Raw genomic sequence first — 57,671 nt, 5'->3', positions numbered from 1 at the left:
ACATAGCTTAAGGGGCCTGAAACGGCACCGAGCAGGATCGCAACTATGGGTTTAGGTGCAAGCCAGTCCAGTGCTACCGGCGCCATAGATGAAAAACCCAGCCACAGCATGACCAGCCACAAAGGAAAGTATCCTCCGGCAAAATCGATAACGCCCAGGCTAATAAAACACCGCTAAGCACAATATAGTTCTCGCGGCCGGAAACAGCACTTAACCAAAGCGCATTGAACAGAACAAAACTGACAATTTTATGCTGAATAGAAGTCATTAGTAGGCCTGCGATTTGCTGGCGGTAACCTGAACAACCGATACCCGTTGTTCCAGAAAGCCGCCTTCACAATAGCTGAAATAGTAATTCCAAAGTCTGGAAAAGCGTTCATCGTAGCCAAGCTTTTCGAGCTCGCTTTCGTGGGCGTTAAACCGTTCTTCCCACTGTCTCAGGGTTTTTGCGTAACTCAGACCAAAGTCGTGCACGTCACGTACAACCAAGTCGGTGTAGCGTGTAAACAGTTGCGTCATCTGGCTTAAAGACGGAAGGAAACCACCGGGAAAAATATGCTTTTGAATAAAATCTACAGAGCGAGCATAGGATTTCGCTCGTTGGTCGGCAATGGTGATAGCCTGTAACGACATTCTTCCGTCTTCTTTTAACAGTTTGTTGCAGGTTTTGAAGAAGGTCGGTAAGTACTCCTTTCCTACCGCTTCTATCATTTCAACCGAGACCAACTTGTCGTACTGCCCTTCTAAGTCACGGTAGTCACGCTTCAACAGTTCAATTCTGTCGGACAAGCCCGCCGCTTCAACTTGCTGCTTAGCGTACTGAAATTGCTCATCTGAAATTGTCGTCGTTGTTACCCGGCAACCATAATTTTTTGCCGCATAAATGGCCAGACCGCCCCAACCTGTGCCTATTTCCAGCAAGTGGTCTTGCGCTTTTAAATCAAGCGCATCGCATAAGCGCTGCATTTTATTGCACTGAGCTTGCTCCAGTGAATCTGTGGACTCTTTAAATAAGCCACTGGAATACTGCATTGCGCTATCAAGAAAACGGGTATAAAGCTCGTTACCCAGGTCATAGTGGGCTGATATATTCTTTTTTGCCTGTCCTTTATGGTTACGATTACTCCAGTGCTGGTATTTGTTAAAGGGAAAAGTTAACCAGGCCAGTCGCGTTTCTAGTTTATCTAAGGCCGGTAAGTTACGGGCAAAAATACGAATAACCGAGGTTAAATCGGGAGTATCCCAATGCTTATCAATATACAACTCGGCTGCACCAATACTGCCACCAGTAACCAGGCGACGGTAAAAAGACGAATCCTTCACGTCAATTTCAGCGTTCAGGTCTTTATCGGGATGCCCGAAAGTTTCAATGAACGTGCCTTTCTCTTTTATCGTCAACTGCCCATACTGCAAATGAGCTAGTAGCTTAAAAGCGATAGTACGGAAAAGCTTATCCAACACACCATACTGAATAGGCGCTACCATAGTTGTTTCACCACTGGACATACAAACTGCCTTCTAATTATTTTAGTTACCAGGGTTTCCGTAAAATGGAACCCGCTTGATAAAAAGCTTTAACGCCTGCCAATAAATGCCCCCAATAATTTTCAGAGCCATAACAGGTGTTGTTCTTAATACGCGGTAAACTTCACTACGGTTTAGCGGTTGTCTATTTAATTTCATGCCAGCAACAAAATCTTTCTCTTGCTGGTGGGCGCTTAGAGTGATTTTTAAACTCTCGGTGGGTGGCTCTATCTGCCAGTGGTAGGTCATATCCATAGGGTTAAACGGAGAAACGTGGAATTGTTTGACAGTTTCCGGAGACTCTTCTGACAAGTCGACCAAGTAATAATGGCGTTGCAGCCAGGGCGTATTGCTGACTTCAGCTAGCATGTACGTATATTCGTCGTTCTCCTGCCGAAGAAAATACAAATTAATGGGGCTAAAAAAAATTCCAAAGGTGCGTAAGTTACCGACAAACAAAACCTGACCGGCTAAATCTTTTCCGGTAAGGGAGGACATTTTCTTCAGTGCCGCCTGCTGTAAACTGCCCTCTTCATCTTTCAGATAGTCTTTTCGACGAAACCAAAGGGGAGCAAAATTGTTACAGGATAACCAGCGACTTATAGAGTTGACTTGGTCGAGTTCAGATAAATCGATACACCATTGTTGAAAACGGTAATTAAAAGCGTGATGTTTGGGTCGATGTCTTACATGAAAAACATCGCCCCAATAAATGGCGCTCTTCATGAGTTATCAATCGCAGCAGTATTCAAACGGTTAACAACATCAATGGCACTTCTTACGCCGTCTTCATGAAAACCGTTATACCAATAAGCGCCAACAAAATGAGTACTATTTTTGCCACAAATTGCATTTCGTTCTGCTCTGGCTTTTAAAGACTGAACGGAATAATGCGGGTGTTCATAGGTAAAGGTTTTAATAATCTCATCAGAATCAATGGCAGCTGTATTGTTCAATGTAACGCATACGGTTTTATCACACTGCAACCCTTGCAGAATATTCATATTATAAGTCACTGAACTGGGTTGTTCTTCTGCTGCATTATCTTCTCTTAACAGGTAGTTCCAACTTGCCCAGGCACGTCGGTTTCTGGGTAACAAATTCTCGTCTGTATGCAGAACAACCTCATTCGGGCAATATTTTATCTCACCAAGAATACGTTTTTCGTCGGGGCTGGCATCGTCAAGTAAAGCAAGCGCCTGGTCACTGTGACAGGCGAAAACCACCTCATCAAAATACCGTTCCTCGCCATTACTAAAAACAAGAACAACCTGTTCCTGTTGGCGCTTAACCGCAACAATGTCACTGTTTAGCTCAAGCCGTTCTTTAAACGGCTCTGTTAGCATTGGAATGTACGCGTGAGAGCCGCCAACCAAAGTATGCCACTGAGGACGGTCGCTAACATTCAATAACCCATGGTTATCAAAAAAACGTAAGAAAAAGCCCAGAGGAAAATCCTTCGCATCGGCCAGACTCGCAGACCATATAGCCGAAACCATTGGTAATAAGTAGTAGTGCGAGACCGATTCCGGAATATCGTGCCGAGTAAGAAATTCTGCCAAGGTGATATTGTCGGCTTCGCTGACATCCTCTTCTAACGCATTTTTCGCGGCAGCATTAAACTTCAAAATACCCTGTAACAAACGGTAAAAAGACAAGCTAAACAAGTTTTTTCGCTGCGCAAACAGTGTATTAAGGTTATGTCCGTTAAACTCCAGTCCCGACTTAGGATCACGTACACTAAAGCTCATTTCAGTGTCGCGCCAGGCCACCTTCAGCTCTGTTAGCAGTCGTTTAAAGCGTGGGTACGTTTTATCATTAAAAACAATAAAGCCTGTGTCCACAGCATACATACTGCCATTAATTTTCACATCACTGGTACAGGTATGCCCGCCAATATAGTCATTTTTTTCAAATACACTGACTTGATGTTCACGACTTAAATAATAAGCACTGGTAAGGCCCGCAATACCACTTCCAATAACGGCTATCTTCATGACGACTGCTTCCTTGCCATTTGTTCTGATAATTTCACTTGTAAGCCTTCCGGCAAAATAGACATTAACTTCAGAAGGCTACTAAATAGCCACGGAAATGCGATGTCCCTTTTGTTCTTATCAATACCTTTTATTATTGCCTTAGACGCAAATTCAACGTCAACGCGCATTGGCATTTCAAAATCATTGGCATCAGTCATTGGTGTTTTCACAAACCCAGGCGATACGGTTTGAACTTTGATTCCCCGAGGTTTCAAATCAACTTCCAGACCCCGGGCAATATAGTGCATTGCTGCTTTTGAGCCACCATAAACCTGAGCCCGGGTAAACGGGAGAAGTCTCGCCAGGCTGTCAACAATGACCAGACGCGCCGAGTCACTGAACTGAGGAAGTAAAGCTTCCACGCAATTCATTGTGCCGAACACATTCACTTTAAACACCCGCTCGAACATATCCGCATCGAACGCTTTAACGTCGAGGTATTCACACACCCCCGCACACAGTATGGCAACATCAATATCGTTAATTTGCGCTAACGCATTTTTTGCCGACTCTTTGTCGGTAATATCAAAGGCGCTGCAGGTTATTTTTTTAGGGTATTGTTTTTGTACCTCTGACAGTGCGTCGTTATTCCTTCCACACACAACAACGTCATTGCCATCGGCTGCGTAATCCAGAGCCAGCTGACGCCCAATACCTGATGAAGCTCCAGTAATTAAGACTTTCATTCGTCTGTTAGCCTATTTTTAATTTTATCAATGACATAACCGACTAGCGGTACGTGTTCATAAAGCATTGCGCCAAGGTCGTAATAATCTCTTTGTTCTCTGATTTTGCCGTCTTCAAAGGTTAAATATGAAACTCCCGGCAAAATAATTTCCATGCCATTGGCGAGCTTGGGGTGTGCGTAGCGCATCTGCCAAGTTAGAAACGCCTGTTCTTCTCCGACGCATTCATCGTCAAAAGCAAAGTGACAATACTCAACGTTTTCCATTGTGTGTTTTAGATACTTGCGAAAATCATCCAGCCCGACAACATGTTGTATTGGATCAGTAAACGAAATTTCGTCATGGTATAACTCATCCAGGTCATCAAGGTTTTCGGTTTTCAGCTCATCGTAGAATTCTTTGAGTTTTTCGACTAATTCACTGTTATCCATTTTTCACCTGCTTAAACGTTGTTAAGAATCGTTCACGAGCAAATTTGTGCTCGACCATGGGTTCGCAATAGTTATTACTGCTTTGTTGCTGAAGCCAACTATGAGGCCAGTGAATATACTTTGTTGGTACTTCCTTAAGCTCGTCTACCCATTTACGAATGTACTGCCCGTCAGGATCAAATTTCTCACTTTGCTTAACCGGATTAAAAACACGAAAATACGGAACGGCGTCAGTTCCGACCGAAGCACTCCATTGCCAGCCACCGTTGTTTGCCGGAAAGCTACCGTCAATTAAATGCTGCATGAAAAAGGCTTCACCTTTTCGCCAATCCACTAATAGATCTTTTACCAGAAAATTGGCTGTGATCATTCTTAAGCGGTTGTGCATCCACCCGGTTGATGTCAACTGACGCATTCCGGCGTCAACTATTGGATACCCGGTACGACCATCACACCAACGTTGAAAAGCATCATCGTCCTCTAACCACTGAATGCTGTCAGTTTCAATCTGAAAGCTTTCCCCTTTTGATAAACGCGGCACAAAGTACATTAGATGCTGATAGAACTCTCTCCAGGCCAGCTCGGTTAGCCAGGTATCGGCACCGGAAGCAAGTCCAAACGGAAACTCCGGCGAAAACTTGTGTAATGCCCGAGCAGCGGTCTGCGGCCCGATAACCCCCTGCGCCAAATAAGCGGAAAGTTGTGAGGTTCCGTTTTCAGCCGGCAAGTCTCTGGCTTGTTGATAATCATCAACACTGTGGCCGACGAATTGCCCTAATTTCCCCAGAACTTGTTGCTCGCCGACATTCCAGTCAGATGAGTCTTTTCTCTCCAGCGGGCATTCAGGGAGCCCTTTTGTGGCTACCGGAGAAAAAGATTTAATTTGCAGCGGTTCGCTGTAGGCTTTTTCGCTTAATACTTGTCGCCAACGCCGGTTAAAAGGCGTGAACTTTTTGTAGTAGTCACCTTGTTGTGTTCTAACCTCTCCGGGCGCCACCAACAAGTTGCCATGATGCGAAACCAATTCGATATCATCATTGCTTAGTACCGCATTGGTAGCTGCGTCTCTACGCTTTTCATCCAGCGCATATTCCGCATTAATATGTACCCGGCCAATTCTATTTTCCCGGCAGAAGGCTCGTAAAGCTCCCGGAACCTGACTGAATTTGGATACTACTTGCACTTGCAGTTCAATACCCTTTTCGGCTAGTTCCTGCTGCAGACAGTCTAAGTTTCGCCAAACAAAATCTACTTTTATCGGTGCCCAGTCATGGCTTTTCCAAGTTTCAGGGCAAACAAAAAATATCGCCAACGGTGGCTCATCGCCCTGGCATGCAGAAAACACGGCCGGGTTATCTAATATTCTTAAATCACTACGAAACCAAATTGCTTCTCGCATCACTAAAGCCCATAACGTAATTTTAAATCATCGGGATACGGAGTCAGATACCATTGCCCTTCTAAGTACTCTTTCGGAAACTCGCGCAAATAATGCCGTATTAACGTTAGAGGAGACATCAGAGGGAGAATGCCATCGTGATACTGCAGAATGATATCGCTCAGCTCTTCTCGTCTTTCATGAGCAAGATCCGCTTTAAAATACCCCTGAATATGTTGGAGCACGTTGGTGTGGTTCTTGCGCGACGCCGGTTTTGATAAAGCATCCATCACATCAATGATATATTGCTCTGCGAAGGCACTGTCGATGCTTTCCTGTTCCCCCAGGCGTTTACCCAACTCGCGGTACCGCTGCTGATTATGAGCTAACAAAAGTAGCTTGCAGCGCTGGTGAAACTGCAAAAGCTGATGTTTGGAAAGTTTTTGTGTCATTTCTTTCCATTGACTAAACACATAAACCCGCATCACAAAGTTTTCACGTAAATGCGGGTCATTAAGCCGGCCATCTTCTTCTAAAGGCAAAGCGGGATTCTTTTCTTTCAGGCGCGCGGCAAAAATTCCCATTCCCGCTTTTTGTGCATGCCCGGTTTCCGGATCATATAACTTGACCCGCTCCATACCGCAGCTGGGAGATTTCGCGCATAGAATATAGCCACTTAACTGTTCTACTTTCACCTGAACCTTGTCAGCAAAAGCTGCCAGCTGCGACGTAACATTTTCACCAGTTTTGGGCACTACCGCCTGTACATCGTCATGTTGCTCAAGCCGAATAGTCGGTCTTGGCACCGGCATTCCAATACCAACTTCCGGGCAAAACCGTACCAGTTCAATGTGTCGACTTAATTCATCAACACAGAATGCGGACTTCTTGTGTCCCCCGTCAAACCGGACCTCGTCGCCCATTAAACAGGAACTAATACCCACTTTTAACTTTACCATTTTAACCCCTGTTGAATTTCACTGATGATAATGTACGGTATATCGATAAAAATAGTTTGGCATTTATTCGATAAAAAAGATCCAACCAGACCCACCTCAACGTAATGTTTCTTAATTGTTCAAACTACTAGCCAAATGAGGTTATATGCAGCAGTATCAGCAGTTACCGCTATTCCCGCTTACCTCGCATATAATGCCGGGCGGACGCATGAAATTGAAGGTGTTCGAGCCGCGCTACACCAGGCTGGTAAAAGAGTGTCTGCAAAATAACAGTGAGTTTGTGGTGGCCATGTTTAACAACGAACATGCAACGACATCAAGCGATTACCTTCTTCCTTACGCCACCACCGTGAAAATTATTGATTTTGAACCAAGAGATGATGGCTTACTCGGTATAACCGTTGAAGGGAAAAGTCGGGTTCGTATTGACGAGCATTGGTCTGAAAGCGATAAATTAAGGTTTGGGAAAATAGAGTACCTCGAAAACTGGCCTGAACTTTCTCTGGATAACGCAGCCGATAAACTCAAGACTCGATTACAGGAAGCTTTTGAGACCTACCCGGAACTTTCCGAGTTGTTACCTGATCTCGGCTACGAGAAGCTTGACTGGGTTTGTTCAAGGTGGCTTGAAATACTGCCTCTGGACGTCTATACAAAACAAGAGCTGATAAGATGCGAAAGTTGTCTAAAAGCAAAAGAATATCTGTTAGACTTAATTCGTTAATTGAGTAAACATTCTGCCATCTGGGTGATCCATTTTCTCAACACCCCGTAATAGTTAGAACATTGTGTGAAAAGAAGCAGGTCTAATTATGCAAATGGTGTCAGAAAGAACATCGAAACGGGGGTCTATGGCTACCACCCAGACAGACGCTGCCGAGAAAGCAGCGGAACTGCTGGCAAAGATTGCAGAAAATAGAAATCGCGCTGCCTTTAGTGAACTCTTTAGGTTATTTGCACCAAAACTACAATCTTACGCTACAAGACAATTTGGTAATGAACAAACGGCTATGGATCTCGTCCAGGAAACCATGACTAACGTCTGGCATAAAGCTCACTTGTTCAAGCCTGACCGTGGCTCTCCTTCTACTTGGATATTTACCATAGCTCGTAACATCCGCTTCGATTTGCTTCGTAAGAACAAAAAACGCAAAGATGATATCAGTGCTGATGAACTCTGGCCGATTCTCTCCGAGCAGAACGATAGCCTCGATGACGGTTACGCATTGGATCACGATGTTCTGATGCAGGAAATTTCTTTTTATTACGCTCAATTGCCCGATGCACAACGGGTTGTTATTGAGAAGATTTATATTGAAGGTAAATCTCAGCAGGAAGTCTCTGACGCTCTGGGAGTACCTTTAGGGACAATTAAGTCCCGAACTCGTCTAGCATTAAAAAAATTGAAAGAGTTGATAGTCGATGATGATTAAATCACACCCAGGCGAAGGCCTTTTATATCAATACGCCTCTGGCGATCTTAGCGCGGCAATGACGTTAGTTGTCGGCACACACATTGATATGTGTAAAGCGTGTCGTCAAACCGTGTGTGAGATTGAGCAGAAGCTGTGTGAAGAAAATTTGGATACATTGGTTAGTGTTGCCAGTACAACAATGAGCAAGTCTCAGTGTGACCAAATGCTGGAAGCCATTTTCGCGTCTTCTGCATGTAACAAACAAGCACACCAACCGAATGAGATGCTCTCTCTGGAAGGTCGTCGTTTTACACTGCCTCGTACCCTGGCGCACAATAGTCACCGCATTGGTGAGTGGTCGAAACTGGTCGGTAAACTCTGGCGCGCACCATTAACTCTGGACAATGGAAATCAGACGAACTTGATTTACATGGCACCAGGCGCAAAACTCCCTGAGCATACGCATAAAGGAAAAGAAGCGACGCTGGTTATTGATGGTGTTTTTAATGACGAGCAGAGCGAGTACCGGGACGGTGATTTTATTTTGTTAGACCCCAGTCGTACCCATACTCCGGAAACTCAGGATGAAGACTGCTTAACTCTGGCTACGCTGGACGCGCCCTTGCATTTTACTTCAGGCATCAGCCGGTTACTGAATCCCTTTAGCCAGCTCTTCTTTCGTTAATTTCCGGCGCCTAAGTACAGACTCAAATAAAAAAGAACCCGAGGTTAATCCTCGGGTTCTGCGTTTTCGACTCGACTTTTAAATTTCTGACCAGGTTTGAAGGTGACAACCCGACGCGCTGAAATAGGAATTTCCTCGCCCGTTTTCGGGTTACGCCCAGGGCGCTGATTTTTAGTTCGCAGTTCGAAGTTACCAAATCCGGACAACTTCACCTGCTCCCCTTTTTCCAAAGCAACTCTGATTTCTTCAAAAAAATCTTCAACTAACACTTTGGCATCTTGTTTACTAACACCGTATTTGTCGAACAGCACTTCTGCCAGTTCTGCTTTGGTCAGCGCCATAGTTTAATCCCTCAATGTTGCATTAAACTCACTCTTTAATGTCTCAATAAATTTAGTCATAAGCTCAGTGACTTCCGCTTCTTCCAAAGTTTTGTCGCTATCTTGCAGAGTAACGGATAGAGCCAAGCTTTGCTTACCTTCTGCCACACCATCACCGATGTAAACGTCAAACAAGTTTAGGTCAACTAACTGTTTTACGCCAACATTTTCCATCGCAGCGATCAGCTCACCCGCCGCAAGGTCTTTATCAACCACAACAGCAAGGTCGCGACGAATAGAAGGATAACGAGATACCGGCTTAGCTTGCGGTAAAGGTCGCTCAGTCACGACTGATAACACCAGTTCAAACACAAAGGTGCGCTGGTTAAGCCCTAAAGCCTTATCAAACTTAGGATGCAAAGCGCCGATATCACCGACTTTTTCAGAGCCGCGGTAAATTGCCGCTGATTGCCCCGGGTGCAGCGCTGGATTTTGCGATGCAACAAAACGAAAGGCTGCAGCATTGCCTGTTTGAGCCAACAAAGCTTCAACATCGCCTTTTACATCGTAAAAATCAACCGCACGGTCACCTTCCGACCAATGCTCTGAATGCGCTTTACCAGAACGTATACCGCTGATAACCGCTTCTTGACGAACACCGTTTTCAGCTGACTCGTCTGGAATAAAACGCAAACCCGTTTCTACGAAAGCCAGAACAGACTGCTGACGCTTCTGATTATGAGCAACCGCGCCGACTAATCCCGGCCATAAGCTTACACGCATAGAAGACATATCAACCGAAATTGGGTGTGGCAAAGTCAGCGCTGCGGTCTCATCAAACATCAGTGCCTGATGTTTTGGATCAACAAAGCTGTAGGTTATCGCTTCCTGATAACCACGGCTGACCATAGCATCCACCAATTGATGGGCGCTAAGCTGGCTTTCTTTACGCTCAGTCATGCGCAATTGCGCTGCCGGCGGAGCTGCCTGAATTGAGTTATAACCGTAAACCCGGGCTACTTCTTCAATTAAGTCTTCTTCAATACTCAAATCAAAACGGTATGACGGAATGCCCACCTGCCACTGTTCACCGTCAAATGAAACATCGAAGCCTAAACGCTCAAGAATTTCAGTGACATTGTCATTAGCAATGCTGACACCCAGTACTTTAGCCAATCGGTTGGCTCTTAAGGTAATACCGTCACGCTTAGGTAAGAATGCTTCTGCAACCGCTTCGGTTACCGGTCCTGCTTCACCACCGCAAATCGCCAACAATAATTCTGTCGCTCTTTCCATTGCCGTACGTTGCAACTGAGGGTCTACGCCGCGCTCATAACGATGTGACGCATCTGTATGTAGACCGTAACGGCGTGCTTTCCCTAAGATGGCATCTGGTGCAAAGAACGCGCTTTCCAGAAAAATATTTTTGCTGTTTTCTGTTACACCACTGTTTTTACCACCGTAGACACCCGCCATGGCTAGTGCTTTTTTCTCATCAGCAATAACCAGAGTATCGTCGTCCAGCTCAACTTCTTGATCATCAAGCAAAGTAAGCTTTTCTTTAGGCTTGGCTAAGCGAACATCGATGTTCCCTTCAAGTGAATCGAGGTCAAATGCATGCATGGGGTGACCCAGTTCAAGCAACACGTAGTTAGTGACGTCAACTACCGGGTCAATGCTACGAATACCGCTGCGTCTTAATTTTTCTGTCATCCATACCGGCGTTGGGCGAGTTAAATCGACACCTTTGATAACGCGGCCTAAATAACGCGGACACTGCTCAGCAGCAGACAAAGTAATGCTTAGCGTATCTTCAATACTGGCCGCTACTTTATTGCTCTCTGGTACTTTAACATCCAAACGGTTCAACACACCCACTTCGCGGGCTATACCACGAATACTCAGGCAGTCACCACGGTTCGGAGTTAAGTCAATATCGATGCTGTTGTCGTCAAGTTGCAGATATTTACGATAATCTTCTCCGACCGGAGCATCTGCCGGAAGCTCTATAATACCGTCGTGCTCATCAATAAGACCCAGTTCTTTGAACGAGCACAGCATACCGTTTGACGGCTGACCGCGAAGCTTCGCCTTCTTAATTTTGAAATCACCAGGCAATACCGCGCCAACTTTAGCTACCGCAACCTTAATACCTAAGCGGCAGTTCGAGGCGCCACAAACAATATCCACCGGCTCGTCTTCGCCAACATTAACTTTGGTCACTTGCAGTTTATCTGCGTCTGGATGAGGACCACACTCAATCACTTCACCAACGACGACAGTATGGAATTCATCGGCAACCGGCTCAACAGCATCTACTTCAAGACCAGCCATACTGAGCTGTTCACTCAATTCATGACTGCTGATGTCGGGGTTAACCCATTCCCTTAACCATTGTTCACTGAATTTCATTGCTTACTGCCCGTTAGTTAAATTGTTTGAGGAAACGCAGATCGTTCTCGAAGAACGCACGTAAATCATTCACGCCATAGCGCAACATGGTAAGACGCTCAACGCCCATACCAAACGCAAAGCCGGTGTATTTTTCTGAGTCAATACCCACCGCCTTAAGTACATTTGGATGCACCATGCCGCAACCTAAAACTTCTAACCATTTACCGTCTTTACCCATGACATCAACTTCAGCTGAAGGTTCGGTAAACGGGAAGTAAGAAGGTCTGAAACGCACAGTCAGTGACTCTTCGAAAAAGTGGTTCAGAAAGTCTTCTAAAATGCCTTTCAACTGCGTAAAGCTGACGTCAGTATCAACCATTAAACCTTCTACCTGATGAAACATAGGTGTGTGGGTCTGGTCGTAGTCGTTCCGGTAAACCCTGCCCGGAGAAATGATCCGCAGTGGCGGTTTTTCATTTTCCATGGTACGAATTTGCACACCAGAAGTTTGCGTACGCAGCATTGTTGAGGGGGTAAAATAAAACGTATCGTGGTCGGCTCGTGCCGGGTGATTCGCCGGAATATTCAATGCATCAAAGTTGTGAAAGCCGTCTTCGACTTCAGGGCCTTCTTTAACACTAAAGCCTAAATCACCGAAAAACTGCTCAATACGGCGAATCGTCTGAGTAACCGGATGCACACCGCCTACCGAGGAATGCCGCCCGGGTAAGGTAACGTCTATACGCTCAGCTTCCAGCTTTTGCGCTAACTCAGCAGCTTTCAATAACTCTTTACGAGCATTGATACTGGTCTGCACTTGTTGCTTGGCTTCATTAATTTTCTGTCCGGCTTCCCGACGTTCAGACGGGTCTAACTTACCTAAGCCTTTTAAAAGGTCAGTGAGCTGCCCTTTCTTGCCCATATACTCGACGCGGACTTCGTCTAACGCAGTCGGTGAATCTGCGGCCGCAATGGCCGATTCAGCCTGCTCAACAATTTGCTCTAGCTGCATCGTATCCCTCAACAACACAAGATAAATAATAAAGGCGCTATGATAGCGAATTTTCAATGAAAAAGGGAGCCAATTGGCTCCCTTCTAAATCTGTTTATTCGAACCCATAAAGGTTTTGAATAATTACAGTGCGCCTTTTGCTTTCTCAACCAAAGCGGCAAAACCGTTTTGATCATGAACAGCGATATCGGCTAAGATTTTACGATCGATTTCAATAGATGCTTTTTTCAGACCATTGATAAAGCGGCTGTAAGACAGACCGTTTTGACGAGCCGCAGCATTGATACGAACAATCCACAATTGACGGAATTGACGTTTTTTGTTGCGACGGTCACGGTATGCGTATTGACCTGCTTTAGTTACTGCCTGGACCGCTACGCGATAAACGCGACTACGGGCACCATAATAACCTTTCGCCTGCTTCAGGACTTTTTTGTGACGCGCTCTCGCGATTACACCACGTTTTACTCGTGCCATTTGCTATCTCTCCTTATGCGTACGGTAACATGCGAACGACTAATTTAACGTCGGCCTCATGGACCATGCTCTTAGCGCGAAGCTGACGCTTACGCTTAGGGCTCTTCTTAGTCAGAATGTGACGCAAGTGAGATTGCTTGCACTTAAAACCACCAGAAGCAGTCTTTTTAAAGCGCTTGGAAGCGCCCTTGTTCGATTTCATTTTTGGCATGAAATTAAACTCCGCATTGTTGATAAAAGTGTGAAAGGGTGAGCCTGACAATCAGACTACTTGTAAACCACGATCACTTCTTGTTGGGTGCCAAGACCATAATCATCTGGCGCCCTTCGGCACGTCTTGGGAACGACTCAACAATTGAGATTTCTTCTAAATCGTCTTTAACACGGTTTAGCAATTCAATACCCAATTCTTGGTGTGCCATTTCCCGGCCACGGAAACGGATAGTGACTTTAGTTTTGTCACCTCCCTCGAGGAAACGACGCAGGTTGCGCAGTTTTACCTGGTAGTCGCCCTCATCAGTACCAGGTCGGAACTTAACTTCCTTGACCTGAATCTGTTTCTGTTTTTTCTTCTGCTCTTTCTGTTCTTTACTCTTTTCAAAGAGGAACTTGCCGTAATCCATCAAGCGGCAGACTGGTGGTTCTGCGTTAGGGCTCATCTCCACCAAATCAACACCAGCTTCCGCTGCTGCATCAAGAGCCTCGTTAATACTGACGACACCAGCTTGTTCACCATCGGTTCCGATTAAGCGAACTTCATCAACGCCTGTAATTTGTTCGTTGATACGGTTTTTATCTGCAGCTTTCTGAGTTCTTTTTCCGCCTTTAATGGTTTATTCCTCCAAACAATTAATCAATTTTGCGAGTACGGACTTCGTCCTCTACACGAGCAATGAAGTCTTCTAACGGGAATTTGCCCAAGTCTTCACCACCACGTGTACGTACCGCAACCTCACCAGCTTCGACTTCTTTATCGCCGACAACCAGTAAATATGGAACACGTTTTAATGTGTGTTCACGGATTTTAAAGCCTATCTTCTCATTTCTCAAGTCGGCTGATGCACGAATTCCCTTTTCGTTCAGGGTTTTGACAACTTTTCGTACATAATCGCTTTGATTATCCGTGATATTCATTAACACAACTTGCGTTGGCGACAACCACAACGGGAAGTGCCCTGCGTACTCTTCAATGAGAATACCCATGAAACGTTCAAGTGATCCCAAAATAGCGCGGTGAATCATAACTGGCGTGTGTCGCTCGTTATCTTCGCCTACGTATGTGGCACCTAAACGCCCTGGCAACGCAAAATCGAGCTGTATTGTACCACATTGCCACGCTCTGCCCAGACAATCGAACAAAGTAAATTCTATTTTCGGGCCATAAAAGGCACCTTCACCCGGTAAATAAGAAAAATCGATGTCATTATTTTTCAAAGCCTGAGCTAGTGCAGTCTCCGAGCGATCCCATGTCGCATCATCACCTAAGCGCTTTTCAGGGCGGGTTGAAAGCTTCACATCGATGTTCTCGAAACCAAAGGTTTTGTAGGTTTCGTACACCATTCTGATGCAACCCGCGACTTCTTCCTGAATCTGCGGTTCCGTACAGAAAATGTGCGCATCATCTTGTGTGAAACCACGAACACGCATCAGACCATGCAACGCACCTGAAGGTTCATTACGGTGACAACTGCCAAACTCTGCCATACGTAACGGCAAGTCGCGGTACGACTTTAAGCCCTGATTAAAGATTTGAACGTGTCCCGGGCAGTTCATCGGCTTAACGGCATACTCGCGGTTTTCCGATGACGTAGTAAACATCAGTTCTGAGAATTTCTCCCAGTGCCCCGACTTTTCCCACAATACCCGATCCATCATCATCGGACCTTTGACTTCCTGGTATTCGTACTCGCGCATTTTTTCGCGAATGTAAGTTTCTAACTCACGGAAAATGGTCCAGCCATTGTGATGCCAAAACACCATACCCGGCGCTTCTTCCTGCCAATGGAATAAATCCTGAGCTTTAGCAATTTTACGGTGATCGCGTTTTTCCGCTTCTTCTAAACGCTGCAAATAGGCTTTTAACTGTTTTTTATCTGCCCAGGCCGTACCGTATATACGCTGCAACATTTTGTTGTCAGAATCACCACGCCAGTAGGCACCGGCCATTTTCATAATTTTAAAATGCTGGCAAAACTTCATATTGGGTACATGCGGGCCACGACACATGTCGATGTATTCTTCGTGGTGATAGAGCCCTGGCGTTGCATCGGTCGGGATGTCTTCGTCCAGAATTTCTATTTTATAAGGTTCATGGCGCTCTACGAAAGTTTCACGGGCTTCTTTCCAGCTGGCTTTTTTCTTTATAACGGCATATTCCGTTTTAGCCAGCTCTTTCATCCGCTTTTCAATCTTCTCCAGATCTTCCTGAGTAAAGGTGTGATCAACGTCAATATCGTAGTAAAAACCGTTATCGATGACCGGGCCTATTGCCATTTTTGCGTCTGGCCACATCTGTTTAACAGCATGCCCCATTAAATGAGCACAAGAGTGACGAATAATATGCACGCCGTCGTCATCTTTTGGTGTCACAATTTCAATGCGGGCATCATGTTCAATGAGTTCACAGGCATCAACCAGCTCACCGTCAATACGGCCCGCAACTGTTGCTTTCGCAAGGCCAGCACCGATATCGGCGGCAACTTCCATAATGCTTACAGGTTTATCGAATTCGCGTTGACTTCCGTCAGGGAGAGTAATTACAGGCATGAAACTTCCTTTCCAACCAGTGGTGACACCTACCAAGTGCCACGTGCTCTATTTTGGTTTTATCTGCTTGATAGAAAAAACCTACGAAATTTTTGCGTTCGGTACCATCGAACGCGAGACGCTACTATAATCGACCGCTTACATTTGAGCAACCGCCGAGCCTGTTTTGACATCAGACATTACCGGAGAGTTAACCGGACAACTTGCCGCTTTATTAGCCGCTGCCTTCTGGGCTGTCGCCACCGTGTTGTACCACCGCGCCGGTAGCCACTTCTCGCCCTTACAAATGAACTTAGTTAAAGGCGTTGTTGCAACTCCCCTGCTTTTGACTATGAGTTTGTTGCTGGGTAACTCGTTAGAGCTAAGCTCAGGCCTTTGGTTACTCGCGTTAAGCGGCATTATAGGTATTACCATTGGCGACAGTTGTCATTTTGCCGCGCTGCGTCGTTTAGGCCCCTGGCACGCTATGTTGTTGGAGTATCTCGCACCACCACTGGCTGCATTCATGGCCTGGGTGTTTTTAAGTGACGGTTTATCCACCATTGAAATTACCGGTGCGGTCATAACCTTAAGCGGTGTTCTGTGGGTCGTTACTGAAAAAGCTCCGGACAAACAGCCTGCGCTTTCATTATCAGGTATATTCTTCGGCTGCGGCGCCGCGCTCTGTCAGGCTACCGGTTTAGTCATGGCTTTTGCGGTGCTCATGCAATCCCGCGTAAACGCTATTGATGCGGCATTTGTGCGTCTTGCCGCCGGCTCCTTTTTACTCGCCATAATTGTCGGACTTTCGAAACGAGGCGCGTACAACGCAATCATAAAACAAGTTCGTTTTATTAACCCTTTGCCGCTGCTCGGCGCCATAGTATTCGGTACGTTCCTCGCTATTTGGTTACAGCAAATTTCTATCGCCAATATCAACCCGGGACTAACCCAGACTTTACTCTCCACCGCACCACTCTTTTTAATACCGATATCTTTACTGAAAAAACAACGAATTACCCCGCGTTCTATAACCGGAGCCCTAATCTCATTGGGCGGAATCAGTATTTTATTTCTATAGTAAGACGTAGAACCTTATTTCGTTGAGGGTGCGTTGATAAGCTCTGGCGCCTAAAGAAATAACTGGGTATGACACAGACTATCGAAGGCCATGGATGGCCTGAGTTAAGCGTCCATGGACGGACTCGCAGCGTGTCTGTTTCATACCCGGTAATTTCTCAGCCAGAGTTTAGCGAGGTATCCCGACAAAGGAGTTAGCAATGAACGAAGAAAACTTACAAAGTGTGCCGGTGAAATGCCCCCACTGTGGGCACAATACCTTTTTAGATATTGATGCCTCGGAGGGAAATCAGGACTACCAGGAAGAATGTGCTGCCTGCGGTGATCTCATTCATGTTCAGTTACAAGTTGATGAAGTTAACCAGCAGGCGCGAGTGAAGGTCGACGGGAACGATGAGCAGTTTTACTGACGTTTAGCCAGCACACGCTCAACCGTTTCAACAATAGTGATGGTTTGCTGATCAAGCTCAATATTCAGACTGTCACCCACCTGCGTTGATTCTAAATTGGTCAGGCGTAACGTTTCCGGAATTAAATGCAGACTAAAACAATTAGCTTCAACCTGACCTACCGTCAAACTGGCACCGTTAACCGCGATAAACCCTTTGGCAAACAAGTACGGGGTGTATTGCTCGGGGAGTTCTATCCACATCGCAACGTTATTCTCAGAGGTGTCAATTTTAGTCACTTTGCCCTGGCAGTGAATATGACCTGAAACTGCATGCCCGCCAATTTCATCACCTACTTTTAGTGACCGTTCGAGATTGACCTTGTTACCCTCACCTAACAACCCCAAATTTGTTAGCCGCAGGGTTTCATCAATAACGTCAAAATGCACCTTAGTATCGCTGAATTCGACCACCGTTAAACAGCAACCATTTATGGCAATACTTGCACCAATAGCCAGGTTTTGCAGAAATTGGGGTTCAGTTTTAATAACCAGGTGTCGAAATGTCTTGTGATCAGAAACTACTTGGTCAGAGACTGAAAATATCGTAGCTTGGGTTTGAACAATACCGGTAAACATCGATAAGAACCTTGTTGCAAGGAATAATACAATGAAGCGAAGTGTACTGATTTTCCGTTCTTTTGGCTATGCGTTAGTCGTTTTAGGGTTATCGGCCTGCTCAGATGACCAGGGTTTAACGGAATACGCAGATGAACTGCATAACCGCGTCCAAAGTACACTCAAACTCCCTAATAACTCTATAGAAGCCCCTAAACCTCAACTCCAGTATCCGGCCAAGCGCGCACTAACCCGAAATATTGAAAGAACAAGCATGGGCTTACTGGAAAGCCTTCGGCTTAATCATTGTCATTTAGGCCAGCTAATAGCTGAAAACAACAGTTCACTGGGAAAGCTAAAAGATGGGTTCAGCCGCTACCATGCTGACCTGACCATGATTCAGGCACTCAAGGAATGCATTGAGCATCCTGAGTCGGCCAATGTTAAAGACAAATTGAAAGAAGCATTAGTGCATAAGGAGTCGCAACTGCAGAATAGCCTGGCGAATGCCTTTGCCCGTGACGAAGGGCTGAGAAAAGCACTGTCTGTAGGCAATAACTCTTTACCCAAAATACATGTAACAGAGTACAACTACGCAGTGAATGCGCTGGAGCGCTTTACCCGCATATTAGAACGCTGGAACTACACAAAAGAAGGGGATGACCCGGATGAGTTAATAAAAATGCTCGGTCGTTTAGAGCGTAGTGACTACCTTCCTGACTTATTCCGTACTATGTTGGATTACTCTTATAAACTGGAGAAAATGACCGAACTACTGCCGGAAGTTCCTAAATCAGTTTATTGTCAAAATGGAAAGGTGCCAGATGACGCATTAGCGCTAAAAGAAGCTTTTAACGCCATTTACCTCAAAGAAATGCAAGGTGACATAGCAGAAGTTATTGAACAGCATCAGCGCTTACTCATGACTCTGGATAATCTGAAAGGTATAGCCCCTCAACCAGAGCTAAAAGCTTATATTGCAGAACTTGGTACGCTCAGTAAAAAGCTAACTGATGCGTCAGTGCATTTTGTCCGTCCATGGCAAAAATTTTACAACGCCTGTGACTTTACACCAGGGCTGGATTAGCGCTTCGCTTAAAGATGCCAGTGCTTAGTTAGGCCTGGGTGTGGCGCACCCTGCTCTTTTTGATGAATTTCATTGATAACGTACCGTAAACCAATAAAGACCCAAAGCCAGAACGCGGCATGTAAAGCCCCCGCCATAATAACAATGACGGAAGAGCGCATCAAAATATCGACATGTAATATATTAAAAGTAAGCTGTGCAATAATGCCGACGATAGTCATCAAAAAAAGAAGCCCTGCAACTGCACGTATTACTCGTAAAAAAATAAACATTTAACCACCTCTTTTCCGTCAGTAAAAACTGAGTATAGTGAACATTCTAGCAAAAGCCTTTTTAAGAAAGTAAGCGTAGTTATTCAAAGCTGAATAGAATTTCGACAAACAAATGCATTTAGTAAAAAATCGCTTGCACCTGTGGCCGCAAATCACTAATATACCGCCCGTCGTTAACGACATTCCCCATAAAGTGCGTCCGTAGCTCAGTTGGTTAGAGCGCTGCCTTGACATGGCAGAGGTCGGTTGTTCGAGTCAACTCGGACGCACCACTTTCTTATCAAGAAAAATCTCAAATATTCAATAAGTTAGTAGCCAAGACAAGTCCACTATCTCCGTCGCAAATTTTATTGGTGACCAAACGGTGACCATTCAGTGCCCTAGCCTATTTTAGCATCCACTTTTTTCAACACCTTTTGCACTATGCACTCAAAGGCTGATTTGACTAATTATTCAATTTTATGAATACGGCTTTACAAAAAATCTATCGATAAGCAAAAAGAATAATTACTCATCAGGGCTGTAAATAAATAGATCCCCAGGCGTACATTCAAAAAATTCACACATTTTGTTCATGACTTCTAGTTCTATTCGAGCTGCTTCATCGTGGTAAATCCGCTGGATCGTGCCCCTATTAATTCCTGTCGCTTTGGCAAGATCTGACATCTTTAACTTTCTCTCGGCTAAAAGAACAGCAATGTTTGATTTTATCATCCAATAGACCTTTTTTATCTCCTATAGACAAAAAATGCTTGCAGGGGATTTTACTTGTGCTAAATTATCTCCTGTAGACAATTTTAATCTACTAAAAATACTTTTTGTTGATTGGAGATATTACTATGAGTCGCACATATCTGACAACTGATGAGCTTGCTAAACGCATTAAATATGAGCCTCGCACTATTCGTAATTACCTTAAAGACTCTGTGCTTCTTGAAGGAATCCATTACTTCCACCCTTTTGGTGGCCGAAAGATTCTTTATATCTGGGAAAAAGTCGAATCTGAAATGATGAGAGATACCTTCATGGATAGTAAGGCAATTGGATAAGGAGATCTTATTATGGCGTCAATTAACTCGAGAAATGGGAAGCTAGTCGTAGATTTCAGGTATGAAAAACAGCGATGTAGAGAAAGAACTGTTTATGCTGATACCCCAGGCAACAGAAAAAAGCTCAGAAAAATAGTAGAGCGTATGGAAGCTGAGCTTGTCCTCGGTACGTTTAAATATGACGAATACTTTCCAAACTCCGAACGTGGTCAAAAGTTATCTCAGTTAAACCAATTAAGAGCGGCTTCACAAACCAACAGCGCGCCACTTTTTTCAGATTTCTCAGAGCTTTGGTTTCGGGAGCGCGAAGGCGAATGGAGAAAAAGCTATATACAAACAGTTCGGTATACGCTCGATTCATATTTGATCCCGCAGCTAGGCAAGTCAAAAGTAAATGAAATCACTAAAGCGGTGATTATGGAGTTTCGAGCGTCGTTACTCAAGACCACCTCGCATCTTGGTACCAACTTAAGTAACGCTCGCATCAATAAAATCATGAGCATCGCTAGAATGATCTTAGTGGAAGCATCTGACCGATTTGACTTCCCCAACCCGTGGCTAAATATCAAACCACTTAAAATTAAACGCACAGATGTAAACCCGTTTTCGCTAGAGGAAATCAAACGTTTTATCAATGCTGTTCGGCCGGATTTCAAAAATTACTACATCGTTCGTTTCTTTACCGGCATGAGAACAGGCGAAATAGATGGGCTCCATTGGGATAATATTGATTTTAACAAGCGTCAGGTTTTAGTGCGTCACTCTAAAGTCATGGATGAGCTTGTTGACACCAAAACTGACGGTTCATTTCGGCAAATTGACATGAGCCAAACTGTTTTTGACGCACTAAAATCACAAATGAAAATCACATACGGAAAATCCGACTTTGTGTTTTGTTCGCCGAACGGTTCCCCCCTCCAGCACAACAATGTGACAAAACGTGTTTGGTATCCAACCCTAGAGTACCTTGGGCTTGCCAAACGCAAACCCTATCAAACAAGGCATACAGCAGCTTCTTTATGGCTCGCTGCTGGCGAAAATGCAGAGTGGATTGCCCGGCAATTGGGTCACGCAAATACCCAGATGCTCTTCAAAGTTTACTCTCGTTATGTTCCAAACCTTACACGCAAAGACGGCTCTCTTTTAGACAAGGTACTTACTGAACATTTAAATGACTTAAATAAGTCGGAGGATTAATACAATGTTAAATTCAGTAGCAAAGGCAAGTTATGTTAATAATCATAACATCACTAACGGGGGTGATAATCCCTCGCCCGTCAATCAAAAAAATGAAAACGTGCACGTTAAAACTATTGCACAAAGCATTAACGATGGCTATCTCACGGGTTTGTATCGCATTACCGGTGTCATAGTTAAAATCGCCAAAAACGGTGAGCCATACGTAAGCATCCGACTGAGTGATTCAACAGGTGACGTCCATGCCGTTATATGGCCTGAGCGAAAACCACTTGATTGGAACCCGCCCTACAGAAATTCAATGAACACTTGTGTTTATGCCTCGGGCTCTGTTAATTATTTTACTTCATGTAATAAAAATCCTGCTGAAAAGAAACCAACTATCGTTATTGACGAAATTCGTTTAGCAACAGAAAATGAACTTCATGAAGCGCCAGCGTTAACTACTTTACCCCGGTTATATTGCCCAAATAAAGATGTATTCGATAAGTTAATCAGTACCGCCAGAGAACTAGAAAGCCCGCCGTTGAAACGATTTGTTTGTCGCGTTCTCAATCAAGATCAAGTATTTCAAAGGTTCTTACAAGCACCTGCCAGTACTAAGTATCATCATTCTTACCCAGGTGGTCTTTTAGAGCATTCCGTTGAAGTTGCTTGTATTATAAATAATATTGAACTTTACCGTAGTCCTAATGAGAAAGAGCTGGCTATTGTAGGCGGTCTTCTGCACGATATTGGAAAGGTCCGAAGTTACAATAACTACGGAAGTATGAGCCTTAATGGGAAATTAACCGACCACAATGCTCAAACGCTAGAAATTTGTGCCGAAGCACTAAAAGAGCTGGACTCCGACAACTACAATTTGGCTGAAACACTACGCCATATTTGGACGTGTTCATCACCAGGGTCTCGTTATGGCCGCCCTACTAAATTTGCAATCGGACATGTCGTTGCAACGGCAGATAGAATTAGTGCCGAATTCGGTAATGAAAACGCCGCATTTGCGTCCGCCTCAACTCACCAGAACCTAGCGAGGCTTGGTCAATTAGAGTACTGTCGACTAGCCTGATGTGTCCCCAATGAGAAGCCAATTTACCGATTGCGCTTCTCACCTTTATAAACTAAATGTCTGCTATGTGCCAGAAGCGGACGTAGGACTGCTCACCTTACTTGGCTAGTTAACACATCAAATATGGACTAACAGAGCTTGTTGACTCTTAATGCTACTAACTGTGAGATCAAGTTGGAAGTTATCGCGCCTAACTCCTTTTTCTGGTTTTTTGAAGCTCCTCGAAAAATAGGTTGATTTCTTCTAGATCAGCGGAGATTTCATCAATTGTTGGGTATGGGGCACCTACACCCGCTGCGCTATCATGCCCAGTGAAATGAGTACTGCATTTTGTCATTGCTTTATCAATGCGAGCAATATCAGCATCGGTGATATCTACTAAGCGAGACAGACGCTGCGTATAAACCCCTCGTTCGAATCGATTTACCACTTTGTTGAGTAGCTTCTCTTCAACCAAGCGCTCCCAGGACTCACGGAGCAGACCATAAAAATGACGTGATGCTTTGCGAAATTCATCTTCACCTTCATTAGCTTCAATCTTACGCAGGTTTTGGAGTTCGACGTTCAGCACCTTCAACCGTCTACCTGTGGTGAGCGCCTCCCACGGCGCGGAATCTCTCACTAAACCGGCATATTTCTTATTACGCACCAAGGCAATGCTATTGTGTTCAGCATCCTGCAATTCTGCCTGCTCTAATAACAATTTAAAAAATACTATGTCGTGGGTAAATACCACGACCTGACGCTTTTTCGACTCATCGACCAAACGTGCTGCGACCCTGCTACTCCACTGATGACTCAAAGAGTTTACTGGGTCATCAAAAATTACGGTCGAATCTCGGCTATCTGCTTTCATCTCAGCTAAAAACGCAGCGATCGCGATACAGCGCTGCTCACCTTCACTCGCGACTTTCGCAACAATCGGTTCATCGGCATCAGCGATTGCTAACTTAAACTGCTGATTCCCTCCGGTATTCCTTGTTTGCACTTGAACGGAGAAGCGCGTGAAACCAAACTGACGGAGTTCCTCCGCAAATGCGGATTCTATTGGCTCAATTACTCCTTGTTTGTAAATGCTGGATGAGAGAATAGAAATCTTTCGGGGGTTACACTGCTTTTTTAGTCCCTCTAGCTTTTTAACGACCTTGTGCCTCCGAAGGTTATTGATTAACGCATCAAAGTTATCCAGGACAAATTTTTTGTCCTCTAGTAGTTGCAGCTCTTGCTCTTTCTTCGCTATCAGTTTGGCTAGGTCTTCATCCGATTTTACTGACTCAATTTTTTCAGAAATGCTCTGCGAGATTTGTTTGGCTGATTGAACAGCCGATATATCAAGAACATCATCTGCTGAAGGTAGTTCAGAATCTTCAATAAACTTCCTCTTTCTTTCAGACAGTGATTCAAACAAAGTTGTAAACTGTTCTGACAAACCTGGTTGAATACTGTCTAACTCATCCAGAGCCGTTTTATGTTCTTGAAGGTTCAAGTCTTGAGAACGAATCAAACCCTCTGCGTTCTGAAGAGATTCGTAAGCTTTTTTAGCCTCGGTAGCTGCGTTGTCCGACAAAAATTTCTGAAGTGCAGCTAATCGGTCACCACTCTCATCAGAGATGATTTGCAAACACAATGGACAATAGTCACCTGTTTCAAGGGGGAATTGATTGGAATGAGGCTCTTGTTCGACAAATTGCCTCGCTGACTTCCAGAGCTCTTGCCACCGAATTCCAGTAACTGTCTCTAAAGGCAATCCATCTAAAGTTGCCTTCTTTATTGCTTCAGCTTGTTGGTGCTTTTGCTTGTAATCCTGCTGTAAATTTTTGATCTGCTCAATTGATTTGTCACCCAAGCACTTTAGTGCTGATACGGTAATATTTCCCAGCGGCTTGAGCAGTTCTCGCTGTTGCCTGAGCTTCTTTTTCAAGGTTTCTGGCGTTTGTAACTTATCATGTGCAATTTCTTGTCGTAATGGCTTAATCCGCGCCACCTCTTCGTCTGTGGCTCTATGAACTTCAATCTGACGCTCTTCATTTTCGTGCGATAGGCTATTTACAACTTTGGCAATTTCGCTTGGCGAATCGAGACTATTAACCTGAGTGAAACCGTTACCCGCGATAGTCTCTTCTTCAACATTACGCTTAACGTAATCAACCGCAGTATTCAGTTCGTTTAGAAGGTTCAATCCAGATGGTTTGAAACCCAGCGCATCTTCTTTATTTACATAATGGTGAGCTGAACTTGTGTCAAAGACTCTGATCGCTTTTAAAGCGGCTGTACTCGGTTCGTCTAGAGACCAAGAATGTTTGTCATCCTTAGTTCCTACAGTGAAAGAGATTTCTGCACTAGGGTTAGGATTATTTGCTTCAAACACATTTCCAATAATGTTTGGGTCACCACCGCGCGTGAGGCACGCACTCTTCAAAATATTTGCATAACTGGACTTACCTGCGCCATTGTCTCCGTAGACAATAAAGAGTCCAGATTGATTGAAATTGATTGTCTGGTTTTCAGCTAAAGCACCGACACCGAAGACATTGCCGAGTGATTTGATATTCACTACTTCTTCTTCACTTTTGTGACCTGAAAAATCTATCGGCTTAGTCGCATTCTCGAACTCATCAGTGGTATTGGCTAGTTCATGCTCAATAAGCGCTAATTCATAAATCTCATCGAGCAATTCACTATCTAGTTCCCCATTATCCAGCGTAAGCCGCACACTGTGTTTCCACCAGACAGGCTTATCCTCAATCCATTTTTCTATTTGTTCGACTGGAGTAGTCATGAAATCTCCTTTTCCCTTAGCACTGCTATTGTGTCACAGGCTCTCTCACTATAACTTACATTCAAGGTGACAGTAGTCCGGATAGTCATGCAACTATTTGGCAATTAAGATTTTGCGTGTTGAAATCAGCTTGCCGCTTTTTCGGGTCGGTGCCAAAAGCGGAAGTTATGCAGTAGCCAAAAGTGCTGCTACTTGATAACTCACATGCGGCTACAGGTACTCCTTTAATCAAAAAGACCTGCAGTAAAAAGCATAGCGAGGAACGAGCAGGCCTCTTTACTGTCCAGCTGCATATGATTGTTAGCTCTCTATGGTGCCCACTGCCAATTTGATCGATACACCCGAATGCTATCCCCTAAAAAGTTCCAATTCCTTCTTTCCCACATATTTTCATTATTCTGACCACCATACTTCGAACGGTCACTAAGCATGTTATACACACTAGCTGTAATAAATGTATGGTGTGGAGACTCTCTGAGATCACTAAGCTTTGCGGCTAGATTAGGAGCCCGACCAATCCAGATGAGGTCGTTTGATCCGCGCGCACCTGCACGGACAGTAAGGACAGTACCTGTATCTACACCTACTCCATGTCTTATTCCAAACGATGCATTTCTAACGCTTTCGTATTTATTCTCAAATTTTGTCTTTATTAGATCGTTTACGACATAGTTGATATGTAGCGCACACCTAGCTGCATCTGAATTCTTTGAATTACCTACAAAAACCCCCATTACGCGGTCTCCATCGAAACTTTGAATAGTTCCACCTTGAGACTTGATTAAGCGGCACGATGTAGCTAAAAATGATTTCATTATTTTAGCTGCCACTCGGCGATCGAGTTCTTTAGCCATTTTCGACGAGTCCGCAAGGTCAGCATATAAAAATGTCGCATCTAGCTCTACGGCTCCACCTGCCAGGGAAACATTTGTTGTGGATGGAACCACCTGGCCTTTTCTGATACTCCAAGGAGTATCTAGAACCCCCTGAACATCACTCTTAATATCTTCTGACAAGCTCATAACTAAACCTTTATACTATATAAATAATAGACAGAAATAGCCCAAGGAGCTGCTGATAAAAATAAACATCCTAACGCTCTCTGAATCCATGCAAATTTACTCTGGGCCACTTGTGCGTTACGGTGGCATTGCCAGATTAAATCTTTTATATATTCTTCTTTAGTAAGCTCGTTAACTGCCTTGCTGTATTGCTCTAGTTCTCTAGAAACAATCCCTCCGAAATAGATTAAAGACCCTTTAGGACCTGTAGTTCTGGGAAAAGACGACAAAGCGGAGAAAGTAATGCTAAGCGCAAGAAACAACACCGCGAAAACTGACATAATGGCCGAAAATATTGTCCATTTAGTGTATGTAGGCGCTAGTGCAGCTAACGCCCCTAGCATTGCTGTAGAAAGGGGTAAAATCCAGCTCATCCGAGTTTCAACTGACTGAATCCATAACAACAACCGATTCAACTTCTTCTCTAATAAATCAATAAGCTGGTCTGGTTCTATATCCATTGTTAAAGTTCTCTCCTTTGAGAGCTAACGCCGTGCAAACAGGCACCCGCTTGCGATCGTCTGGCAGCCGAAGGCTGCGCAGTGCTGAGGTTAAGCATCTGGATCTTCAGCCTTGAGAATGAGCATATGCTCAGTCACTGTCACATTGACGTTGACTTCATTTGGTGGAGTAAACAGCACACAACCGGCATTATGCCCCGTCTGTATTTCTGGTAAAAAATGGACTCCAGCCCAACCGTTATTCTGAGCCTCATGAGCAAACCAACTCTTTATTGTATCGGTCATTCTCTTTCTATCTGTTCCATTTGCTTGGTTGTAAAGCGAGATTATTCGCTCCGAGGTACAAAACACGGAATGATCCTTCAGCTTGGCTTTATCTGGGGTTGGGAAAGTGAAATTTCGTCCTATTACCATTTCAATAGTCCTCTAATTGTGCAGTTTGATAACGCATAACAGTTATATATTGTGCGTGCGCACTTTGTAACTTATTCAATTGATAGGTGCTGGCTCTAAGTTTCTGAGCTGACCAAGCTTCCGGCCTTCAATCGCTTTGAATAAGCCAAAGCAGTTTGAGCATGCTCAGCTACTCTCTAACGGGCGCACAATATCCAAATTTGATCTTTCGTTATGTCATTGACAGTAAACGACTTAAATACACAAAACAATAATAAAGCGCGCAATATTCAAGAGATAAGAGTCTGGCGTCATCCACACTTAGTAATAACGGTTAGGTGAGTCACTAGTTGAATCAGATAAAAGACGAAGGTCCGCTGCTCGCTCATATCGGAAGTCCGGCTTGTGCTAAGGGCGGACGTTAACGTCCGCCATAAACGGCGCCCTTAAAAAAGGTGTTCGGTGGAGGCCGGAACTAATTTCATCGCCTTGTTAAGTTTCAAAACGCTCGATCCCATGCACTAACCAAAGTGTCATAAACAGATTTCATTTCTTTTTCGAACTGTTCTTTAGTGATCTGAGCACCGACGCGTTTCGAAAGCTTCGTTTTTTGCTTCCCTGACATGTCTGAGACTTGTTGCTCTGTTCTCTTCCAGTCATCAAAGTTTGGATAGCACTCTTCAAGTGAGCCATTCTCTAGAATTTTAATCTGACCTCTATCATTAAAAGACTTAAACTCCTTCACAAAGTCGTCAAATCCTGCTTGAGCATTTTGTGTAGGAGCATCACACAAAACAATCATTCTCTCTTCAAAGATTGAATTCTCGAGCGGCTTAAAAGACTTTCTGATCGCATTGATTGATCGTCTGGCTTGATGCGTGTCACCCTCTGCGGAAATGATCTGTAGTGACGGCTTGTCACTATAGAATCGGCGAATGACACGAGTAAGCAACTCTACCTCGCTAGGGCCTTCTACAATCAGAAAGTTTCGAGGCAAGAGAAGATCAGAAGGACTACCGCCTAGCAATTCGAAGATGACATAGGGCTTATCTAAGGCATCAACAGATCTAAAGCCTGTTATGCTTTCTTCTTTCTCGACCTTATATATAGTTTGGTCCGGATGGTCATCGGCAACAAAAACGGAAGAATGAGTATTCAGGAAAACTTGGTCTAAGTCCGCACATAATTCCAAAAGAACATCTTTTAATTTTCTTTGCGCTGTGGGATGCAAATGCAGTTCCGCTTCATCAATAAAGAATAGGAATGATTTTCCAGCTTCTTCACGGCCCTTCCTATATTCAGCGTAAGCCTGGATAATTGCCAACATTAAGGCTCTTTGCATACCATCGCCTTTCTCAGAGGCGTAGGTTTCAACACCATCGTCCACGCGAGTTTGGAAGTTCTTTAATAAGTCGTCAAACTCTGGGCTGGACACTTCAAAACTAACTTTAGTGCATTCAGCAAATTGCTTTTCAAGATGTGTTTTTACACTGCCACCAAGCCGATCGAATTCGATTTTCACTTGCGATCCGTCATCATCAAAGAGTTCATCAAACTTCTCTCTAAATTCACGGTATTGTGGATTATCCTGAAGGATCTCTTCCAAAACCGAAGAAAGCATTATCCCTATGGGGCTTTTGGCAGAATACTTTGCAACCTCATCGAAATATTGTTTGGTGTGTATATACTCAAATTTTGGAAGGAAATCGTTAAATGCTTTATCGAAGCCTGCAGGATTCTTCTCTAACTCAGCCCCTCCAATAACAAGTTTTCTTTTCGTTGGCTCGGAGCTCTTTCTCCTAACGGTGAGAGTATCGCTACCGTCGAGAACCTTGAGCATTTTCTCTCGGTTTCCTTCATTGCGCATGTTTCTGGCACCATGCTCCGCATCCGAAAATTCGATCTCAACACATATTTCTTTTTCTGTATTTCGATTGGGGTACAGATCTTTTATAGATTTACTTTTCGGAAGCCCGTTGAAAAACCACTCTATCGCTTCAAAAAAATTGGTCTTTCCAGCGTTATTCTGACCAACAAATATATTGAAATTACTGCAGTCGAATTCGGCTTTTTCGATTGAACGGAAATTTTCTATCGAAACTCTTGATATCTTCATCGCTCCCTGATCCTTATTTAGAACTTAACAGCTTATATACCGACCTACGAGGTCAGTCTCCTTGTAAATTAGACTATCTTGTATGGTCAGAAAATCCAATGTCTGCTTTTCGCTCAATACTGACTTTCAGCATTGAGCGAATAATATAGATCCCTCAGCTTCGGTAGCAAAACGGAGATTGGCTATAAAGCGATGCGGTCTTCTAGCTTCAAATCACCGCACTTCGTTCCGCCATTTGTTTGCCAGCATACATTTACAGATTGCGCATCACTGCGAAATAATCGGCGCAATTCATCAAAGTTATCTTCAGTTATTGCCTTACCGTTAATTTCTTTAACTATCGCTTGTTCAGTAAAACCAAGCTCTGCTGCATGAGAATTCTTTGCCACCTGTTTTATTACACCTCCCAGCCGGTGTGGCTCCATTACCAAGCCACTGCGGTCGATATCAGTTTTATGGCTGAAAAATTTATTCTTTACGAGCGTAATAGACTCGTCTTGGTAATTAAAATGCACGTTGAACTTCCGAAGTAGTCCACTACCTATCAAACCAATTCCGTAGGGGTCTTCAAAGCTTAGTAAATTGTGTGCCGCAACATTTTCAAACTCGCTATCGCCCAGTCCAAAAAAATCGATACGGCTAGTTTCAACAACCTGTTTACCATCAAAATTTTGAGTGTGAGTTTCAAAGTAGTCGTTTGGAAACTCTAATTTATCAGTCAATTTTTCATTCAAGTAAACGTAGTCAGGCGCACCTGTGTCGATAATAAACGCATAGTCGGCTTCGACACCGTCGTTATCTTTCAGTCTGGCATTAACATAGGGAATTCGACCATGAACAGACAATGGTAAAGTCGTGCTGTTTTCGTGGTTAAACTCGCTTTTCGCACTTTTCTTATGAAACTGTAGAGACTGCTCCGCATAAAGAACCGAGACATTAAAGTGATTCAGTAAGTCGTAGCCAATCGCACCATCAAAATAAGCGGTGTCATAGTCGTGAAATAACGGATTTTTCTCAATCGGAACATGAATGAAGGTCAACTCTGAGAGCTCGATGTCTCCAACCCGGATAATGCCATTGTTAACTACGTTGACTTGACTGCTTTGAACCTCAAGCTGCCTTTCCACATCTAACTGCAAGGTTTGGGTACGGGGTGTCTCAAAGATTACAGTCGCAGATGCCGCTGAATCAAAAGCCAGCCTTAATGATTCTGTGTCATTTACATCGACTTCAATAATGATATGGCCGTCATGCCAAACGAAGGGTAGTTTAAAACTTTGCTCTTTACTGAGCCACTTTTGAGATGCCAACGCATTGCCGCTTTGTAAATTTATGATTCCTTTCGCTGAACAGCCAACAATTACCAGCACGACGCTCAGCACTGCAATCAATTTAATCAAAAGTATGACGTGTTTAGTCAAGATATATACTCCCAATGAATGTTTGGGCTATAGTAAGGTGGTTAGCCTATAGGTTATTGAACAATATTGCGATTTCACGAAAAAATACATTGGATAGCGAGAAGTGCTTGGCATAGCTGGAAAGGAATTCGATTCAGGAGTACCGTAGGGATGGAGAAAAACAAAAGCTGGGTGAACAGAGCCTATGGCGAGACTGAGCGAATCGAAGCTTGTTTTAGTGGGCTTGCGTATGCGCCACATAGCCATGATACGTATACTCTAGCCCTAACGACACGGGGTGTTCAAAGCTTCAATTACCGCGGCGAATTACGACACTCACTTCCTGGTGAAGTGGTAATACTTCATCCTGACGAAACTCACGACGGTCAGGCTGGGACAAGTGACCCCTTTGCTTATCGCGCTATAACCATTGACCCTGTTGACGTTCAAAATATATTACAAGGCTTCAGTCTTCCATTTTTGGAAGGAGGAGTCACAAAACAACCGCAGTTTATCCAGGTTGCTACACAACTGTTATCTGAATTCAATCGTCCGCTGGAAAAGTTAGAGCATCAAGATCTCATTTATGCTTTTGCCACAAAATTACAGCAAGCTACATCGCGTAATGTGAGACATACTCAGGCGAATTACCGTGCAATCAAGAGAGCGCGTGAATATATTGACGATGCCATTGCTGCTAACTCCAGCTTACCAGTCAGCATTACATTGGATGAACTGGCTGCTATTTGCGATTACAGTAAGTGGCAGATAACGCGTGATTTCAGGTCTCTTTATGGCACAACGCCTTATCGCTACGTAACACTAAAGCGATTACAGAAAGCAAAAGCTCTCATTGAGCGTGGCATACCTTTGTCTCAAGTTTCATTCAGTAGCGGTTTTGCAGATCAAAGTCATATGACGCGGCATTTTAAAAAGTCCTTTGGTACAACCCCCAAGATTTGGGCAAACTTAAATCAGTAACACTAATTTTTTTGAACGTTGTGCGCATGATTAGAAGAACTGACTATAACCACTAAGGTCCGTTCTTCGCTCACAGCAGCCTGTCAGGTTAGTGCCAAGAACGGACGTTAACGCCACGCTGCCTTAGCCTTGTATATGGCGAATGCAATAATCCCTGCTCCTAGAAGAACAGCGATACTTAGGGGAAGTGCAGCAACACCAGTGAAGAGCAAATAGCCGACTCCGAGTACGATCAAAAGTAGTGAAAGCTCTCTAGCAGCAACTAGCGCGCTAAGTGCCCATACTACGCCAAGTATTGGATTTATAAAAAGCACTAGAAGCCCAGGAACAGATCGCTGGTCACTTAAATATTCTAATAATGATAAATAGGCCAGTCCGCTGCACAAAGCCGCAAATGGGTAACGGAAGTACCATGCTTCAAAGAACCTGTCCTCTGCAGATTTTGTCTGCTGCAACCCATATTCCGTAAGCTCTTTCCCCCGAAACCAAAGGCAAGCAGCCGAGCCTATACATATAAGACCAAAGATGAATATCAGCCATGGGAAAGCTATGTCATCCCATACTAAAGAAAGAGCTGACAACAACCAGAAGAAAAAACCGGAAAACAGAAGGAATAGTGCAGCTCTACGATTTGCTTTCTTCGTCTTCTTAGTGATTTCTTTGTGTTTGTCCATTATCTACTCGACCCTGCGTTGACTTGTTCAGCTTCTCCACTCTAGCAGCCAACTTTTTTCGGAATTGAACTGCATTTACTCCAAAGTGCGCCTCTCGATGATGGTTTGGGCAAAGTGCTACTACGTTATCAACTGTGTCACTGCCATCTTCGGATAATGGCTGAATATGATGCGTTTCTAAATATACGGAGCCTGATAGCGTTTCAAACCCTTCTTTGCCACACCACTCACAGAATCCCCCCGCTCTTTTCAAGATATAGCTCCTAACCTTCGGGCTGCGCTCATACACCGAGGTGGTTGACTCCCTTTTATTTGCTTTGCCAGCAGGCACACCTTCGATGCTGAATTGATCAATGAATAATTCGGTTGGCCCGCCGCGAACGAGAACACAATCACCGGAATCTGAACTATAGCTCTTAACATACCAATGCTCGCTATCGAGAAACCGTCTATCTGCGCTCGACTTAGTAGCACTTGAACTTCTTCTTCCACCATCACAAATTATCACTCTGATAGGCCAATTAAGGCGAGCTGCTTTTTGTAGGGAGAAATCCATCTTTGTTGCTCGCCGAGATTGAGGCGAACTCGCAGCGTTTCTTGCTGTATCTCTCAAGTTAAGTTTTTGAACTATCTCGCCATCTTGGACTGATAGGTTTTCATACCAAAGATTAAGAACAATAATTTGCTTATTATGATCCTCGTATGACCATTCGTAGCAATACTTTGGATTCGATGCGGCTTTATCTACACCACCCTTAAAGTTTGACCAGTCGCTGACATCTATTCCTGTGGATTCGACTAGATCCATAACCCTAAGACGCTCCGATGGTTTCAAGAAGTTTAAATTCATTCAATCCTCGATATTAGCCGAAATCATGCACAGATACTCCGTAATAACTCAAGGCGCTGCTTGCCAGTGCCAAGCTAAACAAAACCCACGGCACAAAAAAATCAGGAGCATCCTCTGAGCCAAAAATGAACTTAGTGAACCGCACCAATTTTAAGAAAGACCAACGATACCAAGGATAGACTACCATTCCATTTTTAAAGTCATTCCCCGGAAGCCTGTCCCCTTTGTACTGTACCTGATAGTGCAAAGCCACGGAGTTTTGCTCATAAACCAGCTTGCTAGGGTTAATAGAATACTCCTCGTTATTAAACTCTTTCACATCGTGTTTTTCAGCTTGTTCAGCTCGCCAGCTTTCAAACTCATCTTTATATCTTTCGGAATAATTTCTTTCTGCGTCTACTTTTAATTTTATGAATAGCCTTCCTGATCTATCGATATTGTTGAAGTTAAAACTTCTTCTGTATCCAAGCCGAACCCTCCTTCTTGAGCTGATGTTAAACCGCCAAGCAAAATAGATCAGCAGCGCATAAGAAATCCATTTAAGGGCACAAGGGTTAGAAATTTCATAATTGATAACGAGAAGTCGAATTTTCTCATCCGCCGGGGTAAGACCAAGCAGCCAGTAGCTGATAAAAAGCATTGATATGAGCTTTAAGTTTCGAGAGTGTAAGTTAGGCTCATTAAACATGTTCTGGCAACTCCTAAATTTTCTTGATTGGCTAGCGCCACACATCAGACGACTGAAAACCGCACAGCGGTTTTTGGGTCGGCTGAATGTGATTGTTATACCTTTTCATGACTCAGCTTTGGCTTGAGGTATTTTTCAATTTCCTCGATCGCCCTAATAAGATCTTGTTTGTATTCATCGGGCTCCTCGCTCAAATTGTCGTACATAATGTCGCGAGCTTTCTTATCTATGTTTCTTATGGCCTCTTTTGACGCTTCATCGGTATCGGGGTTTATGAGTTCAACGTAATGGCGAATTCGCGTAAATAATTCATGCTCGAGACCGAATACCCCTTTAAACAGTTCTTGAAGCTCCGTGCCCCAAATGGCTTCCGCTTCAAGTAGGTCAGCATATAGCGTTGTTCTTTCAGCTTGAACTTTGTCCCATCTTGCTTGATAAGCCTTCGAAGTGCCGTAGAAACGTATTTGTTCGCGGGACATTGTTTTAACTTCTTCCTCTGGCGGAGAAGGCATTTCGTACGCCCACATTGCAGGATGACGAACACCATTAATCGCGTCTCTGTATTTGAATACAGACACCAATATTCGGCGCGAAAGCTCGTATTCAGATTGTCCTTTCAATTGGCGCTGCCAAGTACCTAGGCCTTTCACGGCCACAACCGCGCCAGTAATTGCAGCACCAGAAAGCACAAGATCCTTTAGCAATGTGACTATTTCAGTGCAGGTCACCTGGTTCTCCTTTTAGGTATAACATTTATTGTGCGTACGCACTTAAGAAGTGCGTCCAACTGATAGATTTCGGTTCTTAACTTATTGATCAAACAAACATTCCTGCCTTGAAAAATTCCGAGTGAGCAAAGGCATTTGAGCATGCTCAGTTACGCACTACCTAGCGCACCATATCTAACCTTTGTTTTTTGTTATGTCATTGACAGTAAAAGACTAAAACAAACAACACAACAACAAAACGCGCAATATTGTCGAAGTAAACGTTTCGCGTATCGTTGGCATCACCCAAACTTAAGAGTAACGGGAAAGCTAGTCACTAATTGGCTAGATCGAGAGTCAGCAGGTCCGCTTTTCGCTCAAAGCGGACGGTCAGTTGATGCAATGAGCGGACTAATACCTGCCTCTAGAAGTGTACGTGTCACCCTTTTGTCAGGTATATTTCGTGACCGACAGTGAACGTAATTTTCTACTATTTGGCCTGGACACAAAGGTCAGGAGAAACAAGATGATTAAGAAGTTGCGTCAGCGGAAGAATTGGTCTCAAGAGCAATTAGCCACCATGTCTGGTTTGAGTGTGAGAACAATTCAACGTATCGAGAGTGGCAACAAGGCGAGTATCGAGTCTCTAAAGTCACTGGCTTCTGTGTTCGAAATTGATATTTCGAAGCTAACAGAGGAAATAACCGTGATTGATAAAGATTCCGAATATTGGAAAGAGCAGCCGACTTGGTTCAAGTTTAGTCTGTTTGGTGTGAACAGAAGAAGTAAGTTGGTTCTAGTTGAATACCTAGCGATAGCCTTAGGGTTGCTAAGTTGGGTTCTGCATGCAGATATATTTGCTACGCCCGCATTTTTTCTACTTGCATATTTAATTAGTAAGTTAATAAATGCTGCAGATAGCAAAAGAGTTTGGTAAACAACCTTTATCCGGAGGGCTCTAAGCCCTCCTTTTTCTATCGGTGGTGAGGATTAACAAGGGAATTGGTCAGCTATGAGCGAGTAGCGGAAGTTCAATCTAATATCTTTTTTTATCGATTAAGGCAGTAAAACGCTAGCTCGCTTCGCGATTAATTAGCACTCGAAAGCCAAAAGAAAATATTGAGCATAAATTGCTCGTTTTGCTCGGCTCCAACGGCTCTTAAACCATATTTTTTACCTGTTTTAAGATCCACTTGTGACGAAAACATCATACCTTCAGAGAATACGGCTACACGCCCTTTTCCAAACTTGAGAACGGCTCCCTGGCTCCAGCCGTTCATTGATATTCGAGGTGTAGAAGAAGTAACCTGAAATGGTATGAGCGGCTCTATAGACACAGCACCGTGCCCAATTGTTAACAATGACGTTGCTTCATCAGGAGCTTTGAATGCAGATCCGCCAAAGGTCTTTACTTGCGTTACTTGACCGAAAGGTGGGTTCTTCTCATTCAACGCTTTCGTAGAAACAGGCATAAGTGGCTCTCGTGACGAACTATTGCTCGTACCGGTTGTAATAGGGTGCTCAGCGAGAGTGTTATCTGCACTCCGAAATACATAAGACCCAACATGTCCATTACTAAATTCGAAACCGAAGGCGAGTGCGAGATTTTCGACAACTTTTGGAAACGGTGTGTGGTCAGCGATTAACAAAAGTGAACCTCCATCACTAACCCACTTTTTGATGTTATCAACCTCATCACCATCTAATGCACTGCCAAACGGTGGTTGCCAGTCACTTCTATTACGATCTAGTGCATTGGCAATTACTAGAATATCGGCCTTATTCAAACGTTCTGATGTGAAACTTTCAATGTTCGGCCTGACTTTATAACCATTGTTCGACAAAACTTGCTCGAAAGGTTTATACCGACCTGAGATGGTAAGAAAATTATTGTGTGCTTCATCAACAATGACCTCCGGGCTCGCATCTGAGATCAAACTGGTTGTACTACCATGGGGTTGAAAATCAGGATCAGCTTGCTGCGAGCTGTCAGAGCATGCCGGAAGCGCCAAAACTAAACACAGAAAGATAAGCCTAGATAATAGTTTCACTCACAATTCCTTTGACAAACTGAGGCACCCAAATAATGCCAGACGCTCATATGCTATTTAATCTCTTCAGATTATCATAAAAGACACTTTAGACGTCCGGTTTTGGCACTAACCTGACAGGCTGCTGTGAGCGACGAACGGACCTTCGTTTTTTTGCTAATTCCACCAAATGACTGGCTCCTGTTCTTAGGTAGCGATGGTAAGCACAATCAGGTTCGGCACGTTTATCTTCCCAAGATTTCGAGTTTTGGTATTGTATTGTTCATTTAAGCTCATTACTTTCAATCATTTAATGAAAAGTCGAAACTGTATATTGTCCACCCGTTAGGGTATAAATAACTGAGGGTGCTTAAATTGCTTTCGCTTATTCAGAGGCTTCCAAAGTCGGAAGCCTGGTTAGCTCAATAACTTAAGGGTCAGCAGCTATTCATTGGATGAGTTACAAAGTGCGCACGCACAATATATAGATGTTAGTTTTTTTTCATTACGATTTGGAGAGCAATTCAAATGGCAATAGGGACAGTGGATACCAAAATTCTTTGGGGTAGAGCTGGAGGCCGTTGTTCGAAACCTGGTTGTGACGAAGATTTAACCACTTTGATAGGGTCAGGAAATTACGTAGTGGGGGAAATGGCTCATGTTATTGGCAGTAAGCCTACTGCTGCTAGAGGTACTCCGGAAGGTGGTGCTGATAGTTACGATAATTTGATTTTGCTGTGCCCAACTCACCACACTCATATAGATAAGGCACCAGAGGGTACTTATACAGTTGATATGCTCCGTGAGTGGAAGAGAAGTCATGAAGCAGAAATAAGTAATGCGGGAAAGGCAACAAAATTTGATGACTTTGATAAGTTACGCATCGTTGTTGCAAAACTGCTTGCTAAGAATAAGACTACGTTTGATGCCTTTGGGCCAAAGAGCGAAGTTGCTCAATCAGATCCAAGTTCTAATGCTTATCTTGTATGGGAGTTAAGGAGAATCGACACGATATTGCCTAACAACAGAAAAATATTAAACCTTATCGATGCAAACGAAGAGCTCATCGAAGATATGCCTACTATTAATGCTATCGAAAAATTCCGAGTACACGTGGAGTCGTATGAAAAGCATGTATATCAACGACTAGACTCATATGTGCTATTTCCTAGTGAATTTTCAGAGGTGTTCTCATAATGTCTAACGGTTCAAACTCTTGGGGTGTCTCATTCAGTCGAATCGCTTGGCTAGAATCGGCTATCCAATCTCATGGTAATGTTATTCATTATTCACGTCGTGACGATATAATTATGGAGTTCGATAGGAAAGACGGTAGCTCCATTACATTGATATGTCTTGACGAGTACACTTTAGGGGAGTCTTTAGTACACCGAGTTCTTCAAGAGTTTCCAGAGGTTAATTTTATATCTGTAGGTGGTAATTGGAACGGATATACTAGAGAAGCAAAACAGCTTTGCCTATCCAAAAACATTGGCCTTTTCAACTCAAGCGAGCTTACAGGAGCTTTGTGGAAAAATGAGTTTTGGTTGTACCACCAAAGAGATGATGAAGGAAATCCAATCTATCCATACAAACAACAGCAATCTGCTTAGTGTGTATGGTTTTGGCTCATATTTTAGAAATACTCATGCTAATGATTGTGACTTGCTGCTCGTAGTGAAGAATGACGCGCCAAATTTAGGAAGAGTCCATGCAGCCTTATCCAAAGAGTTCCTAGAGTTGGGTATAAAGTTGTCGATTAATTTTGATCTAACCATTCTTACAGAACGAGAGCACAATACTTCTCCTCTTAGGGAGCACGACCGGTTGGTGTCAATAATAGATAAATAGGTACCGAATACATAACAAACGCATTAAGTCGCTCGGATACTCACTGGGACACCAAAACTACGCCTGATTTAGTTTGGTGCTGCACCTAAGCTTAAACCAACCGCCGCGTAGTTTCAGTGTCACTTATGCGGTCATCAACGTCTGCTCCTGGCACAAAGCGGATAAATTATTCAACAAGTGGCCCTTAACTCAGGGCCAAAGTAGATAGCCAGTTTTAATTTCTAATATCTAGATTATACTTATACTCAGTGTGTCTCTCGAGCCTTAAAATTCAGATTCAGCTGAAAGCATTATCAAGGCCATAAACAATAAGTACTTGAGCATAGACGTTGCCTGGTACAGACTCCCTCTTCGCCGCAGATCGTCTTGATTTGGGTGTTTCAACCGAAGGTAGAAATCAGGCTTGCCAACTTTCTTGATTTTCACCTCTGGCTTTTTAGTTGTAATTTTCAGCCGATTGATAAAGGCGTCGATATCTGACATATGTGCTTTAGACGTTGTTACAAATATATACCAATTCCGAAGCGAGATTACCGGACTCAACAGATCTACAAACCAGTTAAGCTTATCAACACAATCAAACCGAATTCCGGGCTCATCAATGTAGACGTTGTTGGTGAAGTACTCGATAAGTTCAAGAACGTCACTGGCACCATTTTCTGCTGCCAGCTTTAAAATACCGTTTATGTACAATCGCGCAAGTTTTCGTTCTTTGGGCGTGAGTGGCTTACTTGGAAGATACGTTGATTTCGCTTTACTTTGTTTCTTAATCAGTCGACGATTGTCTCTAGCAGTTTGCTTTCTCGCCAAATGCCTGGCTTCCGTCCGATAGCACTCAACAACTTTAACGGGTACTTCATAATCACGGCTTATCTTCTCATTACTCATCCCTTTTGTGACACACATTAAGATATCATGCACCTCAGAAGGCCCAGGTTTTATTGTCATTAGGTCAGTAGCAGATTCAATGGTAATTGGCGATTGCTGTTTAACCGTTCTTATATAGCGTCTCTCTGATTCCGCGACCGCGACAAGCCATCCCTCATGAGGTGGCAGTAAATTAGGTATTTCACCTTCATTACTTGGCCTTTTTATTTTCTTTTTACCGCGGATTATATTTGCAATCATCTTGTCACTTAAACCGGATAAGTTACGAACAAAACTTTTTGTCAGCACTACATTAGAGCGGCGAAGTTTCAAGTGCGTTAGCAGATAGGAAAAGTGCATGTAGGTTTTAAACGTCTGACTTGGATTGGCGTGGCCAGCAAACGTAGCCAATGCATAGTAACGATCAACTCTGATGTTATGTCCGCCAAAAATTGAGTCCTTTAACTGCTCAACGTCAAACTCTCCCCGGCCACCGAAATCAAAATAGAGCCTATCTTCGTCCTCAACCAAAAATTGAAAACAGCTTAAAGCTGTGTGACGAAAATCATGAAAAACAAAGCTTTTCATACCACTCAAGGCTCTTAACCAGGCAACTACGGACTGCTCGACAACCCAGCTATCAATCATTACTCTGGGAGTGTCGTGATAACAAAACAGTAATTCTGAGTTTGTCCTGGAATTTCTTTTACGTCTTACCAACCAGTTTTTAAAGCTCTTAATTTCGTTTGGCTCCAACAGCAAAAAAAGCGGGACCTTGCGTGCCGATGAGCCACGTTTAACCTCTGCGTATTCATTTATTTTGATGTGAACCCAAACATCAGGATGTGTCGTCACATCCTTAAGCCGTAGAGACAGGATCTCGCTAATACGCAGTCCTGTTCGATAAGCTAATATAGTAATGCACTGCAACATGAGACTCACATTGTCATCGCAGCCCTTTGTTTCAGGAAGTTTGGCTAACACAGCTTCGTACAACTCATGTGGGATAAACCCTACCCGAATGTGCTCAACTCGATTATTTTTCATTGTAACCAAATCTCTCGGCATTCGAGGTAGATTGAAGTGTTGAACCAGGAAATTATGAAACCGTTGAAAGCATTGCCGGGTGTAATTCTGGCTAGATACCTGTTTCTTATTTCTCTCAACTTGCTCTTTATGTCGTTCTTTATTGCGCTCTTTCTCTTTTGCCTTTTCTTCTTTTGTCTTAAAACTTGTCAGATCCGGTTTAGGCGTGGGCTCTCTCTCCCCCGCCATTATCTCAACGTCTTCTTCTGTTCGAGGCTGGGTCAGCTCGATGGCTTCGTTATATAGTTCATAAAATTCATCACCTGACAATGAGGAGAGGTTTTTACGAGTACATGTAGCAACCAGCCAATTCAAAGTTATTGCACTGTGGTAACGGCTCACCGTTGATATCTTATTATTTTGAAATTCCATGTGATTTATTAACCAGGAAATCAAAAAATTAACTGCTTCAACCTGTTCGAATTCAGCTTTTAGTGCGGCCAAGGCCTTCTTAACGTTAGACTCTGACCCTCGTTTCCCTGTCTGTTTTACAATTTTTGTTATTTCCCGATTAACATTTCTTGATTTCACGTCGAGTAATTTTTTTAACTTACTACGTTGGCTATTCCCTTTCGTTTGACTGTCTCCAGTGCTGTCCCAAACAACCTGTAATCCGTCGATGGATGGCGGCTGCTCTACAGTGTTAAGGTGAGGCTGAAGTGCATAAATAAATTGTCTCTCAGATAGACAAAAGGTATCTATTTCTCCCATTGCCGTGTGGCTTAAAGCGACCGAAAGCCCTTGTGTGTGCTGGGCTGTAAAATCTACCCCATACTTTAGCATCTTAACAATGGGTATTTGTTGTTGCGATTCGTAGAACAACACCTTTGTTAACGCCGAAAGTGACGAGTTTTCCGCTAATAATTTGGGAATATCGCTGAGCTTTAACTCACTTGCTTCTGAGCGTCGACTTTGTAAGGCAGTTACTAACGACAATTGGGGGGCTGTTAAAAATACTTGGCGTGTCAGACGTGAATTACCATCAGGATCCACTTCATTAACTTTATGGCTCTGTCCTATTGTTAATGAAATCCAATACAATTTCGCTCTATCGGGAAGCTCTAATGATAAAACATTGCTTCGCTCACGAAAGTCGGTGTTTAACAAAACCTCAAGCCAAGTCGGAGCATTGAGTCCCCCATATAATCCTGATATCAACACTAATATGCAACGAAGCTCAGCATCTGTAAGATTATCTGTTTGAGGCAACTCATTTATAAGCAATTCAGATAATCTTGCTGCCCTATCGGCCAAATTAACGGACAACATCGAGCGTATAGGCTTTTCTCTTGCTATTTTTGTGGGTAACTTCCCGATATCTAACGCTCTACCAAACGCGTTATTTAATTTGTCTATGTAGGAGACAAGCTCTTCTTTAGCGGCATAATATTTTACGCCAGTATATTTTGCCTCAATATGTTCATGTGCATCCTGGATCATTTCATTCAGTGTGTTATCGTCACCATCGCATTTTTTCAATCGGGGTAACTCTCTTCCAATATAACTCCGCACATAGCTTTTTACTCGCTCGTCTCTCTCATGCCTCTTCTTTAAACGCTTTTCTCGTTCAGTTGGCGTCTCTCGCCTTTCAACAACCTCGTGCGCAACAACGGCAGGCATCCCTGATGTTTCATCCAGCAAAATTTTGGTGTCAGGCAGGGAGATAGGAGCTGTTAATCTCTCTAGAGATATCTGATTTGCGAAGGCTTCAAGGGCCGATATAAGCGGCTTAGTGTTGGATTTGACATGTGCAGAATACTTACCAAACAGCATTTGCCCCTCCATGTCGTGACCCATGAAATCATCAATAATTTCGGTTTTAACCTTCTGGCCGTTTAAAAAGTTTCGCACCATGTGACGGGCAAAATTCAAGGGCAGAGGAAGTAACTCTTTCAGATACTCCGCAACTGCGCTGTTCGTCAGGACGACATATCGCCAGTCATCGGAGGATTGCTGTTCAAAAATTTTAAAGAGACTTTCTTTCCCCTTTAACTGCGACAAAAACTGCTTTGATAACCTATTACCCCTCGCTGCAAGCTCACCCTGAGTAGCTGCAAGGTATTCAATATAATCTCGCAGTTGGCATTCAAGATGCGCTGTCATGGGGACTATTCGAGACACCCCGTCCCTCACCTCTTTGTCCTGCAAAAATATTCTTTTGTTTGAAAAGTCTAATTGTCCAATGCTCTCAATAATACCGGATACGGGACGAGCAGCAGTTTGAAGCTGAAATGAAGTGAGGACATAGACAGTATAGGCATTATGCAGTTCTCTAAAGCATTCATGCTGACCGCTCTTGTAGGCCAATTTTAAATTGTTAATATAATCTCGAAATTTGCTGAGTATTTGAATAAATCGGTTTTGCCGAATACGTAACGTTGAGCCGTAGAGACCCGTTGTGTTTTTTGCTTGGCTCGCTAAACGAGAAAAGTCTTTCGCTAAATCACGTTGATCCGCTGAATTAAAAAGCAACTCAAAAAACCTGCTATGTTGCTGCCTTAGGCTAGAAACATCAAAGTTTGTGTAGTAAAGCGGTGTCCACTCAGACGGTTGCATTCCAAAAGTTGCGGCAGCCGCCGTACGATTTTTAGCTCTTCGAGAAAGATAAAGAAATGGCCAGGCGGCCAGCTGGTTTGACGTTATGGTCGGCAACTCTAATTCAACGCATAGTGTTCTTAGTCGGTTATTTAGTTGTTTTTCGCTGATAAAGTTTGTATCTGACCCCCTATGTCTAAAAATCTCCGTTATCGATGATGGCAGCTCAATCCTCAAAATATTTTTTTGCTCATCCAGTAATCCCGATTGATGAGCCGAGATGTGGCTGGTCAACCTCCGGTTGTTGATAAATGTAATCGACCGTCCGGTCATCGGTATCGTCAAATCATTTTTAATGACCTCTTTATGCAGTAATGCAGGAAATAAGGTTTTATGTGTCTGACCCGTAATCAATATCAATAACAACCATGCATCTAATATACGAGACTTACTGCACTCTGAAATATCAAGCTGATTCAACACCAGGAGTAATTGACGGTGATTGATTGTATTTAAACTACAAGGGTGTCCTAGTTCATTTCTCAGTGACGACGCAGCAATCGCCTGTGCTTTTACATGTTGAAGGTAAACTTGTGATTTAAACTCGGATGTCTGTTTCGTGTCCGTTTCAAATAACTGATAATCTTCACGAGCTTCAGCAGCGACCTCTTCACCTTGCTCCTTGTCGATATTTCGATACCGAATTGTCGGCCTGACCCGCTCCACACTCCCACGGGTTGGCTTATCGAGCGTTGAACTTCGTGTGATTTTTGAACGACCGGTAATGTAATTGACTCGTTTACTGGGCTCTACGTGCCAGAAACTCTCAAAAAACAGTTTTAACGTATTAAAGTTTTGCCCGGCGATTGAGTTGGACAATTGCTCACTTTTGTCATCATGTTTGGTATTTACCGCTTCATATAATTGTTCCCACTGCTCACAAAAGTCTTTAAAGTCAGTTGGTATAGACAGTTCATGAAGTACCATCTGATAGCGAGGGCTTACCTGAGACAACCTCAAGCGGCGAAGCCCTGCTGAAATAGACGGCATCAATACCGGTCTATTATTGACATCAACATAACGGAAGTGACACATGAGAAAACAAATACAGGTGTATGAAGCCCAGTATTTAAGCTTCTCCCAGTCTTCCTGACTCGTGTTCAATTTTTGGTTCGTGATCTGAAGTAAAGCGCCTAAGGGGGCTGCATCGAGCTTTTTTGAAAAAAGTGGATTTAACGCCTCAACATCACTCTCTGTGACTGTTCTTTTGAAGTGTCGATGATGTCTAGAAAGAAAGCGATCAAATCGGTCATGAGCCTTTTTATGTATGGGCTTATTGAAGCTTATGGTGTGAGAAAAGCGTTCATGCAGGCTGGCTATATAACCTATTAAAATGTTTGCCGCCCTGTCTCGCTCTGAGCTACCAGGCTCACCAAGACTAAAAAAGCCTAACTTTCGTAAAACTCGTGAAACCTGAGGTTGACGAAGGATTGCGTGACTGTCTTTGGTCGAAATATGCTGACTAACAGAGTTTAAGTCTTTAAACGCCAATATTAGCTATCCTCAAAATCCATATCGGCTAACTGCGGCTTTGGTTTTGCCACGCTCGCTTTTTCTTTGCCCTTTTTTAGTTGATACCCTATCGTGCTCCGATAGCAGGGGATGAAATTAACGATACTCTCCTGGGTTACCTTCCCACCAAGGAGTGCAATGGCTATATCATCTGGACAATGTTTTTGCATCAGAAGGAACAATCGGCCATAGCTTTTTGAATCTATCAAAGGAAAACACCGCAGCAGGTCACTCCACGCTAAAAACTCCTTAGTCTTCTCTGATGCATCTGCCACAATTAGTGGCGTAAAGGACATATTCAACTTAGCGGCCAATTTCAATGAGCTCCAACCACTTATAAAAATAGCTGTTTTAACCCTTTTCACCGGGTTGGAAGCCCCGCGTGTACTCGGAACATGTGTCTTATTCGACTGAACTTGTGATTCGACGCGCTGTTCAATTAGTATCGGTTGACTTTGTATAAAATGATAAACCGCCTCCTCACTCATATGCCCCAGACATGTCGGCTCTTTGAAATCAAGGCTACCAATAATCTTATTGGCGATTTTGGCTGGCTCCGAGAATCTGAGCTCATGTGCGAAATATCGACGTGATGCTTGTTTATACATGCTACCCCCAATGTTACCACTTCACATTAATTGCTTCAGAGCTTGCTTTAACGTCACTAGCCCCTTTGCAATTAAAACCAAAAAAATGTTTATAAATCAAACGATTTATCAAATAAGTTAAAAGTAAATATACATAGCCTGGAGCCTTTCACTCACTTTCTATCTTTTGCGACATAAAGTGACGCAACCAACTCTTAAATTGGAACCCGTGACATCAATGTCATCCGTGGCATAATGATGCCACTTATGGATATTTGAAACGCTTATAATCAGGTTGTACGGGGACGTTAAAAACAATGACAACGATTAGCCAGGACAGCATTAACAAAGCACTTTGGAACGCTTGTGACACCTTTCGCGGCACAGTCAGTGCCGACACCTATAAAGATTTCATTCTGACCACCCTCTTCCTCAAATACATCTCGGATGTATGGCAGGACCATTACGACCAATACGCAGCGCAGTATGGTGATGAGCCTGAGCTCATTGAAGAGATGATGAAGAACGAGCGCTTTGTGTTACCGCGCGATGCCAGTTTTTATGCGCTTTACGACCGTCGCTACGAGCCGGGTAATGGTGAGCGCATTGACCAAGCCCTGCATGCCATTGAAGAAGCCAACGGCACCAAACTAAAAGATGCCGGCAAAAGTGTGTTCCAGGACATCAGCTTTAACACCGATAAGCTGGGCGAAGAAAAGCAGAAAAACGACATTCTGCGCCACTTGCTGGAAGACTTTGCCAAGCCAGAGCTAAACTTAAAACCCAGTCGCGTGGGTTCACTGGATGTCATCGGTAACGCCTACGAATACTTGATTAAACACTTTGCCGCCAGCGGTGGTCAAAAAGCCGGTGAGTTTTATACCCCACCTGAAATATCCGACTTAATAGCCGAACTACTCGACCCGCAACCGGGCGACAGCATTTGTGACCCAGCCTGTGGCTCCGGCTCTTTATTGATGAAGTGTGGCCGTAAGGTTATCGCAAATCATGACAGCAAAGAGTACGCCCTATTTGGTCAGGAAGCCATTGGTTCCACCTGGTCATTAGCCAAAATGAACATGTTCTTGCATGGCGAAGACAACCACAAAATTGAATGGGGCGATACCATTCGCAACCCGAAGCTGTTAGATAAAAACGGCGACCTCATGTTGTTTGATATCGTGACCGCTAACCCACCCTTCAGTTTGGACAAGTGGGGGCATGACGACGCGGAGAACGACAAATTCAGTCGTTTCCGTCGTGGCGTACCACCAAAAACCAAAGGCGACTACGCGTTCATTCTGCACATGATAGAAACGCTGAAGCCCGGCAGCGGACGCATGGGCGTTGTTGTACCACACGGCGTATTATTCCGAGGCTCCAAAGAAGGCAAAATTCGTCAGCAACTGATTGACGAAAACCTGTTAGATGCTGTTATCGGTCTGCCCGAGAAGCTTTTTTACGGCACCGGCATTCCAGCCGCTATTTTGGTATTCAAAAAGTCTAAATCAGACGAGAGCGTTTTATTCATCGACGCCTCGCGTGAATTTCAGTCAGGTAAAAACCAAAACCAGCTAAGCGACGACAACATTCAGAAAATCGTCGACACCTACCGCAGTCGCGAAACCGTCGACAAATACTCGTACCTGGCAACACTCGAAGAAATTCAGGAAAACGACTACAACCTGAACATCCCCCGCTACGTCGATACCTTTGAAGAAGAGGAAGAAATCGATATGATGGCGGTGCGAGCCGAGCGCCAGAAATTAAAAGCTGAGCTGGATGAGCTAGAAAGCCAGATGGAAAAGTATCTGGAGGAGTTGGGTTATGGTGCCTGAGGGGTGGAAGAAAAAGACGTTTGGTTGCGTGACTAGGATAGCTAATGGCCAAGTTGACCCGAACGAAGAGCCATACTTATCGATGCCACATATCGGCCCTGAAAACGTTGTACCCAATTCTGGTCAGTTAATTAAAGTGAAAAACTGTAAAGAGTTAGGTCTAATTTCGGGTAAATACGAATTTGACGAAAACGCTATAGTTTACTCAAAAATACGTCCGAACTTGAATAAGGTTTGTAAACCAAGTTTCAAAGGTGTTTGCAGCGCTGATATGTATCCGATATGGGGACTCCCGGAACAGCTCAATTCAGACTATCTTTTGCACTACATGCTTGGGCCATCCTTTTATAAGGTTGCCGTCGCAATGTCTATGCGTACAGGGATGCCAAAGATAAACCGCAATGACTTAAACGCAATTAAAATTTTATTACCCTCACTAACAGAACAAAAAAAAATAGCCCAAATCCTATCAACCTGGGATAAGGCCATCACCACCACAGAGCGACTGCTCGCCAATAGCCAGCAGCAGAAAAAAGCCCTTATGCAACAACTACTCACCGGCAAAAAACGTCTGCTGGATGAAAATGGTGTGCGGTTTAGTGGGAAATGGAAAAAGTACAAACTAAATAACATCGGTGAGACCTTCTCTGGCTTAAGCGGAAAATCAAAAAGCGACTTCGGAAAAGGTACACCATATATCCCTTACAAAAACATCTTCAAAAACTCTCGGATAGATTTGGAAGAGCTTGACTATGTTCAAGTGAATGAAGGGGAAAGACAGTCAGCCGTAAAGTTTGGCGACATCTTCTTTACAACGTCATCTGAAATTATTGATGAGGTTGGGATGTCTTCTGTTCTTCTTGATGAAGCTGAGACTCTCTACCTTAACTCTTTCTGCTTTGGCTTTCGCTTAAACGATTTTGAAGTACTAACTCCCCAATTCGCAGAGCATTTACTCCGTAGCGAAAGTTCAAGGAGAAAAATTTCAAAGCTCGGTCAGGGCGCCACGCGATATAATTTATCAAAGAAACAGTTAACTAATCTTGAGTTCGAGATTCCCCCCATCAATGAGCAAATCAAGATAGCATCAGTTCTGTCAAATGCTGACACTATCATAGGGCAAGTAAGCAAACAGATTACCCGTCTAAAATCTGAGAAAAAAGCTCTAATGCAACAACTCCTCACCGGCAAACGGCGCGTGAAAATTGACGAGGATGCAGCATGACGGATAAGCAACCAAGAACCATCCAAATCTTCCTTCCCAACGGCGACCCGTCCGGCATTCGCGTGGCTGAGGTCACCACCTCAATTGTTCGTTTAGTTGAGGTGCCTCGCAACCAAATTGGTGAGTTTCTCAAAATGCCGGAAGCGCATCAGGTGGGGCTTTATTTCCTCGTAGGCAGAGAGAACCAGGACGAAGTCTATATTGGTCAGTCCGGTGACGTCGGGCATCGTTTGGGTCAGCACTTAAAAGATGACTCGAAGGATTGGGAGCGAGCATTAGTTTTAATCTCACTCACCAATAACCTAACGCAAACTCACGTGCTGTACCTTGAGTCGTTAAGTATTGAAAAAGCACGCCAATGTGGACGCTATGAATTGGTCAATGGTAACCGAGGACAGAAACCCCATACCCCTATTCCGTTGAAAGCGGACTGCGATGAAATACATCGAGTCGGCTCTTTGCTTTTAGCCACACTGGGCTACCCTATTTTTGAAGCCTTGGTTGATGCCGAAGAAGCCGCCACAGAAGAAGTCTTTTACTGTCAGCGCGGTGGTGTTGATGCCAAAGCCTATTACACCAATGAGGGGATGGTCATTTTGAAGGGCTCGTCAGCGCCTTATGTCCCTAAACGAAAAACAACACAGCCTCGGTTAATTGCCCAGCGTGATTCGCTATTAGAAAAAGGCGTTTTAGCTAAGAATGGTGATAGCGTCGTTTTCCAAAAAGATTACCTTTTTAAAACCCCCAGTGGGGCCTCATGCCTTCTAGTGCTTGGTGCTACAAATGGCTGGAAGGAATGGAAAACCAAACATGGTCAAACTCTGGATGATTATGTAGGACGCGATGGCGTTGCTAACGTGCTAGATTAAACAAATCCTACATGCAACGACTGGGTAGGAAAGTACGAAATAGTAAATCAGTAAAATAAAAGGACTTATATGGACATCAAGGAAAGAATCTCAGAATTAATTAGTGATATTAGCGAGGGGATGTATGAGCGAGAGGAAATCATTGCACTCGCTCTGCTCGGTGCGCTATCCGACCAAAACACATTCCTCCATGGACCTCCGGGAACAGCTAAGAGCTTAATATCTCGTAGAATTGCCAGTGCGTTTGGTGAGCACTCCTATTTTGAGTACTTGATGAACCGTTTCAGCACGCCAGAAGAGGTTTTTGGCCCGGTATCAATCAAAGAGTTAAAGAACGACAAATACATACGTAAAACGAACCGGTACCTGCCAACGGCAGAATTTGCCTTTCTTGATGAAATTTGGAAGTCTAGCCCAGCAATTCTAAACGCACTGCTTACCGTCATTAATGAACGAACCTTTCACAATGGCAACACGTCAGAAAGTGTTCCTTTAAAAGCCCTCATTGCGGCATCCAATGAGACGCCTCCTGAAAACCAGGGCCTGGAAGCACTTTATGACCGATTCATAATCCGACTGCATGTGCCACCAATTAGCAAGCTAGAGCACTTCGAAAAGCTTATCAGCTCCAAACCGTCTAGGGCTGAAGTAAATGTTGATGACAGTATTAAAGTGACTACCGCTGAATGGGAAGGTTGGCGAGAAGAAATTCATAACGTGAAGCTGTCACGAGAAACCTTAACAACCGTCCATTTAATTCGAGAAAAGCTAGCTAGTAAATTTGATGAACTTGGCGTTTACGTTTCCGACAGACGCTGGCAAAAAGCAGCTCTTTTGCTGAAAGCATCGGCCTTCTTTAACGGTAGAACCATGACAAACCCAAGTGACAACTTACTTCTATCACACTGTTTGTGGACAGAGCAGAAACACCGCTTGGATGTTATGAGTATCGTTCATAAGTCAATAAAGAACACCGGTTTAACTCATGAAAAAAATATTACAACGTTAATTCAAAATAAAGAACGCGTCGAGAAAGAGATCCAGCAAAAGCTGTTCTATCAAGAGAATGTGTTTAAAGAGTTAATCGTAAACAATGAACCCCATCTAGTCTTGCAAGTTCCTGATCCTGAGCATTATAACCATGGAAAAAAAGAGCCTCATTCACGTACCGTTCTTATTCCCAGTAAAATGTATAAGACCAACTCAGTTCTCGAACCAACTGACCGTTACGGTAATGTTCTTCGTCCTTTTCGTTGCAACTCGACTGGTGAGGGAAGCTTTGAGTTTTTCTCTCAAAATAGTAACTTTGAGACTTACATAGCCACGCCCGATGTACAAATTAAAAAAGGCAGTAGACGTGACGATGTAAGTGACCGACAAGTTGAGCACTGGCGTTCATTAATTTCTGATATGAAAGATCAGCTTGAAAGTTGTATAAACGATATAAAACGTCGTGAAGAAAGTTTACAAAGCGAGTTGAACTCTATTTTTATAATGTCCGAGAACGTTGAGTTTATCCATTTAGCAGTAGCAGACCAGCTAAAGCATTTGAAGCTGCAACGCGAAGATTGTAATAAAATTGAAGCGTTATGCAGTTAGATCCGATCATACTCTCTGTAAAGCAGGTAGCTGAAGCGGCGACTTCTCAAATAAATCCAAACTTGCCGAGCAGTACATTTTTATTGAAGCAGGTTGAAGAGCGCGGACTTATCTGGCGAACCCATGTTAATCATGAGCTAGAAACCACTGACCCATTTAAGCAAGAGGAATTTCTTGCAAAAAAATGGGCCGAAGACATTAAAAATGGTGATGTCAATCCAGTTAAGCTCTCAGAAGCGATAAAGCTTTTCATGAGCACAGCGACTACTTTAGGTAATTCAATAAGCCAGTCATACTGGGAACAGCAAGCTACGCGATTTGCATCTGCTAATGATAACGAGACAGATGAACTGTTTACGGTCTCCAAGCTTTTAAATCTTGAATGGCAAAAGCTGATTGACGAGGCACGGCTGCAATGGCAATTCGAACAACTGGCTATGAAAAGGGCCAAATTCACTCAAGACTTGTTTGAGCTCATTAATAACGTCGAGATAGTCACTCAACGCATACAAACACTTGGTTTGGATCCTAATATTTACTTCAGTCTTGGAACCGGCGAGCTTGCTCCAAAAGATATAGAGCTTATCAAACGTTGGGCCTCCTATCTGGAAAACGATGAGGGAGTAAAAAGGCTCTGCGAACTACTTGGAAGAATACGCCATGCTGAGGCTCGTGAGCGTTTAGAATCTGTGAAAGTAAATCACAATGTTGAAATCCCCACTCCCAATTCAAACTCAAAAGAAGAGATAATTGGTATCAAACTCGGCAACGACATCGAGAATACCATACCGAGTGAGCTCGCTTTGCTTTCAGACCCGGACACATCCTTACTTTTTGATCTTAAACTTATTGAATCAAGGCTCATGTGTTTTGATACGCAAGGGGTCGACTTTATTTCCGAAGAACACGAAATTATCGAAGAACAGTTCGCCAACGAAGAAAAAGAAAATGGCCCTTTTATCATCTGTGTCGATACAAGTGGCTCTATGGCAGGTGAACCTGAGGCTGTTGCAAAAGCAGTCACATTATTTATTGCTAGTACTGCCGAAAAACAAAGGCGAAGCTGTTATCTCATCAATTTCTCCAACGAGATCCATTACTTTGATGTCGGCAAAGGCGTTGGTTTGGAATCGTTGATTGAATTTCTAAAAATGTCTTTTAATGGGGGAACAGATGTAACACCAGCCCTATCACACGCAATCAAAGTGATGTCGGAAGAAGCGTATACAGACGCAGATTTATTAATTATATCTGATTTTATTATGGGGAATATACCGAAGCGTTTGGTGTCAAAAATCGAGAGACTGCAACAAAACGGAAACCAGCTTTATTCTCTAGCCATCGCGTCTATAGAGAAGACTGAACAACTAGAAACGCTTTTTGATGACGAGTGGGTATTTGATCCCTACACTAGTTCAGTAAAAGAGTTAGTTAAGTTTAAACGAGAGCTTAACAGTAAGACACGGAGTCAGGCTAATGGCTAACGCACCAAAATTTCAGGAAGAATACGCCGCTAAAATACCGGCCATGACGCTATTAGCCGGTTTGGGGTGGTCTTTTTTGTCGCCACAGGAAGCGTTGACGAAGCGAGGTGGTAAACAGGACCAGGTGGTTTTGCGAGAAGTATTACGCAATGTACTGAGTAAGCGCACCTTTCATTATGCCGGTAAAACCTATCCGCTGTCCGAAAACTCCATTGATAACATCATCTCGCATCTATGTAGCCCGGCTCTTAATGAGGGACTTCGCCACGCCAATGAGGCGATTTACAACCATTTAATGTACGGTATTCCGGTGACGGAGTTTGTGGATGGCAAAAAGGTCACGCCAACCGTATCCATCATTGACTGGCAGAATCCAGACAACAACCAGTTTCACTTCACCGAAGAATATACCGTAACGCGTGCCGGTGGCTTTGACAGTCGCCGCCCTGATCTGGTTTGTTTTGTGAATGGTCTGCCGCTGGTGGTCATTGAAGCGAAACGCCCTGACGGCAATAGCCAGAAAGGGCCAACAATCAACGAAGGTATCTCACAAAGCCTGCGTAATCAACGCCCTGACGAAGTCCCTCACCTGTTCGCCTATTCGCAACTGTTGTTATCGGTGAATGGCATTGATGGACGTTATGGCACCGTAGAGACACCCGAAAAGTTCTGGGCAGCTTGGAAAGAAGAAGATATCAGCGACGCTGAAATGCTGGCACTCAAGAATAAGGCGCTGGACGACGCTACCCTGCAACATCTATTCGACCACCGTGATAAGCGCGACCTCAGTTGGTATCAAAACCTGATTGCCGGTGGAGAGCTGATGGTAACAGGCCAGGATAAGTTGCTGATAAGTCTGCTGTCTAAAGAGCGTCTGTTCGACATGATCCGCTACTTCACTATTTTCGATAAAAAAATCGGCAAGATTGTCGGCCGTTACCAGCAAGTGTTTGGCATCAAACGTTTGCTTGAACGTATTCAAAAACGCAACAGTAAAGGTGGTCGCGAAGGCGGCGTTATTTGGCATACCACAGGCTCAGGCAAGTCCTTCACCATGGTGTTTTTATCCAAGGCACTGATTTTGCAAGAAGAACTGAAGCAATGCCGGGTGATTGTCGTCACTGACCGCGTCGATCTGGAAAACCAGCTCTCGAAAACCTTTGCTTCCGGTGGCGAATTGTCCAGCAAGAAAGACAAAGAAGCGGCAATGGCTACCTCGGGTAAACGCCTCGCTCAGCAAATCGGTAAAGGCAATGAGCGTATTATTTTTACGCTCATTCAGAAGTTTAACTCGGCCACCAAACTGCCCGAGTGCCATAACGACAGCCCCAACATTATTGTGCTGATTGACGAAGGCCACCGCAGCCAGGGCGGCGAAAACAATATTCGCATGAACCAGGCACTGCCGAACGCATCCTTTGTTGCCTTTACCGGTACACCGCTATTAAAGGACGATAAAACCACCAACAAATTCGGGCCCATTGTGCACGCCTACACCATGCAGCGTGCGGTCGAAGATAAAACCGTGACTCCCCTGCTCTACGAAGAGCGTATACCCGACCTGGATGTGAACGAACGGGCTATCGACGCCTGGTTTGAGCGTATGACGGACGGCTTAAGCGATGAGCAAAAAGGCGACTTAAAGAAAAATTTCAGCCGCCGGGGTCAGGTGTATGGCACTGACGAGCGTATTCAGCTTATTGCTTACGATATTGCTCATCATTTCGACAAAAATATCGATGAAGGCTTAAAAGGTCAGTTGTGCTGTGACAGCAAAGCCTCAGCTATAAAGTACAAAAAATATCTGGACGAAGTCGGCTTATTTGAATCAGCCGTGGTCATGAGCTCACCCGATACTCGCGAAGGCAATACCTCGGTTGACGAAAAGACCATGCCGGAAGTCAGTAAGTGGTGGAAAGAGCACGTCGGCTCGTCAGATGAGCAGAATTACACCAAAGAGCTGGTTGAGCGATTTGATAAAGATCCTAAGCTGAAGCTGTTGATTGTGGTTGATAAGCTGCTAACTGGCTTTGATGAGCCGAAAAACGCCGTGCTTTATATCGACAAACCGCTAAAAGGTCACAACCTCATTCAAGCGATTGCTCGCGTGAACCGCCTGCACCCCGACAAGAAGTTTGGGCTACTGATTGATTATCGCGGCATTCTGTCCGAGCTCGATACCACCATACAAGAATATCAGGACTTAGCTTCACGTACACAGGGCGGTTACGACATCGATGATATTGATGGTCTTTACCAGCAAATGAGTACCGAGTACAAACGCCTGCCCCAGCTTTATAAAGTGCTATGGGCGGTATTTGACGGCGTTAATAATAAATCAGACACCGAAGCCCTGCGTCACGCCCTTTTGCCTCGCATGGAAGAAATAAACGGCGAAATGGTCGATAAAAACCAAAAACGCCGCGAAGACTTTTACGAAGCACTGACCGCGTTTGCCACTTGCCTTAAAGTTGCGCTGCAGTCGGCTACCTTCTTTGAAGATAAGAGCTTTACCGAAAAGGACCGTCGACAATACAAAGAGACAGTGAAACAACTGTCCAGTCTTCGTCAAACCGTGCAGCAGGATTCTGGCGAGCGTATCAGCTACGACGAGTACGCTCACGAGGTGAAAAAACTGCTGAATAAACACGTCGTTGGTGTCGAAGTGCGTGACTCTGAAGGCGTATACGAAGTCGATAAAATGGGCCAGAAACAAACACCGGAAGACTGGAGCGACGATAAAACCCGTAACGAAACCGATATCATTAAAACTCGTGTCACTAAAATGATAGAACAAGAGCTCGGGGACGATCCTTACGCACAGGAAGCCTTTTCTAAGCTACTGCGTGAAGCCATTGAAGAAGCGGAAAAGCTATTTGAGCATCCGCTGAAACAGTACATGCTGTTCCGTGAATTTGAGGAGCAGGTACAAGAGCGTCGCCTGGATGATATCCCTGAACGGTTGACCAGCAACCATCATGCACAAGCCTATTACGGCGTGTTCAAAAAGCACCTACCCGAGGCGTTTACAGTCATGGATGAACAGGCGCAGGATAAATGGGTGGAGATTGCGTTTGATGTCGATAGCATCGTTAGCCAGTCTGTTGCGGAAAACTCGATTAACCCGAATAACATTGAAGCTGATATTCGTAAAAAACTACTGCCGAAAATTTTTGCGGAATGCAAAGCCGTCGGCGGCGGCATCGAACAGGCTAAGAAAATAGTCGAAGCCATTGTGCAGGTAGTTCGTGTCGGACAGTTGGGTCATTAAGCCATGAACGTTGCGATACGCTTTGCTGATCAGGTTACTGAGGATCATCAGCCATACAGGGAAAAGCTTAGCTTTTATTACTCTGATGAGCTGATTGAGTTTGATCGCGTTGCCGCTAAAAGCCCTGACCGTAAAATCAAAATCAAAGTGTTGCCGGATTGCTCGGTAAAAGTCGCCGCACCTGAAGACAGCTGTGATGATGAGGTATTGCGTGCTGCCAAAAAACGGGCACGCTGGATTTACCAACAATTGCGAGAGTTCCGTAAGCAACTAACGCACATTATCCCGCGACGGTATGTCAGTGGTGAAAGCCATTATTACCTGGGCAAGCAATACGTACTCAAAGTACTGATAAAACCCGACCAGGCAGCCGGTGTTAAGTTGCTTCGCGGCCAACTAGAAGTCAACGTGCGTGAGTATACTACTGAGCTTGTAAAGACAGCATTAGAAGGCTGGTATAAGGTCAGAGCAAAAGACGTTTTCCACAAGCGTTTAGACGCCGTTTTAGAACAAGCATTGTGGGTTGATAAGCGCCCTCCCCTGAGAACGCTAACTATGCAGACCCAATGGGGCAGCTGTTCGCCTAACGGACGTATTACCCTAAACCCTCTGCTGGTTAAAGCACCCCGAGAGTGCATTGACTACGTCATACTGCACGAGCTTTGCCATATCGCTGAGCACAACCACAGCGAACGGTTTTATCGGCTTATGGGACAGGTTATGCCGAATTGGGAGGTCATAAAAAATCGTCTGGATCAGATGGCTGGGCGGATTTTTAATGGATAGGCTGAATAAATTTAAATAAGGTGTCGATTAATGGCGAAAATCGGTCGCAATGAACCCTGCCCGTGTGGTAGCGGCAAAAAATATAAGCGTTGTTGTATGAATGCTGTTGGTAAGCAGCATGCTGAATTTGTTGATAGCATCGAGCAGATGTTAGCAATGAATCCTGATCTTTCAGTCGACGAGCTGAATGTTATCGCCGAGCACCAATCCAATAAAATTAATAACACGCCTGTAAAAGACTTCTGCGGCCTGACTCCTGGGCAAATCAATAATTGGCTCTATGCGCCTTTTTCGGAGTTAGAAGGCATCACGGTAAACACGCCCTCTGATTTAAGTACCAGTCCGGTCATGCGTTATTTAGAACTGATGCTGGAGACCGCATTAGCTAACGGTGGACAGATTAAGGCGACCGCCAAGGGTAACCTCCCAGCGGCGCTAGTGAAAGAAGCCAGCGCATTGTTACCCGAGTTTGCTTTTGCTCCATTCGAGCGGGCCATCAGCATTAGTGAATTCGCAGGTGCCAATGAAGACAAGTTTAACGCACTGCATTACTGCCGTGTTCTTGCAGAAATAGCCGGGATTTTTAAGCTAAAAAGTAATAAGTTCCACGTCTCTGCCTGGGCTAAACGCCAATACCAGCAAGCCGGCCTGGAATCGTTTTTCCCTCTCATGTTAAAAACCGCCATTTACAAATATAACTGGGGCTACATGGACGGATGGGAAGACGAAATTCCGCTGCAGCAGTTTTGGCTATTCATGGTTTGGCGACTTCAGCATCATGAGTCACTCGTTCGGCTTGTTGACGAAACAATCCAGGCATTCCCTGATTTGCTCAATGAACTCTACGAGGAAGAGTACATGACGGACAGAGACAAGTTCGCCGTTTTGATTGAATCACGCTTTATTCATCGCTTTTTGCAATTCTTTGGATTTGTCATGGTTGACCCTAGGCGGTTTGTTGACGGCAAACCGGTTGCTCCCCGAGTCACCTGCCTGCGTTTATTTCATGAAACGTTTGAGTTTGCAGTTGGCTAACTACAGTTACCGATTAAACTTTCGTTGAGCAAAACTAGCCAAGCTCTCTCGTATGCGTTGAATTACCTCTGCACCTGCCCTAATGCCGATCAGTTAAGAAA

53 protein-coding genes and 1 tRNA gene (1 of these 54 running past the window's edge) are annotated in these 57,671 nt (G+C 44.0%); 22 read left to right on the top strand and 32 right to left on the bottom strand.

Features of this window, described 5'->3' with window-relative positions; translation table 11 throughout:
* The 9 genes in view from B2U97_RS07920 to B2U97_RS07880 are tightly spaced (at most 21 nt apart) and all read right to left on the bottom strand, a layout consistent with a single transcriptional unit that may run on beyond the window.
* Positions 1-110 carry the start of a DUF2878 family protein gene (locus B2U97_RS07920; RefSeq protein WP_286823998.1) on the bottom strand. The gene continues 133 nt to the left of window position 1, outside the view, so only the first 110 of its 243 coding nucleotides appear in the window; the start codon lies at positions 108-110; the stop codon falls past the left edge of the window.
* Positions 74-268, bottom strand: coding sequence for a hypothetical protein (locus B2U97_RS07915; RefSeq protein ID WP_286824000.1), 195 nt, complete (start codon positions 266-268; stop codon positions 74-76). Before B2U97_RS07915 ends, B2U97_RS07920 begins: the two co-directional genes overlap by 37 nt.
* On the bottom strand, positions 268-1,506 hold the full coding sequence (locus B2U97_RS07910) for an SAM-dependent methyltransferase (protein ID WP_286823944.1): 1,239 nt from the start codon (positions 1,504-1,506) through the stop codon (positions 268-270). The genes B2U97_RS07915 and B2U97_RS07910 overlap by 1 nt, the downstream gene beginning before the upstream one ends.
* A 21-nt stretch (positions 1,507-1,527) precedes the next feature.
* Positions 1,528-2,250 (bottom strand): DUF1365 domain-containing protein, encoded by a 723-nt coding sequence (locus B2U97_RS07905; protein WP_286823945.1) that lies wholly within the window; start codon positions 2,248-2,250, stop codon positions 1,528-1,530.
* Entirely contained in the window at positions 2,247-3,521 is a 1,275-nt protein-coding gene (locus B2U97_RS07900; protein WP_286823947.1) for an NAD(P)/FAD-dependent oxidoreductase, read from the bottom strand. Before B2U97_RS07900 ends, B2U97_RS07905 begins: the two co-directional genes overlap by 4 nt.
* On the bottom strand, positions 3,518-4,249 hold the full coding sequence (locus B2U97_RS07895; RefSeq protein ID WP_286823948.1) for an SDR family NAD(P)-dependent oxidoreductase: 732 nt from the start codon (positions 4,247-4,249) through the stop codon (positions 3,518-3,520). The genes B2U97_RS07900 and B2U97_RS07895 overlap by 4 nt, the downstream gene beginning before the upstream one ends.
* Positions 4,246-4,680 (bottom strand): nuclear transport factor 2 family protein, encoded by a 435-nt coding sequence (locus tag B2U97_RS07890; protein ID WP_011234633.1) that lies wholly within the window; start codon positions 4,678-4,680, stop codon positions 4,246-4,248. Before B2U97_RS07890 ends, B2U97_RS07895 begins: the two co-directional genes overlap by 4 nt.
* Positions 4,673-6,079 (bottom strand): deoxyribodipyrimidine photo-lyase, encoded by a 1,407-nt coding sequence (phrB, locus tag B2U97_RS07885; RefSeq protein WP_286823949.1) that lies wholly within the window; start codon positions 6,077-6,079, stop codon positions 4,673-4,675. The genes B2U97_RS07890 and phrB overlap by 8 nt, the downstream gene beginning before the upstream one ends.
* 2 nt (positions 6,080-6,081) lie before the next feature.
* Entirely contained in the window at positions 6,082-7,017 is a 936-nt protein-coding gene (locus B2U97_RS07880; protein WP_286823951.1) for a YbgA family protein, read from the bottom strand.
* A 145-nt stretch (positions 7,018-7,162) separates the two neighbouring features.
* Here B2U97_RS07880 and B2U97_RS07875 point away from each other — a divergent pair, with 145 nt between their 5' ends.
* The 3 genes from B2U97_RS07875 to B2U97_RS07865 all read left to right on the top strand — a co-directional run bounded on the left by B2U97_RS07875 (position 7,163) and on the right by B2U97_RS07865 (position 9,117).
* Positions 7,163-7,741, top strand: coding sequence for an LON peptidase substrate-binding domain-containing protein (locus B2U97_RS07875; RefSeq protein WP_114981259.1), 579 nt, complete (start codon positions 7,163-7,165; stop codon positions 7,739-7,741).
* 88 nt (positions 7,742-7,829) lie between these two features.
* Positions 7,830-8,450 carry a sigma-70 family RNA polymerase sigma factor gene (locus B2U97_RS07870; RefSeq protein WP_034821078.1) on the top strand — a complete coding sequence of 207 codons (621 nt, stop codon included), beginning with the start codon at positions 7,830-7,832 and terminating at the stop codon, positions 8,448-8,450.
* Complete coding sequence (locus tag B2U97_RS07865) at positions 8,440-9,117, top strand: ChrR family anti-sigma-E factor (RefSeq protein ID WP_011234638.1); 678 nt, start codon at positions 8,440-8,442, stop codon at positions 9,115-9,117. Before B2U97_RS07870 ends, B2U97_RS07865 begins: the two co-directional genes overlap by 11 nt.
* A 44-nt stretch (positions 9,118-9,161) precedes the next feature.
* Here B2U97_RS07865 and B2U97_RS07860 read toward each other — a convergent pair whose 3' ends face one another.
* The 7 genes from B2U97_RS07860 to thrS form a co-directional block, all read right to left on the bottom strand.
* Positions 9,162-9,458 (bottom strand): integration host factor subunit alpha, encoded by a 297-nt coding sequence (locus tag B2U97_RS07860; RefSeq protein ID WP_253620011.1) that lies wholly within the window; start codon positions 9,456-9,458, stop codon positions 9,162-9,164.
* Between the two features lie 3 nt (positions 9,459-9,461).
* Positions 9,462-11,849, bottom strand: coding sequence for a phenylalanine--tRNA ligase subunit beta (gene pheT, locus B2U97_RS07855; protein ID WP_286823955.1), 2,388 nt, complete (start codon positions 11,847-11,849; stop codon positions 9,462-9,464).
* A 13-nt stretch (positions 11,850-11,862) separates the two neighbouring features.
* Positions 11,863-12,843, bottom strand: coding sequence for a phenylalanine--tRNA ligase subunit alpha (gene pheS, locus B2U97_RS07850; RefSeq protein WP_286823957.1), 981 nt, complete (start codon positions 12,841-12,843; stop codon positions 11,863-11,865).
* Positions 12,844-12,966: 123 nt separating this feature from the next.
* Complete coding sequence (gene rplT, locus B2U97_RS07845; protein ID WP_011234642.1) at positions 12,967-13,320, bottom strand: 50S ribosomal protein L20; 354 nt, start codon at positions 13,318-13,320, stop codon at positions 12,967-12,969.
* A 13-nt stretch (positions 13,321-13,333) separates the two neighbouring features.
* Positions 13,334-13,531, bottom strand: a complete 198-nt coding sequence (rpmI, locus tag B2U97_RS07840; protein ID WP_011234643.1) for a 50S ribosomal protein L35 — start codon at positions 13,529-13,531, stop codon at positions 13,334-13,336.
* A 73-nt stretch (positions 13,532-13,604) separates the two neighbouring features.
* Positions 13,605-14,150 (bottom strand): translation initiation factor IF-3, encoded by a 546-nt coding sequence (gene infC, locus B2U97_RS07835; protein WP_126779471.1) that lies wholly within the window; start codon positions 14,148-14,150, stop codon positions 13,605-13,607.
* 19 nt (positions 14,151-14,169) lie between these two features.
* Positions 14,170-16,086 carry a threonine--tRNA ligase gene (gene thrS, locus B2U97_RS07830; protein ID WP_286823961.1) on the bottom strand — a complete coding sequence of 639 codons (1,917 nt, stop codon included), beginning with the start codon at positions 16,084-16,086 and terminating at the stop codon, positions 14,170-14,172.
* A 166-nt stretch (positions 16,087-16,252) separates the two neighbouring features.
* On the opposite strand from thrS, the gene B2U97_RS07825 reads away from it, so the two are divergent.
* Both B2U97_RS07825 and B2U97_RS07820 read left to right on the top strand, forming a co-directional pair.
* Positions 16,253-17,146 carry a DMT family transporter gene (locus B2U97_RS07825; RefSeq protein WP_286823962.1) on the top strand — a complete coding sequence of 298 codons (894 nt, stop codon included), beginning with the start codon at positions 16,253-16,255 and terminating at the stop codon, positions 17,144-17,146.
* A gap of 199 nt (positions 17,147-17,345) precedes the next feature.
* Positions 17,346-17,555: a CPXCG motif-containing cysteine-rich protein gene (locus tag B2U97_RS07820; protein ID WP_011234647.1), complete on the top strand. Its 210-nt coding sequence runs from the start codon at positions 17,346-17,348 to the stop codon at positions 17,553-17,555.
* Here B2U97_RS07820 and B2U97_RS07815 read toward each other — a convergent pair.
* Positions 17,549-18,172: a riboflavin synthase subunit alpha gene (locus tag B2U97_RS07815; RefSeq protein WP_286823963.1), complete on the bottom strand. Its 624-nt coding sequence runs from the start codon at positions 18,170-18,172 to the stop codon at positions 17,549-17,551. The two genes, B2U97_RS07820 and B2U97_RS07815, sit on opposite strands and share 7 nt — an antisense overlap.
* Before the next feature lie 31 nt (positions 18,173-18,203).
* Here B2U97_RS07815 and B2U97_RS07810 point away from each other — a divergent pair, with 31 nt between their 5' ends.
* Positions 18,204-19,238: a DUF3080 domain-containing protein gene (locus B2U97_RS07810; RefSeq protein WP_286823964.1), complete on the top strand. Its 1,035-nt coding sequence runs from the start codon at positions 18,204-18,206 to the stop codon at positions 19,236-19,238.
* 8 nt (positions 19,239-19,246) lie between these two features.
* Here B2U97_RS07810 and B2U97_RS07805 read toward each other — a convergent pair whose 3' ends face one another.
* A complete protein-coding gene (locus B2U97_RS07805) occupies positions 19,247-19,510 on the bottom strand; it encodes a hypothetical protein (protein WP_286823965.1) in 264 nt (87 codons plus the stop codon).
* 195 nt (positions 19,511-19,705) lie between these two features.
* On the opposite strand from B2U97_RS07805, the gene B2U97_RS07800 reads away from it, so the two are divergent.
* Positions 19,706-19,782: transfer RNA gene (locus B2U97_RS07800), tRNA-Val, on the top strand.
* 235 nt (positions 19,783-20,017) lie between these two features.
* Here the strand turns inward: B2U97_RS07800 and B2U97_RS14125 are convergent.
* Positions 20,018-20,224, bottom strand: a complete 207-nt coding sequence (locus tag B2U97_RS14125; protein ID WP_053953842.1) for a helix-turn-helix domain-containing protein — start codon at positions 20,222-20,224, stop codon at positions 20,018-20,020.
* A gap of 125 nt (positions 20,225-20,349) precedes the next feature.
* On the opposite strand from B2U97_RS14125, the gene B2U97_RS07795 reads away from it, so the two are divergent.
* From B2U97_RS07795 to B2U97_RS07785, 3 genes are read left to right on the top strand one after another with little or no spacing between them, the layout of a single operon-like run.
* A complete protein-coding gene (locus B2U97_RS07795; protein WP_133538543.1) occupies positions 20,350-20,559 on the top strand; it encodes a hypothetical protein in 210 nt (69 codons plus the stop codon).
* A gap of 12 nt (positions 20,560-20,571) precedes the next feature.
* Positions 20,572-21,756 carry a site-specific integrase gene (locus tag B2U97_RS07790; RefSeq protein ID WP_286823966.1) on the top strand — a complete coding sequence of 395 codons (1,185 nt, stop codon included), beginning with the start codon at positions 20,572-20,574 and terminating at the stop codon, positions 21,754-21,756.
* A gap of 4 nt (positions 21,757-21,760) precedes the next feature.
* On the top strand, positions 21,761-22,825 hold the full coding sequence (locus B2U97_RS07785; RefSeq protein WP_133538545.1) for an HD domain-containing protein: 1,065 nt from the start codon (positions 21,761-21,763) through the stop codon (positions 22,823-22,825).
* A gap of 190 nt (positions 22,826-23,015) precedes the next feature.
* Here B2U97_RS07785 and B2U97_RS07780 read toward each other — a convergent pair whose 3' ends face one another.
* The 6 genes from B2U97_RS07780 to B2U97_RS07755 all read right to left on the bottom strand — a co-directional run bounded on the left by B2U97_RS07780 (position 23,016) and on the right by B2U97_RS07755 (position 31,056).
* On the bottom strand, positions 23,016-25,604 hold the full coding sequence (locus B2U97_RS07780; RefSeq protein ID WP_286823967.1) for an AAA family ATPase: 2,589 nt from the start codon (positions 25,602-25,604) through the stop codon (positions 23,016-23,018).
* A 308-nt stretch (positions 25,605-25,912) separates the two neighbouring features.
* Complete coding sequence (locus tag B2U97_RS07775; RefSeq protein WP_286823968.1) at positions 25,913-26,626, bottom strand: adenylate/guanylate cyclase domain-containing protein; 714 nt, start codon at positions 26,624-26,626, stop codon at positions 25,913-25,915.
* Between the two features lie 2 nt (positions 26,627-26,628).
* Positions 26,629-27,126 (bottom strand): Pycsar system effector family protein, encoded by a 498-nt coding sequence (locus B2U97_RS07770; protein ID WP_286823969.1) that lies wholly within the window; start codon positions 27,124-27,126, stop codon positions 26,629-26,631.
* Positions 27,127-27,216: 90 nt separating this feature from the next.
* Positions 27,217-27,540: a hypothetical protein gene (locus B2U97_RS07765; protein WP_286823970.1), complete on the bottom strand. Its 324-nt coding sequence runs from the start codon at positions 27,538-27,540 to the stop codon at positions 27,217-27,219.
* 478 nt (positions 27,541-28,018) lie between these two features.
* Positions 28,019-29,635 carry an ATP-dependent nuclease gene (locus B2U97_RS07760; protein WP_286823971.1) on the bottom strand — a complete coding sequence of 539 codons (1,617 nt, stop codon included), beginning with the start codon at positions 29,633-29,635 and terminating at the stop codon, positions 28,019-28,021.
* 182 nt (positions 29,636-29,817) lie between these two features.
* Positions 29,818-31,056: an aspartyl protease family protein gene (locus B2U97_RS07755; RefSeq protein ID WP_278389222.1), complete on the bottom strand. Its 1,239-nt coding sequence runs from the start codon at positions 31,054-31,056 to the stop codon at positions 29,818-29,820.
* A 150-nt stretch (positions 31,057-31,206) separates the two neighbouring features.
* Between B2U97_RS07755 and B2U97_RS07750 the strand changes: the two genes are divergently transcribed.
* The gene (locus B2U97_RS07750; RefSeq protein ID WP_286823972.1) at positions 31,207-32,016 is read left to right on the top strand and encodes an AraC family transcriptional regulator; all 810 of its coding nucleotides are present in this window, start codon (positions 31,207-31,209) and stop codon (positions 32,014-32,016) included.
* 107 nt (positions 32,017-32,123) lie between these two features.
* On the opposite strand, the gene B2U97_RS07745 is transcribed toward B2U97_RS07750, so the two are convergent.
* From B2U97_RS07745 to B2U97_RS07730, 4 genes are all read right to left on the bottom strand, one after another.
* Positions 32,124-32,690 carry a hypothetical protein gene (locus B2U97_RS07745; protein ID WP_286823974.1) on the bottom strand — a complete coding sequence of 189 codons (567 nt, stop codon included), beginning with the start codon at positions 32,688-32,690 and terminating at the stop codon, positions 32,124-32,126.
* Positions 32,665-33,498, bottom strand: coding sequence for an HNH endonuclease (locus B2U97_RS07740; RefSeq protein WP_286823976.1), 834 nt, complete (start codon positions 33,496-33,498; stop codon positions 32,665-32,667). Before B2U97_RS07740 ends, B2U97_RS07745 begins: the two co-directional genes overlap by 26 nt.
* A 55-nt stretch (positions 33,499-33,553) precedes the next feature.
* Positions 33,554-34,228 carry a hypothetical protein gene (locus tag B2U97_RS07735; RefSeq protein WP_286823978.1) on the bottom strand — a complete coding sequence of 225 codons (675 nt, stop codon included), beginning with the start codon at positions 34,226-34,228 and terminating at the stop codon, positions 33,554-33,556.
* Positions 34,229-34,323: 95 nt separating this feature from the next.
* A complete protein-coding gene (locus B2U97_RS07730; RefSeq protein WP_286823980.1) occupies positions 34,324-34,956 on the bottom strand; it encodes a hypothetical protein in 633 nt (210 codons plus the stop codon).
* A gap of 505 nt (positions 34,957-35,461) precedes the next feature.
* Here B2U97_RS07730 and B2U97_RS07725 point away from each other — a divergent pair.
* Positions 35,462-35,872, top strand: a complete 411-nt coding sequence (locus tag B2U97_RS07725) for a helix-turn-helix domain-containing protein (RefSeq protein WP_286823982.1) — start codon at positions 35,462-35,464, stop codon at positions 35,870-35,872.
* Positions 35,873-36,023: 151 nt separating this feature from the next.
* On the opposite strand, the gene B2U97_RS07720 is transcribed toward B2U97_RS07725, so the two are convergent.
* Positions 36,024-36,986 (bottom strand): DUF4350 domain-containing protein, encoded by a 963-nt coding sequence (locus tag B2U97_RS07720; protein ID WP_286830407.1) that lies wholly within the window; start codon positions 36,984-36,986, stop codon positions 36,024-36,026.
* Positions 36,987-37,493: 507 nt separating this feature from the next.
* Here B2U97_RS07720 and B2U97_RS07715 point away from each other — a divergent pair.
* Together B2U97_RS07715 and B2U97_RS07710 are read left to right on the top strand one after the other, a co-directional pair.
* Positions 37,494-38,162, top strand: coding sequence for an HNH endonuclease signature motif containing protein (locus B2U97_RS07715; RefSeq protein ID WP_286823984.1), 669 nt, complete (start codon positions 37,494-37,496; stop codon positions 38,160-38,162).
* Positions 38,162-38,578 (top strand): hypothetical protein, encoded by a 417-nt coding sequence (locus tag B2U97_RS07710; RefSeq protein WP_286823985.1) that lies wholly within the window; start codon positions 38,162-38,164, stop codon positions 38,576-38,578. The genes B2U97_RS07715 and B2U97_RS07710 overlap by 1 nt, the downstream gene beginning before the upstream one ends.
* 502 nt (positions 38,579-39,080) lie before the next feature.
* On the opposite strand, the gene B2U97_RS07705 is transcribed toward B2U97_RS07710, so the two are convergent.
* The gene (locus B2U97_RS07705; RefSeq protein ID WP_286830405.1) at positions 39,081-44,855 is read right to left on the bottom strand and encodes a tyrosine-type recombinase/integrase; all 5,775 of its coding nucleotides are present in this window, start codon (positions 44,853-44,855) and stop codon (positions 39,081-39,083) included.
* A gap of 2 nt (positions 44,856-44,857) precedes the next feature.
* Complete coding sequence (locus tag B2U97_RS07700) at positions 44,858-45,484, bottom strand: hypothetical protein (protein ID WP_286823988.1); 627 nt, start codon at positions 45,482-45,484, stop codon at positions 44,858-44,860.
* A gap of 296 nt (positions 45,485-45,780) precedes the next feature.
* Here B2U97_RS07700 and B2U97_RS07695 point away from each other — a divergent pair, with 296 nt between their 5' ends.
* The 8 genes from B2U97_RS07695 to B2U97_RS07660 all read left to right on the top strand — a co-directional run bounded on the left by B2U97_RS07695 (position 45,781) and on the right by B2U97_RS07660 (position 57,570).
* A complete protein-coding gene (locus B2U97_RS07695; RefSeq protein ID WP_286830403.1) occupies positions 45,781-47,301 on the top strand; it encodes a type I restriction-modification system subunit M in 1,521 nt (506 codons plus the stop codon).
* Positions 47,291-48,526, top strand: coding sequence for a restriction endonuclease subunit S (locus tag B2U97_RS07690; RefSeq protein ID WP_286823990.1), 1,236 nt, complete (start codon positions 47,291-47,293; stop codon positions 48,524-48,526). Before B2U97_RS07695 ends, B2U97_RS07690 begins: the two co-directional genes overlap by 11 nt.
* Positions 48,523-49,395, top strand: a complete 873-nt coding sequence (locus tag B2U97_RS07685) for a GIY-YIG nuclease family protein (RefSeq protein ID WP_286823991.1) — start codon at positions 48,523-48,525, stop codon at positions 49,393-49,395. Before B2U97_RS07690 ends, B2U97_RS07685 begins: the two co-directional genes overlap by 4 nt.
* A gap of 69 nt (positions 49,396-49,464) precedes the next feature.
* Entirely contained in the window at positions 49,465-50,994 is a 1,530-nt protein-coding gene (locus B2U97_RS07680) for an AAA family ATPase (protein ID WP_286823992.1), read from the top strand.
* Positions 50,985-52,478 carry a VWA domain-containing protein gene (locus B2U97_RS07675; RefSeq protein WP_272977837.1) on the top strand — a complete coding sequence of 498 codons (1,494 nt, stop codon included), beginning with the start codon at positions 50,985-50,987 and terminating at the stop codon, positions 52,476-52,478. The genes B2U97_RS07680 and B2U97_RS07675 overlap by 10 nt, the downstream gene beginning before the upstream one ends.
* Positions 52,471-55,749 carry a type I restriction endonuclease subunit R gene (locus B2U97_RS07670; protein WP_286830401.1) on the top strand — a complete coding sequence of 1,093 codons (3,279 nt, stop codon included), beginning with the start codon at positions 52,471-52,473 and terminating at the stop codon, positions 55,747-55,749. Before B2U97_RS07675 ends, B2U97_RS07670 begins: the two co-directional genes overlap by 8 nt.
* Positions 55,750-55,752: 3 nt before the next feature.
* Entirely contained in the window at positions 55,753-56,535 is a 783-nt protein-coding gene (locus tag B2U97_RS07665) for a M48 family metallopeptidase (protein ID WP_286830399.1), read from the top strand.
* A gap of 30 nt (positions 56,536-56,565) precedes the next feature.
* The gene (locus tag B2U97_RS07660) at positions 56,566-57,570 is read left to right on the top strand and encodes a YecA family protein (protein WP_286823997.1); all 1,005 of its coding nucleotides are present in this window, start codon (positions 56,566-56,568) and stop codon (positions 57,568-57,570) included.
* Positions 57,571-57,671 lie beyond the last annotated feature (101 nt).

This window comes from Idiomarina sp. UBA3176 (genome assembly GCF_002364295.1).
GTDB lineage: Bacteria > Pseudomonadota > Gammaproteobacteria > Enterobacterales > Alteromonadaceae > Idiomarina > Idiomarina loihiensis.
Note: the sequence above shows the minus strand (reverse complement) of the source record. Positions and strands in the feature narration are given on the sequence as shown.

Coding starts and splice junctions, on each gene's coding strand:
- B2U97_RS07915 (WP_286824000.1), bottom strand. CDS start 268: ATGACTTCTATTCAGCATAAAATTGTCAGTTTTGTTCTGTTCAATGCG.
- B2U97_RS07910 (WP_286823944.1), bottom strand. CDS start 1,506: ATGTCCAGTGGTGAAACAACTATGGTAGCGCCTATTCAGTATGGTGTG.
- B2U97_RS07905 (WP_286823945.1), bottom strand. CDS start 2,250: ATGAAGAGCGCCATTTATTGGGGCGATGTTTTTCATGTAAGACATCGA.
- B2U97_RS07900 (WP_286823947.1), bottom strand. CDS start 3,521: ATGAAGATAGCCGTTATTGGAAGTGGTATTGCGGGCCTTACCAGTGCT.
- B2U97_RS07895 (WP_286823948.1), bottom strand. CDS start 4,249: ATGAAAGTCTTAATTACTGGAGCTTCATCAGGTATTGGGCGTCAGCTG.
- B2U97_RS07890 (WP_011234633.1), bottom strand. CDS start 4,680: ATGGATAACAGTGAATTAGTCGAAAAACTCAAAGAATTCTACGATGAG.
- phrB (WP_286823949.1), bottom strand. CDS start 6,079: ATGCGAGAAGCAATTTGGTTTCGTAGTGATTTAAGAATATTAGATAAC.
- B2U97_RS07880 (WP_286823951.1), bottom strand. CDS start 7,017: ATGGTAAAGTTAAAAGTGGGTATTAGTTCCTGTTTAATGGGCGACGAG.
- B2U97_RS07875 (WP_114981259.1), top strand. CDS start 7,163: ATGCAGCAGTATCAGCAGTTACCGCTATTCCCGCTTACCTCGCATATA.
- B2U97_RS07870 (WP_034821078.1), top strand. CDS start 7,830: ATGCAAATGGTGTCAGAAAGAACATCGAAACGGGGGTCTATGGCTACC.
- B2U97_RS07865 (WP_011234638.1), top strand. CDS start 8,440: ATGATGATTAAATCACACCCAGGCGAAGGCCTTTTATATCAATACGCC.
- B2U97_RS07860 (WP_253620011.1), bottom strand. CDS start 9,458: ATGGCGCTGACCAAAGCAGAACTGGCAGAAGTGCTGTTCGACAAATAC.
- pheT (WP_286823955.1), bottom strand. CDS start 11,849: ATGAAATTCAGTGAACAATGGTTAAGGGAATGGGTTAACCCCGACATC.
- pheS (WP_286823957.1), bottom strand. CDS start 12,843: ATGCAGCTAGAGCAAATTGTTGAGCAGGCTGAATCGGCCATTGCGGCC.
- rplT (WP_011234642.1), bottom strand. CDS start 13,320: ATGGCACGAGTAAAACGTGGTGTAATCGCGAGAGCGCGTCACAAAAAA.
- rpmI (WP_011234643.1), bottom strand. CDS start 13,531: ATGCCAAAAATGAAATCGAACAAGGGCGCTTCCAAGCGCTTTAAAAAG.
- thrS (WP_286823961.1), bottom strand. CDS start 16,086: ATGCCTGTAATTACTCTCCCTGACGGAAGTCAACGCGAATTCGATAAA.
- B2U97_RS07820 (WP_011234647.1), top strand. CDS start 17,346: ATGAACGAAGAAAACTTACAAAGTGTGCCGGTGAAATGCCCCCACTGT.
- B2U97_RS07815 (WP_286823963.1), bottom strand. CDS start 18,172: ATGTTTACCGGTATTGTTCAAACCCAAGCTACGATATTTTCAGTCTCT.
- B2U97_RS07810 (WP_286823964.1), top strand. CDS start 18,204: ATGAAGCGAAGTGTACTGATTTTCCGTTCTTTTGGCTATGCGTTAGTC.
- B2U97_RS07805 (WP_286823965.1), bottom strand. CDS start 19,510: ATGTTTATTTTTTTACGAGTAATACGTGCAGTTGCAGGGCTTCTTTTT.
- B2U97_RS14125 (WP_053953842.1), bottom strand. CDS start 20,224: ATGATAAAATCAAACATTGCTGTTCTTTTAGCCGAGAGAAAGTTAAAG.
- B2U97_RS07795 (WP_133538543.1), top strand. CDS start 20,350: ATGAGTCGCACATATCTGACAACTGATGAGCTTGCTAAACGCATTAAA.
- B2U97_RS07790 (WP_286823966.1), top strand. CDS start 20,572: ATGGCGTCAATTAACTCGAGAAATGGGAAGCTAGTCGTAGATTTCAGG.
- B2U97_RS07785 (WP_133538545.1), top strand. CDS start 21,761: ATGTTAAATTCAGTAGCAAAGGCAAGTTATGTTAATAATCATAACATC.
- B2U97_RS07780 (WP_286823967.1), bottom strand. CDS start 25,604: ATGACTACTCCAGTCGAACAAATAGAAAAATGGATTGAGGATAAGCCT.
- B2U97_RS07775 (WP_286823968.1), bottom strand. CDS start 26,626: ATGAGCTTGTCAGAAGATATTAAGAGTGATGTTCAGGGGGTTCTAGAT.
- B2U97_RS07770 (WP_286823969.1), bottom strand. CDS start 27,126: ATGGATATAGAACCAGACCAGCTTATTGATTTATTAGAGAAGAAGTTG.
- B2U97_RS07765 (WP_286823970.1), bottom strand. CDS start 27,540: ATGGTAATAGGACGAAATTTCACTTTCCCAACCCCAGATAAAGCCAAG.
- B2U97_RS07760 (WP_286823971.1), bottom strand. CDS start 29,635: ATGAAGATATCAAGAGTTTCGATAGAAAATTTCCGTTCAATCGAAAAA.
- B2U97_RS07750 (WP_286823972.1), top strand. CDS start 31,207: ATGGAGAAAAACAAAAGCTGGGTGAACAGAGCCTATGGCGAGACTGAG.
- B2U97_RS07745 (WP_286823974.1), bottom strand. CDS start 32,690: ATGGACAAACACAAAGAAATCACTAAGAAGACGAAGAAAGCAAATCGT.
- B2U97_RS07740 (WP_286823976.1), bottom strand. CDS start 33,498: ATGGATCTAGTCGAATCCACAGGAATAGATGTCAGCGACTGGTCAAAC.
- B2U97_RS07735 (WP_286823978.1), bottom strand. CDS start 34,228: ATGTTTAATGAGCCTAACTTACACTCTCGAAACTTAAAGCTCATATCA.
- B2U97_RS07725 (WP_286823982.1), top strand. CDS start 35,462: ATGATTAAGAAGTTGCGTCAGCGGAAGAATTGGTCTCAAGAGCAATTA.
- B2U97_RS07715 (WP_286823984.1), top strand. CDS start 37,494: ATGGCAATAGGGACAGTGGATACCAAAATTCTTTGGGGTAGAGCTGGA.
- B2U97_RS07710 (WP_286823985.1), top strand. CDS start 38,162: ATGTCTAACGGTTCAAACTCTTGGGGTGTCTCATTCAGTCGAATCGCT.
- B2U97_RS07700 (WP_286823988.1), bottom strand. CDS start 45,484: ATGTATAAACAAGCATCACGTCGATATTTCGCACATGAGCTCAGATTC.
- B2U97_RS07695 (WP_286830403.1), top strand. CDS start 45,781: ATGACAACGATTAGCCAGGACAGCATTAACAAAGCACTTTGGAACGCT.
- B2U97_RS07690 (WP_286823990.1), top strand. CDS start 47,291: ATGGTGCCTGAGGGGTGGAAGAAAAAGACGTTTGGTTGCGTGACTAGG.
- B2U97_RS07685 (WP_286823991.1), top strand. CDS start 48,523: ATGACGGATAAGCAACCAAGAACCATCCAAATCTTCCTTCCCAACGGC.
- B2U97_RS07680 (WP_286823992.1), top strand. CDS start 49,465: ATGGACATCAAGGAAAGAATCTCAGAATTAATTAGTGATATTAGCGAG.
- B2U97_RS07675 (WP_272977837.1), top strand. CDS start 50,985: ATGCAGTTAGATCCGATCATACTCTCTGTAAAGCAGGTAGCTGAAGCG.
- B2U97_RS07670 (WP_286830401.1), top strand. CDS start 52,471: ATGGCTAACGCACCAAAATTTCAGGAAGAATACGCCGCTAAAATACCG.
- B2U97_RS07665 (WP_286830399.1), top strand. CDS start 55,753: ATGAACGTTGCGATACGCTTTGCTGATCAGGTTACTGAGGATCATCAG.
- B2U97_RS07660 (WP_286823997.1), top strand. CDS start 56,566: ATGGCGAAAATCGGTCGCAATGAACCCTGCCCGTGTGGTAGCGGCAAA.